General features: G+C 60.9%; 58 protein-coding genes (2 of these 58 only partly in view). 31 read left to right on the forward strand and 27 right to left on the reverse strand.

Annotated elements, in window-relative coordinates; genetic code table 11:
- The 3 genes in view from rsgA to B9Z43_RS00305 are tightly spaced (each overlapping or abutting the next) and all read right to left on the reverse strand, a layout consistent with a single transcriptional unit that may run on beyond the window.
- Positions 1-14, reverse strand: partial view of a ribosome small subunit-dependent GTPase A gene (rsgA, locus tag B9Z43_RS00295; protein ID WP_108322187.1) — the 5' portion only. Its footprint begins 961 nt before the window's first position; only the first 14 of its 975 coding nucleotides appear in the window; the start codon lies at positions 12-14; its stop codon lies off the left edge, out of view.
- A complete protein-coding gene (locus B9Z43_RS00300) occupies positions 11-322 on the reverse strand; it encodes a 4a-hydroxytetrahydrobiopterin dehydratase (protein WP_108322188.1) in 312 nt (103 codons plus the stop codon). Before B9Z43_RS00300 ends, rsgA begins: the two co-directional genes overlap by 4 nt.
- Entirely contained in the window at positions 319-1,578 is a 1,260-nt protein-coding gene (locus B9Z43_RS00305) for a M48 family metallopeptidase (protein ID WP_108322189.1), read from the reverse strand. The genes B9Z43_RS00300 and B9Z43_RS00305 overlap by 4 nt, the downstream gene beginning before the upstream one ends.
- Positions 1,579-1,665: 87 nt before the next feature.
- On the opposite strand from B9Z43_RS00305, the gene orn reads away from it, so the two are divergent.
- The gene (orn, locus tag B9Z43_RS00310; protein ID WP_108322997.1) at positions 1,666-2,253 is read left to right on the forward strand and encodes an oligoribonuclease; all 588 of its coding nucleotides are present in this window, start codon (positions 1,666-1,668) and stop codon (positions 2,251-2,253) included.
- 265 nt (positions 2,254-2,518) lie between these two features.
- Positions 2,519-4,609: a DEAD/DEAH box helicase gene (locus B9Z43_RS00315; protein WP_108322190.1), complete on the forward strand. Its 2,091-nt coding sequence runs from the start codon at positions 2,519-2,521 to the stop codon at positions 4,607-4,609.
- 159 nt (positions 4,610-4,768) lie between these two features.
- Here the strand turns inward: B9Z43_RS00315 and rplS are convergent, their stop codons facing one another.
- From rplS to rpsP, 4 genes are all read right to left on the reverse strand, one after another.
- Positions 4,769-5,152: a 50S ribosomal protein L19 gene (gene rplS / locus B9Z43_RS00320; RefSeq protein ID WP_108322191.1), complete on the reverse strand. Its 384-nt coding sequence runs from the start codon at positions 5,150-5,152 to the stop codon at positions 4,769-4,771.
- 207 nt (positions 5,153-5,359) lie between these two features.
- Positions 5,360-6,124 (reverse strand): tRNA (guanosine(37)-N1)-methyltransferase TrmD, encoded by a 765-nt coding sequence (gene trmD / locus B9Z43_RS00325; protein ID WP_108322192.1) that lies wholly within the window; start codon positions 6,122-6,124, stop codon positions 5,360-5,362.
- A 28-nt stretch (positions 6,125-6,152) separates the two neighbouring features.
- Entirely contained in the window at positions 6,153-6,770 is a 618-nt protein-coding gene (gene rimM / locus B9Z43_RS00330) for a ribosome maturation factor RimM (RefSeq protein WP_108322999.1), read from the reverse strand.
- 16 nt (positions 6,771-6,786) lie between these two features.
- Entirely contained in the window at positions 6,787-7,038 is a 252-nt protein-coding gene (gene rpsP / locus B9Z43_RS00335) for a 30S ribosomal protein S16 (protein ID WP_108322193.1), read from the reverse strand.
- Positions 7,039-7,173: 135 nt separating this feature from the next.
- On the opposite strand from rpsP, the gene B9Z43_RS00340 reads away from it, so the two are divergent.
- Both B9Z43_RS00340 and B9Z43_RS00345 read left to right on the forward strand, forming a co-directional pair.
- The gene (locus B9Z43_RS00340; RefSeq protein ID WP_108322194.1) at positions 7,174-7,695 is read left to right on the forward strand and encodes a GNAT family N-acetyltransferase; all 522 of its coding nucleotides are present in this window, start codon (positions 7,174-7,176) and stop codon (positions 7,693-7,695) included.
- Positions 7,696-7,703: 8 nt separating this feature from the next.
- A complete protein-coding gene (locus tag B9Z43_RS00345) occupies positions 7,704-8,150 on the forward strand; it encodes a hypothetical protein (RefSeq protein ID WP_108322195.1) in 447 nt (148 codons plus the stop codon).
- Between the two features lie 57 nt (positions 8,151-8,207).
- On the opposite strand, the gene B9Z43_RS00350 is transcribed toward B9Z43_RS00345, so the two are convergent.
- The 8 genes from B9Z43_RS00350 to B9Z43_RS00385 all read right to left on the reverse strand — a co-directional run bounded on the left by B9Z43_RS00350 (position 8,208) and on the right by B9Z43_RS00385 (position 14,836).
- Positions 8,208-9,221 (reverse strand): inorganic phosphate transporter, encoded by a 1,014-nt coding sequence (locus B9Z43_RS00350; protein ID WP_108322196.1) that lies wholly within the window; start codon positions 9,219-9,221, stop codon positions 8,208-8,210.
- Between the two features lie 21 nt (positions 9,222-9,242).
- On the reverse strand, positions 9,243-9,890 hold the full coding sequence (locus tag B9Z43_RS00355) for a DUF47 domain-containing protein (protein ID WP_108322197.1): 648 nt from the start codon (positions 9,888-9,890) through the stop codon (positions 9,243-9,245).
- 92 nt (positions 9,891-9,982) lie between these two features.
- Positions 9,983-10,345 carry a DMT family protein gene (locus B9Z43_RS00360; protein ID WP_108322198.1) on the reverse strand — a complete coding sequence of 121 codons (363 nt, stop codon included), beginning with the start codon at positions 10,343-10,345 and terminating at the stop codon, positions 9,983-9,985.
- Positions 10,342-10,830 (reverse strand): 2-amino-4-hydroxy-6-hydroxymethyldihydropteridine diphosphokinase, encoded by a 489-nt coding sequence (gene folK, locus B9Z43_RS00365; RefSeq protein ID WP_108322199.1) that lies wholly within the window; start codon positions 10,828-10,830, stop codon positions 10,342-10,344. The genes B9Z43_RS00360 and folK overlap by 4 nt, the downstream gene beginning before the upstream one ends.
- Positions 10,831-10,840: 10 nt before the next feature.
- On the reverse strand, positions 10,841-12,400 hold the full coding sequence (pcnB, locus tag B9Z43_RS00370; protein WP_108322200.1) for a polynucleotide adenylyltransferase PcnB: 1,560 nt from the start codon (positions 12,398-12,400) through the stop codon (positions 10,841-10,843).
- A complete protein-coding gene (locus tag B9Z43_RS00375; protein WP_108322201.1) occupies positions 12,397-13,065 on the reverse strand; it encodes an HAD family phosphatase in 669 nt (222 codons plus the stop codon). The genes pcnB and B9Z43_RS00375 overlap by 4 nt, the downstream gene beginning before the upstream one ends.
- Positions 13,062-13,748, reverse strand: a complete 687-nt coding sequence (hda, locus tag B9Z43_RS00380) for a DnaA regulatory inactivator Hda (protein WP_108322202.1) — start codon at positions 13,746-13,748, stop codon at positions 13,062-13,064. Before hda ends, B9Z43_RS00375 begins: the two co-directional genes overlap by 4 nt.
- Entirely contained in the window at positions 13,745-14,836 is a 1,092-nt protein-coding gene (locus B9Z43_RS00385; RefSeq protein WP_108323001.1) for an AI-2E family transporter, read from the reverse strand. Before B9Z43_RS00385 ends, hda begins: the two co-directional genes overlap by 4 nt.
- 156 nt (positions 14,837-14,992) lie before the next feature.
- Here B9Z43_RS00385 and purM point away from each other — a divergent pair, with 156 nt between their 5' ends.
- On the forward strand, positions 14,993-16,024 hold the full coding sequence (gene purM, locus B9Z43_RS00390; RefSeq protein WP_108322203.1) for a phosphoribosylformylglycinamidine cyclo-ligase: 1,032 nt from the start codon (positions 14,993-14,995) through the stop codon (positions 16,022-16,024).
- Here the strand turns inward: purM and B9Z43_RS00395 are convergent, their stop codons facing one another.
- Together B9Z43_RS00395 and murJ are read right to left on the reverse strand one after the other, a co-directional pair.
- Positions 16,025-16,894, reverse strand: a complete 870-nt coding sequence (locus tag B9Z43_RS00395; RefSeq protein ID WP_108322204.1) for a SirB1 family protein — start codon at positions 16,892-16,894, stop codon at positions 16,025-16,027. It abuts the gene before it with no gap.
- Positions 16,895-16,913: 19 nt separating this feature from the next.
- The gene (gene murJ / locus B9Z43_RS00400; RefSeq protein WP_108322205.1) at positions 16,914-18,479 is read right to left on the reverse strand and encodes a murein biosynthesis integral membrane protein MurJ; all 1,566 of its coding nucleotides are present in this window, start codon (positions 18,477-18,479) and stop codon (positions 16,914-16,916) included.
- A gap of 128 nt (positions 18,480-18,607) precedes the next feature.
- On the opposite strand from murJ, the gene rpsT reads away from it, so the two are divergent.
- Entirely contained in the window at positions 18,608-18,910 is a 303-nt protein-coding gene (gene rpsT / locus B9Z43_RS00405) for a 30S ribosomal protein S20 (protein WP_108322206.1), read from the forward strand.
- Positions 18,911-19,171: 261 nt separating this feature from the next.
- Here the strand turns inward: rpsT and B9Z43_RS00410 are convergent, their stop codons facing one another.
- A complete protein-coding gene (locus tag B9Z43_RS00410; protein ID WP_108322207.1) occupies positions 19,172-19,492 on the reverse strand; it encodes a DUF3579 domain-containing protein in 321 nt (106 codons plus the stop codon).
- Between the two features lie 209 nt (positions 19,493-19,701).
- Here B9Z43_RS00410 and B9Z43_RS00415 point away from each other — a divergent pair, with 209 nt between their 5' ends.
- The 5 genes from B9Z43_RS00415 to B9Z43_RS00435 all read left to right on the forward strand — a co-directional run bounded on the left by B9Z43_RS00415 (position 19,702) and on the right by B9Z43_RS00435 (position 25,010).
- Entirely contained in the window at positions 19,702-20,904 is a 1,203-nt protein-coding gene (locus B9Z43_RS00415) for an aspartate aminotransferase family protein (RefSeq protein WP_108322208.1), read from the forward strand.
- Complete coding sequence (argF, locus tag B9Z43_RS00420) at positions 20,901-21,839, forward strand: ornithine carbamoyltransferase (protein WP_108322209.1); 939 nt, start codon at positions 20,901-20,903, stop codon at positions 21,837-21,839. The genes B9Z43_RS00415 and argF overlap by 4 nt, the downstream gene beginning before the upstream one ends.
- 48 nt (positions 21,840-21,887) lie before the next feature.
- A complete protein-coding gene (locus B9Z43_RS00425; protein WP_108322210.1) occupies positions 21,888-22,202 on the forward strand; it encodes a YkgJ family cysteine cluster protein in 315 nt (104 codons plus the stop codon).
- Between the two features lie 76 nt (positions 22,203-22,278).
- Complete coding sequence (locus B9Z43_RS00430; RefSeq protein ID WP_108322211.1) at positions 22,279-22,746, forward strand: (2Fe-2S)-binding protein; 468 nt, start codon at positions 22,279-22,281, stop codon at positions 22,744-22,746.
- Complete coding sequence (locus B9Z43_RS00435) at positions 22,743-25,010, forward strand: xanthine dehydrogenase family protein molybdopterin-binding subunit (RefSeq protein ID WP_108322212.1); 2,268 nt, start codon at positions 22,743-22,745, stop codon at positions 25,008-25,010. The genes B9Z43_RS00430 and B9Z43_RS00435 overlap by 4 nt, the downstream gene beginning before the upstream one ends.
- A 2-nt stretch (positions 25,011-25,012) precedes the next feature.
- On the opposite strand, the gene B9Z43_RS00440 is transcribed toward B9Z43_RS00435, so the two are convergent.
- Both B9Z43_RS00440 and B9Z43_RS00445 read right to left on the reverse strand, forming a co-directional pair.
- The gene (locus tag B9Z43_RS00440) at positions 25,013-26,218 is read right to left on the reverse strand and encodes a lytic murein transglycosylase (protein ID WP_108322213.1); all 1,206 of its coding nucleotides are present in this window, start codon (positions 26,216-26,218) and stop codon (positions 25,013-25,015) included.
- A gap of 219 nt (positions 26,219-26,437) precedes the next feature.
- Complete coding sequence (locus B9Z43_RS00445) at positions 26,438-27,634, reverse strand: FAD-dependent monooxygenase (RefSeq protein ID WP_108322214.1); 1,197 nt, start codon at positions 27,632-27,634, stop codon at positions 26,438-26,440.
- A 53-nt stretch (positions 27,635-27,687) separates the two neighbouring features.
- Between B9Z43_RS00445 and yegQ the strand changes: the two genes are divergently transcribed.
- Complete coding sequence (gene yegQ / locus B9Z43_RS00450; protein ID WP_108322215.1) at positions 27,688-29,055, forward strand: tRNA 5-hydroxyuridine modification protein YegQ; 1,368 nt, start codon at positions 27,688-27,690, stop codon at positions 29,053-29,055.
- Between the two features lie 23 nt (positions 29,056-29,078).
- Complete coding sequence (locus tag B9Z43_RS00455) at positions 29,079-30,065, forward strand: tripartite tricarboxylate transporter substrate binding protein (RefSeq protein ID WP_108322216.1); 987 nt, start codon at positions 29,079-29,081, stop codon at positions 30,063-30,065.
- A 54-nt stretch (positions 30,066-30,119) separates the two neighbouring features.
- Here the strand turns inward: B9Z43_RS00455 and B9Z43_RS00460 are convergent, their stop codons facing one another.
- The 6 genes from B9Z43_RS00460 to B9Z43_RS00485 all read right to left on the reverse strand — a co-directional run bounded on the left by B9Z43_RS00460 (position 30,120) and on the right by B9Z43_RS00485 (position 37,651).
- Complete coding sequence (locus B9Z43_RS00460) at positions 30,120-31,082, reverse strand: MBL fold metallo-hydrolase (protein WP_108323003.1); 963 nt, start codon at positions 31,080-31,082, stop codon at positions 30,120-30,122.
- Between the two features lie 174 nt (positions 31,083-31,256).
- Positions 31,257-32,252: an aldo/keto reductase gene (locus B9Z43_RS00465; RefSeq protein WP_108322217.1), complete on the reverse strand. Its 996-nt coding sequence runs from the start codon at positions 32,250-32,252 to the stop codon at positions 31,257-31,259.
- Positions 32,253-32,384: 132 nt separating this feature from the next.
- Positions 32,385-34,976: a bifunctional aconitate hydratase 2/2-methylisocitrate dehydratase gene (acnB, locus tag B9Z43_RS00470; protein ID WP_108322218.1), complete on the reverse strand. Its 2,592-nt coding sequence runs from the start codon at positions 34,974-34,976 to the stop codon at positions 32,385-32,387.
- 34 nt (positions 34,977-35,010) lie between these two features.
- A complete protein-coding gene (locus B9Z43_RS00475; protein WP_369910054.1) occupies positions 35,011-35,481 on the reverse strand; it encodes a hypothetical protein in 471 nt (156 codons plus the stop codon).
- A gap of 149 nt (positions 35,482-35,630) precedes the next feature.
- Positions 35,631-36,557 (reverse strand): CoA ester lyase, encoded by a 927-nt coding sequence (locus B9Z43_RS00480; RefSeq protein ID WP_233249980.1) that lies wholly within the window; start codon positions 36,555-36,557, stop codon positions 35,631-35,633.
- A gap of 110 nt (positions 36,558-36,667) precedes the next feature.
- On the reverse strand, positions 36,668-37,651 hold the full coding sequence (locus tag B9Z43_RS00485; RefSeq protein WP_108322220.1) for a malate dehydrogenase: 984 nt from the start codon (positions 37,649-37,651) through the stop codon (positions 36,668-36,670).
- Between the two features lie 237 nt (positions 37,652-37,888).
- On the opposite strand from B9Z43_RS00485, the gene B9Z43_RS00490 reads away from it, so the two are divergent.
- The 17 genes from B9Z43_RS00490 to accD all read left to right on the forward strand — a co-directional run bounded on the left by B9Z43_RS00490 (position 37,889) and on the right by accD (position 54,769).
- Positions 37,889-38,668, forward strand: coding sequence for a GntR family transcriptional regulator (locus B9Z43_RS00490; protein ID WP_108322221.1), 780 nt, complete (start codon positions 37,889-37,891; stop codon positions 38,666-38,668).
- Between the two features lie 127 nt (positions 38,669-38,795).
- On the forward strand, positions 38,796-39,227 hold the full coding sequence (sdhC, locus tag B9Z43_RS00495) for a succinate dehydrogenase, cytochrome b556 subunit (RefSeq protein ID WP_108322222.1): 432 nt from the start codon (positions 38,796-38,798) through the stop codon (positions 39,225-39,227).
- A gap of 31 nt (positions 39,228-39,258) precedes the next feature.
- Positions 39,259-39,624, forward strand: coding sequence for a succinate dehydrogenase, hydrophobic membrane anchor protein (sdhD, locus tag B9Z43_RS00500; RefSeq protein ID WP_108322223.1), 366 nt, complete (start codon positions 39,259-39,261; stop codon positions 39,622-39,624).
- 31 nt (positions 39,625-39,655) lie between these two features.
- Positions 39,656-41,461, forward strand: a complete 1,806-nt coding sequence (gene sdhA / locus B9Z43_RS00505) for a succinate dehydrogenase flavoprotein subunit (protein WP_108322224.1) — start codon at positions 39,656-39,658, stop codon at positions 41,459-41,461.
- Between the two features lie 64 nt (positions 41,462-41,525).
- Positions 41,526-42,230 (forward strand): succinate dehydrogenase iron-sulfur subunit, encoded by a 705-nt coding sequence (locus B9Z43_RS00510; protein ID WP_108322225.1) that lies wholly within the window; start codon positions 41,526-41,528, stop codon positions 42,228-42,230.
- Positions 42,230-42,538 carry a succinate dehydrogenase assembly factor 2 gene (locus B9Z43_RS00515; RefSeq protein WP_108322226.1) on the forward strand — a complete coding sequence of 103 codons (309 nt, stop codon included), beginning with the start codon at positions 42,230-42,232 and terminating at the stop codon, positions 42,536-42,538. The genes B9Z43_RS00510 and B9Z43_RS00515 overlap by 1 nt, the downstream gene beginning before the upstream one ends.
- 41 nt (positions 42,539-42,579) lie before the next feature.
- Positions 42,580-43,878 carry a citrate synthase gene (locus tag B9Z43_RS00520; RefSeq protein WP_108322227.1) on the forward strand — a complete coding sequence of 433 codons (1,299 nt, stop codon included), beginning with the start codon at positions 42,580-42,582 and terminating at the stop codon, positions 43,876-43,878.
- Positions 43,879-43,997: 119 nt separating this feature from the next.
- Positions 43,998-45,419, forward strand: coding sequence for a 3-isopropylmalate dehydratase large subunit (leuC, locus tag B9Z43_RS00525; RefSeq protein WP_108322228.1), 1,422 nt, complete (start codon positions 43,998-44,000; stop codon positions 45,417-45,419).
- An 11-nt stretch (positions 45,420-45,430) separates the two neighbouring features.
- Positions 45,431-46,084, forward strand: a complete 654-nt coding sequence (leuD, locus tag B9Z43_RS00530) for a 3-isopropylmalate dehydratase small subunit (RefSeq protein WP_108322229.1) — start codon at positions 45,431-45,433, stop codon at positions 46,082-46,084.
- Between the two features lie 18 nt (positions 46,085-46,102).
- On the forward strand, positions 46,103-47,173 hold the full coding sequence (gene leuB / locus B9Z43_RS00535) for a 3-isopropylmalate dehydrogenase (RefSeq protein ID WP_108322230.1): 1,071 nt from the start codon (positions 46,103-46,105) through the stop codon (positions 47,171-47,173).
- Positions 47,174-47,422: 249 nt separating this feature from the next.
- Positions 47,423-48,553: an aspartate-semialdehyde dehydrogenase gene (gene asd / locus B9Z43_RS00540; protein WP_108312812.1), complete on the forward strand. Its 1,131-nt coding sequence runs from the start codon at positions 47,423-47,425 to the stop codon at positions 48,551-48,553.
- Between the two features lie 74 nt (positions 48,554-48,627).
- Positions 48,628-50,265, forward strand: a complete 1,638-nt coding sequence (locus B9Z43_RS00545; RefSeq protein ID WP_158270038.1) for a FimV family protein — start codon at positions 48,628-48,630, stop codon at positions 50,263-50,265.
- Positions 50,262-51,047, forward strand: a complete 786-nt coding sequence (gene truA, locus B9Z43_RS00550) for a tRNA pseudouridine(38-40) synthase TruA (RefSeq protein ID WP_108322232.1) — start codon at positions 50,262-50,264, stop codon at positions 51,045-51,047. The genes B9Z43_RS00545 and truA overlap by 4 nt, the downstream gene beginning before the upstream one ends.
- Complete coding sequence (locus B9Z43_RS00555; protein WP_199222222.1) at positions 51,044-51,715, forward strand: phosphoribosylanthranilate isomerase; 672 nt, start codon at positions 51,044-51,046, stop codon at positions 51,713-51,715. Before truA ends, B9Z43_RS00555 begins: the two co-directional genes overlap by 4 nt.
- Before the next feature lie 20 nt (positions 51,716-51,735).
- Positions 51,736-53,019, forward strand: a complete 1,284-nt coding sequence (trpB, locus tag B9Z43_RS00560) for a tryptophan synthase subunit beta (RefSeq protein WP_108322233.1) — start codon at positions 51,736-51,738, stop codon at positions 53,017-53,019.
- 8 nt (positions 53,020-53,027) lie between these two features.
- Positions 53,028-53,837 carry a tryptophan synthase subunit alpha gene (trpA, locus tag B9Z43_RS00565; protein ID WP_108322234.1) on the forward strand — a complete coding sequence of 270 codons (810 nt, stop codon included), beginning with the start codon at positions 53,028-53,030 and terminating at the stop codon, positions 53,835-53,837.
- A gap of 59 nt (positions 53,838-53,896) precedes the next feature.
- Positions 53,897-54,769, forward strand: a complete 873-nt coding sequence (gene accD / locus B9Z43_RS00570; RefSeq protein ID WP_108322235.1) for an acetyl-CoA carboxylase, carboxyltransferase subunit beta — start codon at positions 53,897-53,899, stop codon at positions 54,767-54,769.
- A 67-nt stretch (positions 54,770-54,836) separates the two neighbouring features.
- On the opposite strand, the gene B9Z43_RS00575 is transcribed toward accD, so the two are convergent.
- The gene (locus B9Z43_RS00575; protein ID WP_108322236.1) at positions 54,837-55,385 is read right to left on the reverse strand and encodes a YggT family protein; all 549 of its coding nucleotides are present in this window, start codon (positions 55,383-55,385) and stop codon (positions 54,837-54,839) included.
- A gap of 32 nt (positions 55,386-55,417) precedes the next feature.
- On the opposite strand from B9Z43_RS00575, the gene B9Z43_RS00580 reads away from it, so the two are divergent.
- Positions 55,418-55,727, forward strand: partial view of an LON peptidase substrate-binding domain-containing protein gene (locus B9Z43_RS00580; RefSeq protein ID WP_108322237.1) — the beginning only. It continues 377 nt past the right edge of the window; the window shows 310 of its 687 coding nt (coding positions 1-310); it begins with the start codon at positions 55,418-55,420; its stop codon lies beyond the right edge, outside the window.

Raw genomic sequence — 55,727 nt, forward strand, 5'->3', positions numbered from 1 at the left:
TTGAACTTGCTCATGCGGGCAACAAGCCGTCTGTTTGACGGGCGGCCTCAAAGTCGAGGCGGCTCAGGCCCTGCACATCGTGCGTGCACCAGCGGACCACGCAGCGGCGATGGTTCAGCACCACTTCCGGGTGGTGGTTGAGCTTTTCGGACAACCAGCCCACGCTGTTGACGAACAACAGGGCCTGCGTGTGCTCTGCAAACTCGAACGTCTTTTCGATCACCACGGCGTCACCATCGCCCTGCAAGCGCCAACCAGGCACCTGGCCCAGCGCCATGACCACTTCGGTGGGCGTGAAGGCGCGCAGCGCAGCGGTGCTCATGCGGCGCCCATCCGTGCCAGCCGCTCGCTGGCGGGCGGGTGCGAGTAATAGAACTTCACATACAGTGGATCGGGCGTGAGCGTTGAAGCGTTGTCCTGATACAGCTTAAGCAAAGCCGACGACAGGTCTTGGCCAGGCGTTTGCGAGACCGCATAGGCATCGGCCTCAAACTCTTGCTGGCGCGAGCGCCAAGACGACACGGGCGCCACGAACAAGGTGAACACCGGCGTGACTAGCATGAAGAGCACCAGCGCCAAGGCGTTGTTGCTGTCCGTCAGGCTGGGCATGACGCCCAAGCCCGTGTAGAACCAAACTTGCTGCATGAGCCAACCCAGCAGGGCCAGACCGGCCAAGGTGAGCGCAAAGCTGGTCAGCATCATCTTGAGGATGTGCTTGTGTTTGAAGTGGCCCAGCTCGTGCGCGAGCACGGCTTCCATCTCGGCAGGACTCAGTTGCTTGAGCAGCGTGTCGAAAAACACCACGCGCTTGCTGGCCCCAAAGCCGGTGAAGAAGGCATTGGAGTGCGCCGAGCGGCGGCTGCCGTCCATGACAAAAAAGCCCTTGGCCGTGAAGCCTGCGCGTTGCATAAGAGACTGCACACGGGCTTTGAGAGATTCATCTTCGAGCGGGGTGAATTTGTTGAACAGCGGCATGATCACATTGGGGGCGATCGCCATCAAGAACAACTGCCAGCCCACCAGGGCCGCCCAGGCCCACAGCCACCACAGGCTGCCGCCTGCTTGCATGAGCCAGAGCATGAGCCACAGCAAAGGCACGCCCAAGACCAGGCCGAGCAGCAGGCCTTTGGCCATGTCGGCCAGCCACAAAGCGGGCGTGATCTTGTTGAAGCCAAAGCGTTGTTCCACGCCAAAGGTTTGCACCAGCGACAAGGGCAAGCCGATCAAGCCGCCCACCAGCGTGAAGCCCAGCACCAAGGCTATTTGCTGCCCGATGCCAGGGCCCATCCAGCCCAGCAGCACTTGGTTCAGCGCGTCGAGTCCGCCCAGCAAGGTCCAGCCCAGCAAGACGGCGGCGTCAAGCGCGATGTCGATTTGCGAGAGTTTGGCTTTGGCCAGGGTGTAGTCCGCGGCCTTGTGGTGATCGGCCAGCGAAACGGTGTCGGCATAGGCTGCGGGCACCGCAGCGCGGTGACGCGACACGTGCCGAACCTGGCGCGCATTGAGCCAGGACTTGAGCGCCACATGCGCCAACAAGGCCACCACCAGGGTCACCGTCAAAGAAAGAGAAGGATTCATGCGGATATTGTAGGAGCCGCCCCTTCCCCCTTGCAGGTCGGCACCTTCTGGTCCGACATGGTCATCGGCTTCGGCGACAATCAGCGCATGTCTGAAGTGAACACCACCACCGCCCCCGAAGTGGCCGACTTGGCCAAGTCTGACCAGAACCTGGTCTGGATCGATTGCGAAATGACGGGCCTGGACCCCGAAAAAGAACGCCTGCTGGAGATCGCCGTGATTGTCACCGGCCCTCACCTGTCGCCACGCATTGAAGGCCCAGTGTTGGTGATCCACCAAAGCGATGAATTGCTGAACAAGATGGACGCCTGGAACAAAGGCACGCATGGCAAGAGCGGGCTGATCGACAAGGTCAAGGCCTCGACCACCACCGAAGCCGATGCCGAAGAGCAGATCATCGCCTTTTTGAAAAAATACCTGCCCAAAGGCGCATCGCCCCTGTGCGGCAACACCATCAGCCAAGACCGCCGCTTTTTGGTGAAGTTCATGCCCAAGCTGGAAGCGTTCTTTCACTACCGCAACCTGGACGTGAGCACACTCAAGGAGCTGTCACGCCGCTGGAAGCCCGAGGTGTATTCGTCTTTCAAGAAGCAGCAAAAGCACACCGCCCTTGCCGATGTGCACGAATCCATCGACGAATTGGCGCATTACCGCGAGCATTTCATCCGGCTTTGAAGTTTTTCAGGGAAAACCCTAGCGCTTTTTTTCGATCCGTGTCATAATCGTGGGCTCGCTGCGCAACATGTGCAGCGTTTCCTACATCTCCCTTCATGCCTTGACCCAACGATAGGGTCACTCACAGCGGCCAGGCTCCACGCCCAGCGCCACTCGCGAGCACCGTTTGATGGTTGATGTTTTTTCAACCTTGCGGTGCCTGCGGCCCAATGCAACAGCTTTTTCTGTTGACGGCCGTTGTTCCGTGCGAGTTTTATAGATACACATGACTGACACTTTGAACACAGTGCAGGACGACTTGTCGCCTGCCGAAATCACATCCATCGCCACCGAGTCGACTGCACAGCCCGCTGCGACCAATTTGGCCACCGAAATCATGGTCGCTGCAGCGGCCGAAATCACCACCGACGCAGCACATGAAGTCGCCGCCGAAGTGACCGAAGAAGTTGAAGCCATCGCCGATGTGCCCAACGGCTTCGTGGAATTGGGCCTGGCCCCTGAACTGGTGCAAGCCGTGGCCGACCTGGGCTACACACAGCCGACCGCTGTGCAATTGCGCGCCATTCCTTTGGCCTTGCCTACCGCTGGCGGCTCCAAAGACGGCCTGTCGAATGGCTACAGCGACTTGATGGTCTCCAGCCAGACCGGCAGCGGCAAAACCGCCGCCTTCTTGCTGCCCGTGTTGCACACCTTGATCGCCCAAATGGCCGAACAAGAAGCCATCGAACGCGCCGAGTTTGAACAAGCTTGCGCCGATGCAGCCGCCAAAGGCGAGCCAGCACCCAAGCGAGCCAAGCGCAAAGACCCCACCAACCCACGCAACTTCAAGGCACCGACGCCCGGCGCCCTGATCCTGTGCCCCACCCGTGAATTGGCCCAACAGGTCGCACATGACGCGATCGAGCTGGTCAAGCACACCCGTGGTCTGCGCGTGGCCAACGTGGTCGGTGGCATTCCTTACCAGCTGCAAATTGCCAAGCTGCAAAACGCCAACCTGGTCGTGGCCACACCTGGCCGTTTGCTCGACCTGCAACGCTCCATGCAAATCAAGCTGGACCAAGTGCAGTTTTTGGTGGTGGACGAAGCCGACCGCATGCTCGACCTGGGCTTCTCGGACGACCTGGCCGACATCAACGACATGACCAGCCAGCGTCGCCAGACCATGATGTTCAGCGCGACCTTTGCGCCACGCATTCAGCAATTGGCCATGCGCGTGATGCACGACGGCGGCTCCTCGGTCCAGAAAATCCAGATCGACAACCCACAGGAAAAACACAACAACATCAAGCAGGTGCTGTTCTGGGCCGACAACGCCCAACACAAGCGCCAACTGCTCGACCACTGGTTGCGCGACGCCTCGATTGACCAAGCGATCGTGTTCTCCAGCACCCAGATCGAATGCGACGGCCTGGCCGCCGATTTGCAGCAAGACGGCTTCTCGGCTGTCGCATTGCACGGCGCCCTGAGCCAAGGCATGCGCAACCGCCGCCTGATGGCGCTGCGCAATGGCCAAGTCCAGATCCTGGTGGCCACCGATGTGGCTGCTCGCGGTATCGACGTGCCCACCATCACCCACGTCTTCAACTTCGGCTTGCCGATGAAGGCCGAGGACTACACCCACCGCATTGGCCGTACTGGCCGCGCAGGCCGCGACGGCTTGGCTGTGACCTTTGCAGAAATGCGTGACCGCCGCAAGATCGGTGACATCGAAGCCTACACACGCCAGCCTTTCAAGGCGGAAGTGATTCCCGGCATGGAGCCCAAAGCACGCATGCCTGAGGCACGCAAGCCCATGGGTGGCCGTGGCGGTGACCGTTTTGGTGGTGATCGCAACTATGCCAATGCCAGCGGTGGCTTCCGTGGCCGCTCGGGCGGCGGCGGTGGTGGTGGCCGTGATTTCGGCAACCGCGAAGGTGGTTTTGACAACCGCGCCCCACGTGGCAACTTCCGCGATGAGCAGCCTCGCTTTGAACAGCGTGCGGAGCCCCGCTTTGACCCGCGCAAAGATGGCCGCGGTGGCGATGCCCGCTTTGACAACAACCGTGGTGGCGATCGCTTCGAACAACGTGGTGCCGCACCTGCGCACCCTTGGGACCGCGAAAACCGTGGTGCACCGCGCCAGGACGCACGTCCAGACGCACGCGGTGAAGGCCGTCAAGGCGGCCGCTGGGAAGACCGTGGCGACAGCCGCAACGCGCCCCGCGCAGCAGCACCTCGTGGCGCAGCAGGTGACAAGTTCGCCCGTGGCCCCAAGCAGTTTGGTGCTGGCAACTTCAAGCCCCACAATGCCGGCGGCGCAGGTGGTGGTGACGGCAAGCGTGGCGGCACCCGCGTGCTGAAAGTCACACGCGGCTGATCGCCCACCAACAGCCACCAGGGCCCTCGCGCCCTGAACGCTTCAAGGCCTTGCCCTCACCCGGCAAGGCCTTTTTTCTTGGGGCTGCGCGATGTGAACAGGCGTAAAAAAACCGCCACGGGCGAACCCGGGCGGTTTTTTCTACCTCGGAAAAAGGCTTTACGCAGCGGCCACTGGGGCTGCTTTGCGCTGAGGCAACTTTTCCTTGATACGTGCCGACTTGCCGCTGCGATCGCGCAGGTAGTACAGCTTGGCGCGGCGAACATCACCACGACGCTTGACTTCGATGCTGGCGATCAAAGGGCTGTAGGTTTGGAACGTACGTTCCACGCCTTCGCCGCTGGAGATCTTGCGCACTGTGAAGCCGCTGTTCAGACCACGATTGCGCTTGGCAATCACGACGCCTTCGTAAGCCTGAACGCGTTTGCGGCTACCTTCAACCACATTCACGCTCACAATCACGGTGTCGCCGGGGGCAAATTCAGGAATCACTTTACCCAAACGGGCAATTTCTTCCTGCTCAAGAGTTTGAATCAAATTCATTTTTTGAACTCCGTCCGATCATGCCTCGCTACACAAGGGGCGTTCTGTGCTGTAAGCGCTGGGCATCATGTGCACAACTGGAGCCAGATCGCGGCGGGTAGAGGATCGAAAAGCCTCCCATTATAACTTTTTACGACCCCAGGTCCACCTTACGCTCAAGATGGCCGATGCAAGCGGCTGCGCAAACGCCAGCAAAGCGCGAAGTTGTCACTCACCCGCCGAGGGCAGGTTCTTCAAAAAAGTCTCATCCTGACGGCTCAATCGGCCGTCCTGGCGTGCCCGAAGCAGCAACTCAGGGCGGTGCTGCGCGGTCAGGCGCAGGCTTTGCTCACGCCGCCAGCGCTCGATGTGGGCATGGTGCCCGGACATCAACTCCGGCGGTACGGCATGGCCCTGCCAGACCTCGGGTCGGGTGAAGTGCGGGCTGTCCAGCAGGCCGTCGAGCGCTGGGTTGAAACTGTCGAGCTGGTGGCTGCCTTCGTCGTTCAGGACGCCGGGCTGCAAACGGGCGACGGCATCGAGCAAGGCCATGGCGGCGATCTCCCCACCCGACAAGACAAAGTCACCCAAGCTGATTTGCAGGTCGACGTATTGGTCAATGAAACGCTGGTCCACGCCTTCGTAGCGACCACACAACAAAACCGCACCAGCGCTTTGCGACCAGTTGGCCACCGCGTTGTGATTCAAGGCCTGCCCGATGGGCGAGAACAGCACCAAGGGCGCAGGGTCGGCCTCGTTGCGGTCGGCGCGGATGGCGCTGAGCGTTTTGAACAGGGGCTCGGCCAGCATGACCATGCCAGGCCCGCCGCCAAAAGAACGGTCGTCCACGCGGCGGTAATTGCCCTCGGCGTGGTCACGGGGGTTCCACAGGCGCACATCGACCAGCCCGCCTTCGTAGGCGCGGCGTGTGATGCCGCTGGTGAGCAGCGGCGCAAACAGTTCCGGGAACAGCGTGATGATGTCAAAGCGCATGGATGTGGCCCTCCACGGCCGAGGCCGATCAGTAGTCGGGCTGCCAGTCAACGGTGATGCGTTTGCCAGGCAAATCGACACCGTCGACAAACGCGCTGACGAAAGGAATCATGCGCTCGACGGGTTTGCCGCCTTCGGCTTCGGGTGCGGCTTCGATCACGAGCACGGTTTGCGGACCCGTGGACATGAGGTCACGCACCTCACCAAGTGACACGCCTTCACGGTTGACCACCTGCAGGCCCATCAGGTCCACCCAGTAGTACTCGCCCTCGGCTGCGGTGGGAAAGCTGGAACGGGGGACAAAAATCCGGGCGCCACGCAAGGCCTCGGCGGCATTGCGGTCATCGATGTCGTGGGCGGTGGCCACGAGCGTGCTGGAATGGTCTTTGGACTCTTTGATGCGCAAGAGCAAGGGCTCGGTCCATGCAGCGGCGTCAGACTTGGCGGCTGCAGCTTCCGTGGGCCGCTTGGGTTTCATGGGCCGATCGGGCGGCAACAAAAACCAGCGCTTGGAAGAAAAAAGCGCCTCGGGCGAGGCGCTGTGGGGCAAGACCTTGAACCAGCCTTTGATGCCCCAGGCATCGGCAATGCGCCCGACTTCGATGGCGTCAGCGGGCAGTGCCGCCGTCTCCAGAGGTGGACGCATGGCCGACATCAGCCGATCAGGCTGCTGCTTTGCCAGCTTGACGGATCAGGCGTTCCACGGTGGGAGAAGCCTGGGCGCCAACGCTCTTCCAGTAGGTCAGACGGTCTTGGGCAATGCGCAGACCTTCTTCGCCACCACGGGCTGTGGGGTTGTAGAAACCGATGCGCTCCAGGAAGCGGCCATCACGACGCACGCGCTTGTCGGCGACGACGATGTTGAAGAAAGGACGTGCTTTAGAGCCGCCGCGGTTCAGACGAATAACAACCATGATTTATCCTTGGGTGGTTGGATGGCTTCGGAACAATTGCCGAGACACCCGTTTTCTTCCAGCGTTTGAGACACGCAACTGGCCACCCGGCCAGTGACACACTGAAAAGCCCACCATTATACAACGGGAGCACCAATGCCCTTGATCCGACGCAGCCGGGACGAAGATATCGCGGCCATCACAGCCATTTACCGGCACCATGTGCTCACGGGCACGGGCACTTTCGAGATCGATCCCCCCTCAAAAGCCGACATGAGCGCCAGGCGTGCCGATGTGCTGGCCAAGGGCCTGCCCTACCTGGTCGTGGAAGACGCCGGTCAGGTGCTGGGCTTTGCCTACTGCAACTGGTTCAAACCGCGCCCGGCCTACCGCTTTTCGGCCGAAGACTCGATTTACATGGCCACAGGTGTGCAGCACAAAGGGCTGGGCAAAGCTTTGCTGACCGAACTTTGCGCCCAGGCCGAAAGGGCTGGTGTTCGCAAGTTCCTGGCGGTGATCGGCGACTCTGCCAATGCAGCCTCGATTGGTGTGCACCGCTCAGTGGGCTTCACACCGGTGGGCACCCTCACATCTTGCGGCTGGAAATTCGACCGCTGGCTGGATGTGGTGATGATGGAAAAGCCTTTGGGCGCAGGCGACAGCACGCCTGCTCAATAATCAACCCCATGAAAAACAAAACACTGGCCACCTGGCTCACTTTTTGGGGCGGCCCCTTGGGCCTGCACCGCTTTTACCTCAAGGGCTTGGGCGATTCGCTGGGCTGGCTATTGCCGATACCAACGGCACTGGGCATTTATGGCATTCAACGTGTTCAGGCATTTGGCCTGGATGACAAGTTGAGCTGGGCATTGATCCCTTTGCTGGGGTTCACCATCGCAGGCTGTGCACTGACGGCGATCGTTTATGGCTTGATGACGGCAGAGAAATGGAACACCCAATTCAACCCGCAAGCTGCGCCCGATGCGCCAGCGGGACAAACCCATTGGACCACCATCATCGGCATCGCATCAGCTTTGCTGCTCGGCACCGCCGTGCTGATGGCCAGTCTGGCTTTCAGCTTTCAGATGTACTTCGAATACCAGATTGAAGAGGCCCGGCTGATCAGTCAGTGACACAAAAAAAGCCGGACAGTGTCCGGCTTTTTGCTCCAGCGCATGGCGCGGCTCGCTTCAGTCGAACACTTGGAAGCTGACCCAGTACGCAATGGCGGCCACAAAAGCGCTGGCGGGAATGGTGAGCACCCACGCCCAGACGATGTTGCCCGCGACACCCCAGCGCACAGCGCTGGCGCGCTGCGTGGAGCCCACACCCACGATGGCGCCCGTGATGGTGTGGGTGGTCGAAACAGGAATCCCCAAAGAGGTGGCCAGGAACAAGGTCATCGCTCCGCCGGTTTCAGCACAGAAGCCGCCCACCGGCTTGAGCTTGGTGATTTTTTGCCCCATGGTCTTGACGATACGCCAGCCGCCGAACATGGTGCCCAAGCCAATCGCAGCGTAGCAACTGATCACGGTCCAGGTTGGCGGCGCCTTATCGCCAGCGGCAGCATAGCCCGTCGCGATCAACATCATCCAGATGATGCCGATGGTCTTTTGTGCGTCGTTGCCACCGTGACCCAAGCTGTAAGCACCGGCAGACACCAGCTGCAAGCGACGGAACCATTTGTCCACTTTGGAGGGGCGGGTCCGACGGAAGATGTTGGCCACCAGGACCATCATCAAAGAGCCCAGCAAAAAGCCCAGAACCGGCGACACAAAGATGAACGAGACGGTTTTGATGATGCCCGAGGACACCAAAGAACCTGCACCGGACTTGGCGATCACAGCCCCCACAATGCCGCCGATCAGGGCGTGTGAAGAGCTGCTGGGGATGCCGTAGTACCAAGTGATCACGTTCCAGGTGATGGCACCCACCAAAGCGCCAAACACCACATGGGTGTCCACCACGCCAGGCTGAACAATGCCCTTGCCCACCGTCGCCGCCACACTCAGGTGGAAGATGAAGATGGCCACAAAGTTGAAAAAGGCAGCAAACACCACGGCTTGGGTGGGCTTGAGCACGCCCGTGGAGACCACGGTGGCGATCGAATTGGCCGCATCATGAAACCCGTTCATGAAGTCAAAAATGAGTGCCAAGGCGACCAGCAAGATCACCACCCACAAGGCAGCTTGTACGGTTTCCATACGTCAGATTCCCGCGTCAGATCAGGAATTTTCGAGGACGATGCCCTCGATCTGGTTGGCCACGTCTTCACACTTGTCGGTGATGGTTTCCAGCAATTCGTAAATGGCCTTGAGCTTGATGATCTCGCGCACATCGGCTTCTTCGCGGAACAATTTGCTCATGGCGCTGCGCATCACGCGGTCAGCATCCGACTCCAGGCGGTCGATTTCTTCGCAGGTTTTGAGGGCCGACTCGGCCACCGCAGGCTCACCGATGCGGGGCAACAATTTCACAGCGTCTTGCACGCGTTCGCAGCAACGCACCGACAAATCGGTCAGGCGGGTGATCTCTTCGGTCATGTGACGCACGTCATACAGCGCCATGGTTTCAGCGGAGTCCTGGATCAGGTCGGCCACATCGTCCATCAAGTTGATCAAGGCGTGGATCTGTTCACGGTCGATGGGGGTGATGAAGGTGGTGTGGATCAGGCGGTTGACTTCCTGGGTCACGCGGTCTGCTGCGTGCTCGGCGTTGTCCACATCGCGGTTGTATTTCTCGCGCAGGTGAACATCGTTGTAATTGGCCACCAAATTCGAAAAGGAGCGAGCCGCCTCGACAATGCGCTCCGCATGTTGGTTAAAAAGTTCAAAAAAATTGCCTTCTTTAGGCAGCAATTTACCAAACAGCATGTAGAACTCCTGATGACTGGGAAGAGCGAATATGACATTCGTGTGACTGCAGCAAGTTTAACTGTTTGTAACCCTTTCAAGGGCTGAAAACGTCAAGCGCTTCGGAAAATGAAATAAACCGCGCCCACCATGCACAAGGCGGCCCAAAGGTAGTCCAGCTTGAACGGCTCTTTCAGGTAAATCACAGCAAATGGCACAAACACCGCCAAGGTGATGACTTCTTGCATGATTTTGAGTTGCCCCACGCTGAACTCGGTGTGGCCAATGCGGTTGGCGGGCACCTGGAACATGTATTCGAACAGGGCGATGCCCCAACTCACCAAAGCCGCCGCATACCAAGGCGCAGCCGACATGTTGCGCAGGTGGCCGTACCAGGCGAAGGTCATGAACACATTGCTGGTCAACAGCAGCAACACCGTCTGCAAGGCCACGGGCAAGCTGGTGAAAAAGGTCATGGCACGCTTTCAGCCAAAGGCTCGATGCTTTGCCCCGCCACGCTGGCCCAATGCGCGGGCGTGACCAGATCAGGGGCCAGATCGGCCAAGGGATACAACACAAAAGCCCGAGTCCACATGCGTGGGTGCGGCAAGGTCAGGCGCGGGCTGTCCATCCGGGCCAGGCCATACAACAGCACATCCAGATCCAGCGTGCGTGGTGCGTTCTGATAAGGCCGCAAGCGTCCTGCCTGGTTTTCAAGATCCTGCAGGGCATCCAGCAACTCAGGGGCGCTCAAACGGGTTTCGAGCCGCACCACCGCGTTGATGAAGTCAGGCCCCTGGGCCTCAAAAGGTGCAGTGCGGTAGAGGCGCGAGCGGCCCGAACACACGGTGCCGGGCAATCGGGCCAAGGCGCTCAGGCTGCCCAGCACCGTCAGCCGCGCGTCGCCGAGGTTGGCGCCCACGGCCACGTAGGCGGTCACAGGCTCACGGTCTGCCAGCATGCGGCCGCGTTTATTCGGCGCTGGCCGCGCCTGGCTCACCACCGCTGCCGGGCTTGCGGCGGCGGCGACGGCGTTTTTTGGGCGCCGAGTCATCACCCGATGGTGGCGCATCGGCATCGGATTCAGGCGCCGACTTCACAGCCGCAGCGCGGGGCGAAGCGCCCTCGCCTTGTGGCTTGGGCGCACGGCGCACGCGGGGCTTGGCCAGCTGCTCGGCCTTGGCGGCCTGCACCAGGTCTTCACGCTCGGCATCGCTGGCCATGCTGAACTCTTGCCACCAATCGGCCAGGGTGTCGTCCACTTCCTGAGCATCGGCGCGCAGACGCAAAAAGTCAAATCCTGCGCGAAAGCGGGCTTGCTCCACCAGGCTGAAGGGCGTGGCGCCCACGCGCTTTTCAAACCGGGGCTGCATCATCCAGATCTCACGCATGTCGGCGGCCAGCTTGCCGCGGCCCGACACATCGCCAATGCGGGCATCAAACACCTCGTCAATCGCGTCCTGCAAGGCCGGATACGGATGCTCCTTGCGCGCTAGGCGTGCCGCCCAGCCGTCACGCACATCGGCCCACAGCACACAGGCCAGCAAGAAGCTGGGGGCCACCGGCTTGCCCTCGCCCACCCGGCGGTCGGTGTCGGCCAAGGCGGCTTTCACGAAATCGCTGTCGGCACGCTCGACCACAACATCCAGCAGCGGGTAAATGCCTTTGGCCAAACCCAGGTGCTTGAGCTGCGCGATCGAGGCCAGCGCGTGACCGGTCTGCAGCAGCTTGAGCATTTCGTCAAACAAGCGGCTTTGCGGCACATCGGCCAGCAAGGTGGCCGCTTCGACCAGGGGCTTGGCGGTTTTGGATTCGAGCTTGAAGCCCAAGGGGCTGAGCTTGGCCGCAAAGCGCACGGCGCGGATGATGCGCACCGGGTCTTCGCGGTAACGCGTGGCCGGGTCGCCAATCATGCGCAGCGTGTGTTTCTTCGCATCCTGAATGCCGCCGTGGTAGTCCACCACGATCTGGGTTTCAGGGTCGTAATACATCGCGTTGACGGTGAAGTCACGGCGCGTGGCGTCTTCGTCTTGAGGGCCCCAGACGTTGTCGCGCAGCACACGGCCACTCGAATCCACCGCATGCTGGATGCCTTCAAGTTGGCGCTTGCTGGTGCGCTCGTTACCTTTGACCTGCTCGGCCGCCGCGTTGTCCAGGTAAGCACGGAAGGTCGAGACCTCGATCACTTCGTTGTCACGGCCTCGCCCATACACCACGTGCACGATGCGAAAACGACGGCCAATGATGAACGCACGGCGAAACAGGCCTTTGACCTGCTCGGGCGTCGCATCGGTGGCCACGTCAAAGTCTTTGGGGCGCAAGCCCAGCAACAGATCGCGCACGGCGCCGCCCACGATGTAGGCTTCAAAGCCCGCTTGCTGCAAGGTGCGTGTCACGTTGATGGCGCGTTCGTCCACCAGGTTCGGGTCGATGCGGTGCACCGATGCGGGCACTTCTGTGCGACGGCCGAAACTCGGCTTGTTACCGCCAGCCGGTTTGCCCAGCAGCTTGGTGATGAATTTCTTGATCATTCTTGAAACAGTTCGAGGATGCGCCAGCCACGCTCTGTGGCCAGCTGACGCAACCGAGCGTCAGGGTTCGTTGCCACCGGATGGTGGGCTTTTTCCAAAAGCGGCAGGTCGTTCATGGAGTCGGAGTAAAAACTCATCTCCACATCGTCCCAGTCCAGGCCTTGGCGGGCCAGCCACTGCGCCACACGGGTGACTTTGCCTTCACGGAACGACGGTGTGCCTTGGATCTCGCCGGTGATCCAGCCCGTGCTGTCGCGTTCCAGCTCCACCGCGATCAATTCGCTCACGCCAAAGGCCTGGGCGATTGGACGGGTCACAAACTCGTTGGTGGCCGTCACGATCATGACCGTGTCACCGGCCTGCTGGTGCGATCGTACCAGCGCCAGCGCCTCGGGCGTGATGCGCGGGCGAATCACCTCGTCCATGTAACGGTCGTGCGCGCGGGCCGCTTCAGCTGCCCCATGCGCTCGCGCAGCCTGCGTGGCAAAGCGCACGTAGTCATGGATGTCGAGCGTGCCCGCCTGGTAGTGGGCATAGAACTCGTCGTTGCGTTGGTTGAACACGGCCGGATCGTTCCAGCCCAGCTCGGTGGTGAACACGCCCCAAGTGTGGTCCGAATCGATCGGCAAGAGCGTGTGGTCCAGATCAAACAGCGCGAGTTTCATTCGTTCTCCAGCATCGCGCGCACCAAGGGAATGGTCAGGGCGCGTTGCGTTTGCAAAGCATATTGGTCCAAGTGGTCGAGCAGCTGCATCAAGCTGCCCAGATCACGCGAGAAGCGGTTGAGCATGTAGGACATGACCTCGTCGCTCAAAAACAGGCCCCGGGCATCGGCCGCCTGGCGCAACACAGCACGGCGCTCGGGCTCATCCAGGACCTGCAGGGCATACACATGGCCCCAACCCAAGCGGGTGCGCAGATCGTCGCGCAACTTGAGGTCAGCCGGGGGCATGGCGCCTGCGGCCAGCACCCAGCGCGGTGTGCCTACGCGGGGTGTGAGCGCGTTGACAAACCAGTTGAATGCGGTGTGCTGCTGCTCGGCGTTGTACAGGTGCACATCGTCCATCAGCACCGCCACCCAATCGTCGTTGAACTCAGGCGGGTTCATGGTGTATGCATCGAGCCAACCCACTTGGGCGCCCTGCTCTTTGAGCGCGTGGTGCACCGCATGCAGCAAATGGGTTTTGCCCGAACCGCCCTCGCCCCAGAGGTAACTGGGCACAGGTGAACGATGGCTCGATGACGTCCACAAACGCAAATGACTCAAGGCGGCCTCATTGGGGCCAGCAAAAAAATTATCCAGCGTGGGGGACGAAGCCAGGCCGATGTCCAAAGCCAGTTGCTTCATGCCTTGCCAGGCCCTTGTTCATCATCGGCAGCGCCACTGTTCCGGTAAAGATCGCTGTGCAGGTATTGGCAGCGCAAACGGCGAAGCCCCACCAGCAAAACGGCGCTGGCGGGCAAGGCGATCAACACGCCCACAAAGCCCATCAGCTGGCCAAAAGCCATCAAGGACAAGATGACCGCCAAAGGATGCAAGCCAATGCGCTCACCCACCAGGCGCGGGGTGAGCACGAAACTTTCGATCAGCTGCCCCAGCCCGTACACCACCGCCAACATGAGCACGGCCTGACCGGGTGCCAATTGCAACAAGCCCGCCAGCAAGGCCAACACCAGCCCCAAACCAAAACCCAGATACGGCACAAACACCGCCAACCCCGTGAAGATGCCAATGGGCAGCGCCAGCTCCAGGCCAAACAGCCACAAACCCAACGCGTAATACACCGCCAGGCACAGCATGACCAGCAACTGACCCCGCAGGTATTCGCCCAACACGGTGTCGCATTCGCCCATGAAGCCGTCGAACACGCTGCGCCATGCAGGCGGCACCAGATCGGTTGAGGACCGCAACAGCCGTGCCCAGTCCTTGAGCAAATAAAACAAGGCCACAGGCACCAGCACGACAAAACCGGCCAGTGCCAGCGCGGCGCTGCCACCGAGCTTGAGCGAGGACATCAAGGGTGCCCACCAGTCTTCGCGGTTGGCACTCAAGTACGCGACCAGCTGGCTTTTCAGCTCGCTCAGGTCCAGCGACACCGAAATGCCCATTTGCGCGAGCCAGGGCGTCAGCGATGCATCGAGTTTGTCAAACAGCAGCGGGATTTGTTGCTGCAACAAAGGCCACTCGCGCACCAGGATGGGCACCAGCAGCAGCACGATGCCCAGCAAAGCCAGCAGCGCCACGCCCTCGACCAACACCACGGCCAAGAGGTGGGGCAATCGACCACCCGACACGCGCACCAGCTGGAGCACCAAAGGGTTGAGCACATACGCCAGCACTGCGGCCACCATGAAAGGTGCCAGCACAGGGGCCAAGAGCCAGAAAATCAGCACCGCTGACAGGGCCACACCACTCCATGCGGCCAAGCGGGACATCAAAAATGGAACAGGTTGCTGCAAGTGAGACTCGTCTTTTGTGAAAGGGGATCGGGAACCGTCAGGGTGAACCCTTAAAATAAGCCTTGATTTTAGTCTGCCAGCCCGTTTATTGGCCCCCGTACCCCATTTACTTGCCCGCTGAGGGCCGAAACCATGAGCCACACCCCACTTTCTTACAAAGACGCAGGCGTTGACATCGTTGCAGGCGACGCACTGGTCGAGCGCATCAAGCCCTTGGCCAAGAAAACCATGCGCGAAGGCGTGCTGGCCGGCATCGGCGGTTTTGGCGCGCTGTTTGAAGTGCCCAAGCGCTACAAAGAACCCGTGCTGGTGAGCGGCACCGACGGCGTGGGCACCAAGCTCAAGCTGGCGTTTGAATGGAACATGCACGACACCGTGGGCATCGACCTGGTGGCCATGAGCGTGAACGACGTGCTGGTGCAAGGCGCCGAGCCCCTGTTCTTCCTCGACTACTTTGCCTGCGGCAAGCTGGACGTGGACACGGCTGCTGCCGTGGTGGGTGGCATTGCCAAGGGCTGCGAATTGTCGGGCTGCGCTTTGATCGGCGGCGAAACCGCCGAGATGCCGGGCATGTACCCCGCTGGCGAATACGACTTGGCCGGTTTTGCCGTCGGTGCGGTCGAAAAATCCAAAATCCTCACCGGTCAAAACGTCAAGGCGGGCGACGTGGTGTTGGGCCTGGCGTCCAGCGGCGTGCACTCCAACGGTTTCAGCCTGGTGCGCAAGTGCATCGAACGCGCAGGCTCAGAAGCCCCCGCCACACTCGACGGCAAGCCTTTCAAGCAAGCCCTGATGGAGCCTACCCGCCTGTACGTGCTGAACGTGCTGGCCGCATTGGCTGCTCACCCCATCAAGGCTTTGGCCCACATCACCGGCGGTGGCTTGCTGGAGAACATCCCCCGCGTGCTGCCCGAAGGCCTGGCCGCGCACCTGCAAAAAGGCAGCTGGCCCCAGACCGAGCTGTTTGCCTGGCTGCAAAAAACCGCCGGCATCGACGACATCGAGATGAACCGCACCTTCAACAACGGCATCGGCATGGTGGTGGTGATTGACGCGGCCGAAGCCGAAAGCTGCGCGGCCACCTTGCGTGCCGCGGGTGAGCAGGTTTACACCATCGGTGTAATTGCCGCCCAAGGCAGCGGCGAACAGGTCGTCGTGGCCTGATCAGGCGGGCGCGTCGCCTGAAAGTTCGCGCAAGCGGACTTTCAGCGCCGCTTGATCGGGCGCCGATGGCTCGGCGCCCAAATACACCTGCAAGTCGTGCAAGGCATCCTGCATGTGGCCCAGCTCGGCGTGCACCAAGCCGCGGTCGCGCCGCTCGGTCCACACTTCTGGAAGCAACACCACCAAGCGGTCCAGCACCGCCAGCATGCGGGGCCAGTCTTCTTGCGCACGGAACACTTCTTTGAGATTGCGCAGCATGCGAGCCAACAAGTCGCGCGGCGGGCAGGCCTGCAAATACAAGCCCAGAGGCGTTTCACCGCTGTCCAGATCGGCGCCGGCAGCCCAGTCCACGTCGTTGCGGTAAGGCCCCAGCCGCTCGGCCAGGGTGTCCAGGCCGAGCGACTCGCCGGTCAGCGGGTCCAGCACCACCAGACCGCCTTCGAGTGCGACTTTGACCAGAAAGTGCCCCGGAAACGAAATGCCTTGCGCGTGCAAACCCAAGCCTTGCGCCAGCTCCAGCCAAATCACCGCCAATGCAATGGGCAAGCCCCGGCGGGTGCGCAGCACCTCTTGCAAGTAGCTGTTTTCCGGCGCATAAAAATCATTGGCATTGACGCCAAAACCCATGTCTTTGTAAAACACCTGCGCCAAGATGGCCAGGCGGGTCAGCTCGTCGGCATCCTCGGGCAAACGGGCTTTGACTTTTTTCAGCAAGCGCTCCACGTCGTCCAGCACGTGTTGCACATCCAGATCGGGCTCTTCGTCTTGCGCCAAACTGGCTGCCGCTTCCAGCAATGGAAAGTGCTCATCGCTTTGCACCAGGCTGGCAAAGTAGTCCAGCGGCGAGACGGGTTCAAATTTCAAATCCATGGCTCAGACCTGCGCTTTTTCAACGCTTGAGGAAGGCCTTCAGGCGCACGCCTGTGGCCCACAAGGCACCAAAATACAGCACGGCCGAAGTCAGCAAGACCACCACCATCCAGCCGATTCGCAGCCAGGGCGTCTGGCGCAAACTGACCCATTGCAATTGGTGCGCGGCCACCCACAACAAGGCCGCCAGCAAGCCCGTGGCCACCAGCACCTGCAAGGCAAACCGCGCCCAGCCCGGCTGGGGCTTGTAACTGCCTCGGCGCAGCAAGCCGATCAACAACCACAGGGCATTGACCAAGGCGCCCAAGCCAATGGACAAGGCCAGCCCGGCATGCTGTAGCCAAGGCACGAACAAGAGGTTGAACAATTGGGTGATCACCAGCACCACCACCGCGATCTTGACCGGCGTGCGGATGTCCTGGCTGGCGTAATAACCCGGGGCCAGCACCTTGATGGCCACCAAACCCATGAGGCCAATGCCGTAGCCGGTGAGCGACAAGGTGGTTTGCTGCACATCGCGGTCGGTGAAGGCCCCGTAGTGGTAGAGCACCGCCACCAAGGGCTCGGAAAACACCAGCAGTGCCGCCGCACAGGGCAAGGCCAGCAGCAAGACCAGGCGCAAGCCCCAGTCGAGCATGGCGGCATAACGGTCTGCATCGCCCGTGGCTTTGGCCGCCGCCAGCTGCGGCATCAAAACCGCACCCAGTGCCACGCCCAACATGGCGGTGGGGAACTCCATCAATCGGTCCGCATAACTGAGCCAGCTCACGCTGCCGGGTGCCAGGTGCGAGGCAATCTGGGTGTTGATGAGCAAGGAAATCTGGGCCACACCCACGCCCAGCAAAGCCGGTGCCATCAGGCGCAAGATGTTGCGGGTGGCCGGATTGGTCCAGGCCCGTCGAATGGCCGATGGCCTGATGCCCATGCGCGGCAACAAGCCCAATCGCTTGAGCGCCGGGATCTGCACCAGCAACTGCAAAACACCGCCGAGCATGACGCCTGCAGGCAAGGCATAAACGGCTTCAATGCCGCGCGCAGCCAGCCAGGGCGACAAACCCAGGGCCGCCGCGATCACACTCACATTGAGCAGCACCGGCGTGGCCGCAGGCACGGCAAAGCGCTTCCAGGTGTTCAAGATGCCCGCCGACAAGGCCACCATCGACATGAAGGCGATGTAGGGAAACATCCAGCGGGTCATTTGCACAGCCGACTGGTAGCCCTTGGGGTCTTGTTGCAAGCCGCTGGCCAAAGCCCAGACCAGCCAAGGCGCTGCCAACACCCCAATCACCGACAAGGCCAGCACCGACCAGGCCAAGGCCGTGGCCACGCTGTCGATCACATCTTTGGTGGCTTCGTCGCCATGTTGGGCCCGGTTGGCCGCCAACACCGGGACAAAGGCCTGGCTGAAAGCGCCTTCCGCAAACAAGCGGCGAAACAGGTTGGGAATTCGAAAGGCCACATTGAAGGCGTCGGTCAGGGCGCTGGCCCCGAAGGCCGAGGCGATCAACAGCTCGCGCACCAGCCCCGTCACTCGGGAGGCCAGCGTGAAAATGGAAACAACAGAGGCAGAACGTAGGAGGCTCACAGGCTAGGAGTGTAGCGGCCCATGGGCTGTCCCATGGCCGCTTGGCCTGCAGGGGGAGAAATGGGTGATTCCTTCTGCTAGAATGCTGGGTTCGCCGACAACATCCTCAGACCCCAAAGGAAATCATCATGGCATCAGCTAAGCCAAAGAAAAAGAACCCCCGTCTTGCATCCGGCCGTAAACGCGTCCGCCAAGACATCAAGATCAACGCTGCGAACTCTTCGCTGCGTTCCAAATACCGTACCGCTGTCAAGAACGTTGAAAAAGCTGTTCTGACTGGCGACAAGACCAAAGCCACCGAACTGTTTGCCAAGATGCAAGCGGTTGTGGACACGATCGCCGACAAGGGCATCTTCCACAAGAACAAGGCTGCTCGCGACAAGAGCCGCCTGAGCGCCAAAGTCAAGGCCTTGGCCCTGGCTGCAGCCTGATCCGCTTTTAAAGATCCACAGCCCGGCCGGAATCTTCTGGCCGCCGTTTGAAACGGGTGCGCTGTCAGCGAAACCAAACCGCCTTCGGGCGGTTTTTTCATGGGCCGTTCAATCACCGCAGGATGGGCGTGTTGGCGGGCTCCTCATGATTCGCACGCTCATAAAATCGTCGCCCACCCACACGCCCATCCTGCTGCACTGTGCGCAAACAAAAACCGCCCGAAGGCGGTTTGATGTTCTGGGGGGCTTGTGTGGGGTGAATTATTTGGCAGCCGGCAGATCAGGCAACAAGCAAGCTTCTGCCACTTGCAGGCCGTTGTCGCGTGCAAAGTTCATCACGAAATCCCAGGCCATGACGTCGTGATCACGCAGGTCGCGGTGGACCACCACGCATTTAACCCCGGCCAAGGTCGTGGGAATGCACCAGGGGGAATAGCTGAGGTGGCTGCCCGGAGTCGCGCCACCGGGGCGAAATGGGCTCATCACACCTGCCAAACGTTCGGCCCAGTCGCTGGGGCGGAATGTTCTGCCATCCTGGGTGATGCCCTGGATGAAAACTTCTTTGGCGTTGTTGGAAACCATCGGATAGAGGTGTGAGTGAAGACTTTCCAGTGACCGGGATCGCCGCGCACTGGTTTACCCGAGTATTGTATCTTATATAAGACTTAAGCCGGTCAGACGCTCGCCAAAAAGCCGTCGCAAGCGCTGCGTTCAAGCTGCGCCGTTCTGCCTCTAAAATCTCGTTTCAGCGGCCCTCTTCGTTGGGCCGATTTTATTTTTGGAGTTCACGCATGTCCGCTTTCATTGAAGCCGCCTCACCGCACACCATGAACACCTATGGCCGACTGCCGATTGCACTCAGCCATGGTCAAGGTTGCCGAGTTTGGGACGTCAATGGCAAGGAGTACCTCGACGCATTGGCCGGTATTGCCGTGAACACCCTGGGCCACAACCACCCGGAATTGGCCCCCGCGCTGCAGGATCAGATCGGCAAGATCATCCACACCTGCAACTATTTCCATGTGCCCAATGCCGAAGTGCTGGCGGCCAAGCTGGTCGAGTTGTCGGGCATGACGAATGTGTTCTTTTGCAACTCGGGTCTGGAAGCCAACGAAGCGGCCATCAAACTCGCTCGCAAATTTGGCCATGACAAGGGCATCACCAACCCCAAAATCGTCGTGTACGAAAAAGCCTTCCACGGCCGCAGCATCGCCACGCTCAGCGCCACGGCCAATGTGAAACTGCAGCAAGGCTTTGGCCCCATGCTTGAAGGCTTTGTGCGCGTGCCGCTCAACGACATCGAGGCCCTGAAAAAAGCCACCTTGAACGACCCCGATGTCGTGGCCGTGTTCTTTGAAACCATCCAGGGCGAAGGCGGCATCAACCCCATGCGCGCCGACTACCTGCGCGATGTGCGCGCCCTGTGCGACCAGCAAGACTGGCTCTTGATGATCGACGAAGTGCAGTGCGGCATTGGCCGCACCGGCAAATGGTTTGCCCACCAGTGGGCAGGCATCGTGCCCGACGTCATGCCGCTGGCCAAAGGTCTGGGCTCGGGCGTGCCGATTGGCGCGGTGGTGGCTGGCCCCAAAGCCGCCAACATCTTCCAGCCCGGCAACCACGGCACCACCTTTGGTGGCAACCCACTGGCCATGCGCGCCGGTGTGGAAACCATCCGTATCATGGAAAAAGACGACCTGCTGGGCAACGCCGCCCGCCTGGGCGCTCACTTCCACGACCAACTGACCGCCGCATTGGGCGGCCTCAAAGGCGTCAAGGAAATCCGTGGCCAGGGTCTGATGATCGGCATCGAATTCGATCGTCCTTGCGGTGTCCTGCTCAAGCAAGCCGCCGACGCGGGCCTGATCATCAACGTGACGGCCGACACCGTGGTGCGCCTCTTGCCGCCACTGATCATGACCACCGCCGAAGCGGACGAGGTGCTGGCCATCCTCTTGCCGCTGATCAAAACCTTTTTGGCAGAACAAGCATGAGCGTTCAGTCCCCCGTGCCTGTGCGGCATTACCTGCAGTTCACCGACCTCAGCGCCGACGAATACGCGCACGTGCTGACGCGTGCCGCCGAAATCAAGCGCAAGTTCAAGGCCTACGAAAAATACCACCCGCTGGCCGACCGCACGCTGGCCATGATTTTTGAAAAAGCCAGCACCCGCACCCGCGTGAGCTTTGAAGCCGGCATGTACCAACTGGGCGGCTCGGTGGTGCACCTGACCACCGGCGACAGCCAACTGGGCCGCTCCGAGCCCATCGAAGACAGTGCGCGTGTGATCAGCCGCATGACCGACATCGTCATGATCCGCACCTACGGACAAGACAAGATCGAGCGCTTTGCCTCGCACTCGCGTGTGCCCGTCATCAACGGCCTCACCAACGAATTCCACCCCTGCCAGATCCTGGCCGACATCTTCACCTTCATCGAACACCGTGGCTCCATTCAGGGCAAAACCGTGGCCTGGGTCGGTGACGGCAATAACATGGCCAACACGTGGCTGCAAGCGGCTGAATTGCTGGGCTTCACCGTGCACCTGAGCACGCCCAGCGGCTACGAAGTGGACCAGGCCATTGCAGGCCTGAGTGGCAACGCCAACTACAAGATCTTCAAAGACCCGCAAGAAGCCTGCCGAGGAGCCGATCTGGTCACCACCGATGTGTGGACCAGCATGGGGTTTGAGGCCGAAAACGAAGCCCGCAAAAAAGCCTTTGCCGACTGGTGCGTGAACGAAGCCATGATGCAAGTGGCCAAGCCAGATGCTTTGTTCATGCACTGCCTGCCTGCACACCGCGGCGAAGAAGTCAGCGCCGAAGTCATCGACGGCCCGCAATCGGTCGTGTGGGACGAAGCAGAAAACCGCCTGCATGTGCAAAAAGCGCTCATGGAATTTCTGCTGCTGGGCCGCGTCCAATCCTGATCTGTCACCCCGGACTTGATCCGGGGTTCCATCTCACATTCACCGTCCATGTCTTCCTGCACCACCTGCGGCGCCTGCTGCGTGAGCTTTCGGGTGGACTTTTCCGTCTACGAATACGAAGAAGGCGGTGGCGATGTGCCCGCTGGGTTGGCCTCGCCCATCACCGAGCACACCTGCCGCATGCGCGGCACCGACCACAGCCCGCCGCGTTGCGCAGCGCTCTATGGCAAAACGGGCGAAAAAGCGATTTGCGGCATCTACGAATGGCGGCCCTCCCCTTGTCGTGAATTTGAAGAAGGCAGCGACGCCTGCCAGCGTGCACGCCAACGCCAGGGCCTGCCGCCGCTCAACACCGCTTTGTGAGCCCCATCACACGGGCGTGACTCAGTGCTTGTGAGCTTTTGCACTAACATCGCCTGAACCACTTTCAGGAGACACCGTGGATCTGAACATCAACGGCCAAAGCCGAACCTCGACCGCCGACCCGAGCACGCCCTTGCTTTGGGTGCTGCGCGACGAACTGAACCTCACGGGCACCAAATTCGGCTGCGGCATCGCCGCTTGCGGGGCCTGCACGGTGCACATCGACGGCCAGCCCGTGCGCTCGTGCGTGATGCCGGTGTCGGCGGTGGCGAACCAAGCCATCAAGACCATCGAATCTTTGGGCACGGCAGAAAAACCGCACCCCTTGCAAACCGCATGGATCGCAGAGCAAGTGCCGCAATGCGGTTACTGCCAAAGCGGCATGCTGATGGCCGCCGCCGCCCTGCTCGACAAAAACCCCAAGCCCAGCGACGCCGACATTGACGCCGCCATGACCAACTTGTGCCGCTGCGGCACTTACCAGCGCGTGCGCGCCGCCATCCACCGGGCTGCTGCGCAAATGAAGAAAGGCGGTGCCGCATGAAACGCCGCACCTGGTTACTCAGCGCGCTCGGCGCGACCGGCGCATTGGTCGTCGGCTGGGGCGTAATGCCCGCCCGCTCGCGACTGGGTTCACCCGAACTCATGCTCCAAACCCAAGGCGATGTGGCCTTGAACGGCTGGATCAAGATCGCTGCCGACGGCGCAGTAGTGTTGGCCATGCCCCGCAGCGAAATGGGCCAAGGCGTGCACACGGCGCTGGCCATGCTGGTGGCCGAAGAACTCGATGTGCCCCTGAATCGCGTACGTCTGGAGCAAGCCGGTGGCGACAGCATTTACGGCAACGTGGCCATGCTGGTGGCCAGCTTGCCGTTTCACCCGCTGGACAGCGAAGGCGAGCACAAACCCACCAAGATCAAGATGGGCGAATGGCTGGTGGGCAAAGTCGCCCGCGAACTGGGCCTCAACGCCACCGGCGGCTCGTCTTCGATTGCCGACTTGTGGGACCCTTTGCGCATGGCCGCTGCCACCGCGCGCGCCAGCTTGTTGCAGGCTGCTGCTGCGGCTTGGAAAGTGCCTGCCAGCGAAATCACCGTGACCGCTGGCGTGATGAAGCACGCCTCAGGCCAGTCAGCGCACTACGGCCAGATGGTCGCTGCCGCCTCGGGGAGCACGCCCTCGGGCATCCAAACCAAATCGCGCGAGAAGTGGCAACTCATCGGCCAAGCAGCGCCACGCACCGACATCCCGTCCAAAGTCACGGGCCAAGCCACGTTCGGTTTGGACGTGCGTCTGCAAGGCATGCTGTTTGCCGCTGTGCAAATGTGTCCCATGATCGGTGGCAGCGCTGCGTCCATGGACACGAAAGACGCCTTGGCTTTGAAAGGCGTTTCCAAAGTTGTGCCACTGGACGCCTGGGGCGGCGGCACTGCAGGCTTGGCCGTGGTGGGACAAACCACCTGGCACGCACGCCAAGGCGCGCAGGCCGTCAAAGTGCAGTGGCAGGCTCCCGCCACGGGCGCAGTAGACACCCAGCGCATCCAGGCCGACCTGCTCAAGGCCCTGAACACCGAAAGCGGTTTCACCTTCCACGAACAAGGCGTGCCCACCCAAGCCGAAAAAGCTGCCACCACCCGCATCGACGCCCTGTACCAAGCGCCTTATCTGGCCCACGCCACGATGGAGCCGATGAACTGCACCGCGCAAGTCAAAGACGGCAAGGTCGAGATTTGGGTGCCCACGCAAGTGCCGCAAATGGCCCGCGACATGGCCGCCAAAGTGGCCAAGGTCGACAAAGACAAGGTCACTGTCCACGTCACCCAATTGGGTGGTGGTTTCGGCCGTCGCCTGGAAGTGGACTTTGTTGGCCAAGCCGTGCAAGTGGCCATGGCCTGCGAGGGTCAACCCGTGCAGCTGAGCTGGTCGCGCGAAGAAGACATGACGCACGACTTTTACCGCCCCATGCACCTGGCGAAGTTCCAGGCTTCGCTGGACGACAAAGGTGAAGTCACCAGTTTGCGCATCAAGTCAGCCGGTGACGCCATCACCCCGCGCTGGATGGCGCGTGCAGCGCCGCACCTCTCGGGCCCCATCGACATGCCCGACAAAACCGCGTCCGAAGGCCTGTTCGATTTGCCCTACGGTTTTGCCAGCCAGCACATGAGCCATGTGGCCACGAAGTCTGGCGTGCCGGTGGGCTTTTGGCGCTCGGTCGGCCATTCGCACAACGCCTTCTTCTCAGAAAGCTTCATCGACGAACTGGCGGCTGCCACGAAACAAGACCCACTGGTCTTCCGCTTGAAACTGCTGAAAGACGCACCGCGCTACGCCGCCGTGCTGCAGCTGGCGGCTGACAAAGCGGCTTGGGGCACGCCGCTACCTGCAGGCCGTGCGCGCGGCATTGCCTTGCACGAATCGTTTGGCTCCATCGTGGCGCAAGTGGCCGAGGTCTCGCTGACCGAAGGCCAGATCCGCGTGCACCGCGTGGTGTGTGCCATCGACTGCGGCACCGTGGTCAACCCCGGCACCGTGGCCCAGCAAATGGAAAGCAGCGTGGTCTACGGTTTGAGCGCCGCGCTTTACGGCCGCATCGACATCGTGGGCGGCGTGGTGCAACAAGGCAACTTCCCCAGCTACCCCATGGTCTCGCTCAGCCAGACCCCGGTGGTGGAAACCCACATCGTGCCCAGCACCCGCCACCCCGCAGGCGTGGGCGAACCGGCGGTGCCACCGCTGGCACCGGCCGTGGGCAACGCGCTGTTTGCCCTCACGGGCAAGCGGCAGCGGGCTTTGCCGCTGACCGCCTGAGTTCAACCGCCTCGCAGGGCCTTGAGGATTTTTTGGCCGCCACGGCCATTGGCCTCATGACCCAGGCGCTGCTGCTCGGCGCGGATTGCCTGGCGCGATGCGTCGCCCAACATGCCATCCACAGGGCCGATATCGTGGCCGCGCATCGTGAGCAAGCCTTGCAACTCGCGCCGCTCGGCGCGTGACAAGCCCGCGTCATCGGTCGGCCAAGGTGTGGCAAATGGGCCACCGCCACGCAGGCGGTCGCTCAGGTGGGCAATCGCCAGGCCATAGCTTTCGGCGGCGTTGTAGCTGTAGAGCGCGTCAAAATTGCGCGTCACCAAAAACGCCGGGCCGCTGGCACCGGCCAGCGTCAGCAGGCCCACGTTGCCCAAACTTTCTGGCAAGGCAGCGCCATCGATGCGGCGCACGCCACGGGCGGTCCATTCAGACACCGGGCGCTTGCTGCGTCGGCCTTCTCCGGCCAACGAGATGCCTGCTGGCAACTTGACCTCGATGCCCCAGGGCAAGCCACGTTGCCAACCTGCACGGGCCAAAAAGTTGGCGGTCGATCCCAGCGCGTCCACGCTGCTGTCCATCAAGTCGGCGCGGCCGTCGCTGTCAAAGTCCACCGCCAAGCGTTCAAAGGTGGTGGGCATGAACTGGGTGTGGCCAAAGGCTCCTGCCCACGAGCCCACCAAGCGCTCGGGTGCGATGTGCCCGGCTTGCAAAATGCGCAGCGCCGCAAAAAACTCGCCCCTGAAATAGCTTTGCCGCCGCCCGTGGCAAGACAGCGTTCCCAGCGCCTGCACCAGCGGGTATTTGCCAAAGGTCTGGCCAAAATTGCTCTCCACGCCCCAGACCGCCACCACCGTGGCCGGGTCTACGCCAAAGCGCTCTTCGGCACGCGCCAGCGCTGGGCGGTGCTGGGCCAAACGCGCCGCGCCATCGGCCACGCGTTCCTCGTCCACGAGGGCCGACATGTAGTCCCAAATGGCGGTGCGAAATTCGGGCTGGAAGTTCAGCTTTTCAATGACGCTGAAGTCAGCCTGCAGGCCCGCCGTGTGACGCGCCCACGTGGCGTCGCTCACCTTGCCCGTGCGGGCCGCCGGACGCAGCTCGGCCATGCAGGCCGACAAATCGGTGCTCTGTGCCCAAGCGGCAGGCATGGCCAAAACAAGGGCTGTGCAGGCAGCCAACCAACGATGGGGGATGAACTGCGGCTTCATGCCTGCGCGCTCCGGCAAGAGGTCAGTGCCATGGGGGCATGGCTGCGATGAAGAACGGTGTGTAGACATAAAAAATCCCTGAAATATCGAAGCTGTGACGCGCCATGCGGGCGACAAAGCACGCCAGCGAATGTACAGGGGTTGTCGTGTCACAAGGCGCTTAGCAGGCAAATTACAGGTGCTTTTTGTCGAAGCGCTGAGGGCGGATTCATTTCGACCTCAAGTCGGCACAGGCCCTGCGCCATACAACCAAGGCACATCCATTACCCGCTCGCCCATCAGCCGCATCGACACATTGCGGCCCCAAGCCACGGGGCCGGTGGCGTGAAAGATGCGGCCGTTGCGAATCGCACGCGCTTGCACCCGCGCATTGCGTGCCCAGCGCTGCCCGGCATAAGCCTGCAATCGCTCAGCCACGCTGCCGGCCTCTGCACTGAGGCACAGCCCCAGCACCTGTGCATCTTCAATCGCCATGCCCGCGCCTTGGGCCAGATACGGCCGCATCGGGTGCGCCGCGTCGCCCAGCAATGCCACGCGGCCTTTCGCCATCTCGTGGGCACCGGCCATCGGCGCACGGTCGTGCAGCGCCCATTGCCGCCAGGCGGGCACCGACGCCAATCGATCGTGCAAATCTGCACCCACCGCGCCCATGGCCTGCATCAGGGCCTGTGCGTGCCCGGTGGCGTCCCAAGCATCGGCTTGGGCGGGTTTGTCGCCATGCACGATGGCGATCAGGTTGAGCCATTGCCCGCCGCGCACCGGGTAATGCACCACATGCAGGCGCGGCCCCATCCAGACGGTGACTTCATCCGAGCGCAAATGCGTGGGCAAATCGGCCTGCGCCACCAGCGCCCGGTAGGCCAAGTGCCAGGTGAAGCGGGCCGGGGCATCGCCCAGCAACTGCTGGCGCACCGCGCTCCACACACCATCGGCACCGATCAGGGCATCGGCTTGCACGCTGGGGCCATCGGCTGTGTTCAATTGCAGACCCTCAGCGGTCTCGCGCCAGCCTTGCACGGTTTGGCCCAGGCGCACATCCACGCCCACCGCCTGCACCGCCGTGTGCAGCATGGCTTGCAAATCAGCGCGGTGGATGGTGGCGTAGGGCGCGCCATACAGCGCCTGCGCCCGCTCACCCAGGCGCAAACTGCCCAGCACCTGCCCGGTGCGGGCGTCGCGCGCCTGCAAGCGTTTGGGGAATGCCGCCACCTGCGCCAGCGCATCGCCCAGGCCCCAGGCTTGCAAAATGCGCGTCACATTCGGGCCGATCTGAATGCCCGCGCCCACCTCGCTCAGCTGCGCGGCACGCTCGAATAACTGCACCGGCACGCCTTGCCGCACACAGGCCAAAGCCGCCGCCAGCCCGCCGATGCCGCCGCCTGCGATCAAGACCTGTGGGGAGCCGTTTTTTGTCATCCGCCGATTGTGCCCCGGCAATGGCCCTGCAAAAAATAGGACAATTAGAGGCTATGACAACGATCAAATCTCCTGAACTTTTATTGCCCGCCGGGTCCCTGGACAAAATGCGCGCCGCCTATGACTTTGGCGCCGACGCGATTTATGCCGGCCAGCCGCGCTACAGCCTGCGGGCGCGCAACAACGAATTCAAGCTCGAACAAATCGGCATCGGCATTGCCGAAGCCCATGCCCGGGGCAAGAAGTTTTTTGTCACCAGCAACCTGCTGCCGCACAACGACAAGGTGCGCACCTATTTGCGCGACATCGAGCCCGTGATCGCCATGAAGCCCGACGCCCTGATCATGGCCGACCCGGGCCTGATCATGATGGTGCGCGAGAAGTGGCCCGAGATGCCCATCCACCTCTCGGTGCAGGCCAACACGGTCAACTGGGCGGCCGTGAAGTTTTGGCAAAAAATGGGCGTGGCCCGCATCATCTTGAGCCGTGAACTGAGCCTGGACGAAGTCGAAAAAATCCGCCAGGAATGCCCCGACATGGAGCTGGAAGTGTTTGTGCACGGCGCGCTGTGCATTGCGTATTCGGGCCGCTGCCTGCTGTCGGGTTACTTCAACCGGCGCGACCCCAACCAAGGCACCTGCACCAACGCCTGCCGCTGGAGCTATGGCACGCAAGAGGCCACCGACGAGACCGATTCGGGCGAGGTCAAGCCCTCCCGCATGGACGGTGACTTCAGCTTTGAGCAAGAGCAAGAAGCCGCCGAGAAAAACTTCTCGGCCTGCGGCGACGGCCAGCGCCACCCGGCTGCCGACAAGGTCTACCTGATCGAAGAAGCCAACCGGCCCGGTGCGCTCATGCCCATCATGGAAGACGAGCACGGCACTTACATCATGAACAGCAAGGACCTGCGGGCTGTGGAACTGATCGAGCGCCTGGTCAAGATCGGCGTGGATTCGCTCAAGATCGAAGGCCGCACCAAGAGTCTGTATTACGTGAGCCGCACCGCGCAGGTGTATCGCCGGGCGATTGACGACGCTGTGGCAGGCCGCCCCTTCAACCCCGAACTCATCAGCGAACTCGACGGCCTGGCCTCACGCGGCTACACCTCGGGCTTTTTGGAGCGTCGCCCCGCGCAAGACTATCAAAACTACGAAACCGGCCACTCGATGGGCCACCGCAGCCAGTTTGTGGGCGAAGTGCGCGCTGTCCAAGACGGCTGGGTTGAAGTCGAGACCAAAAACAAGTTCTCGGTGGGCGACACGATCGAAATCATCCACCCCAGTGGCAACCGCAAGGTGCAGCTCAGCGCCATGAAAAACGGCAAAGGCGAAGCCATCGACGTGGCCCCCGGCAGCCCGCTCAAAGTGTGGATTCCCATCGACGGCCCGGCAGACAGCGCCTTGATCGCGCGGATGTTCTGAACACCACGAACCAACGATTTCCCATGAAAATCCGCACCTTCTTGTCTTTGCTCTTGAGTGCCAGTGCGTGGGTGGCCGTCGCCAGCTGGGCTCAGGCGCCAGCCTACCCGATCAAACCGATCCGTCTGGTGGTGCCTTTCACACCCGGGGGCAGCACCGACATCTTGGCGCGCACCATGGGCCAAAAGCTCACCGAAGCTTGGGGCCAACCGGTCGTGATCGACAACGTTCCCGGCGCAGGCGGCTCAATTGGCGCAGACAAAGTGGCGAAAGCACCCGCCGACGGCTATACCTTGCTCATGGGCCACATTGGCACGCTGGCCATCACGCCATCGATTTATCCCCAACTGCCTTATCACCCGATCAAATCATTCGAACCCATCGCCTGGGTGGCGCGTGTGCCCAACGTGCTGGTGGTTCATCCTTCACTGCCGGTCAAATCGGTGAAGGAGCTGGTGGCTTATGCCAAGGCCCATCCGGGGCAGATCAACTTCGGCTCGGGCGGCAATGGCAGCGCCGCACACGTGGCGATGGAGTCCTTCAAATTGCGCAGCCAGACCTTCATGGTGCATGTGCCTTATCGGGGCGCGGCGCCCGCCGTAGCAGACACGGTCGCAGGCCAAACGCAGTTGATCTTCACTGGGGCGCCAGCCTTGATGCCCATGATCAAGAGCGGGCGATTGCGGGCACTGGCCGTGTCCAGCCCCAAGCGGATCGGCATGTTGCCGGACGTGCCCACTGTGGCCGAGAGTGGCATTCCGGAATTGGCGGGCTTTGAAGCCGATCAGTGGTACGGCATCGTGGCCCCTGCCGGCACGCCTGCTGCGGTGGTGCAAAAACTGAATGCACAAATCAACGCCAGCTTGCGCTCGACCGAGATCTTGCAAAGGCTGCACAGCGAAGGCGCCGAACCCACGCCCAGCACGCCTGAAGTGTTTGGCAAACTGATTGCCAATGAAATCAATCGCTGGAAGCCGGTGGTGCAACGCGCTCAGCTGAAACCCGATTGATGAGCTCAAGAAAAACGGCACCCTAAGGTGCCGATTTTCCGGCAGTGCAAAGGCTCAAACCACGGGATTGAACTGGTAGCCATCACCCGAAGGCGCGATGGTGCCAAACGCCGGAAACGGGAAGTGAAAGCCCCCGGCCATCATCTTTTCCTTGACCAGCATGTCAAAGATGCGGCGACGCGACTGGCGCGCCATCTCGGGGTTCATGTCGAACAAGACGGCCCAATCGGGCGCACGTGCAAACAAGGACGGCACGTTGGTGATGTCGGCCACGTAAGCAAAGGACTGGCCCTCGGACTGCATCTTGAACAGGCTATGGCCAGGTGTGTGGCCGAAGGCAGCGATCGAGGTGAGTCCTGGCGCCACATCGGTACCGGGCTCGAACTTGACCAGTTGATCGCCCGACAAATTGCCCAGTGCGCGGCGTACTGCGGCAAAAGCGCCTTGCATGGCCGGTGGCGCGGCGGCGAAGCGGGCTTCGTCTGTCCAAAAAGCATGCTCCACCGTGGGCACGTGCACGCGGGCATTGGGGTAGACCAATGCGCCGTTTTTGTAGCGCAGGCCGTTGATGTGGTCACCGTGGAAATGGCTGAGCACCACGTTGTTGATGTCTTCAGGCTTGAAGCCTGCAGCCGCCAAGTTGCCCAGCAGCTTGCCGGTGGTCGGTGGGCCGTTGTCGGCAAAACCGGTGTCAAACAAATAACGCTGGTTGCCGTTGACCAGCAAGAACGGGGTGTAGGGCACATCGATGTAATCGGTGGGCAGGTTCTGCGATGCCAGCAAAGCCTTGACGTTGTCCAGCGGCACCTTGGGCACAAACTCCTCGCCCAAGGGGCGGCGCACCGAGCCATCGTTGAGCGCAATGATTTCCATGCTGCCCAGCTTCATGCGCCGAAAGCCGATGGTCGGCAAGGTGGGTGGACCGAAATTGGGCGCGGATTGCGACCAGACGGAAGAAAAAGCCAAAGCCGAGGCCCCCGCGAAACCGGCCCCCATGAATGAACGACGATTGAGCATGTGTTGGTCTCCAAGTTCGGGAAAAGGGTTCAGCATACCGAGCACGCCAATTCCAGCACACCCACCAGCAATAACCACCAACGACTCGGGGTTAAACACCCGCTTGCGCGGCCATCGCAGCAAGCCACATGGGGCATCCCTTGACGACGTCGTCTTTTCCAGCCGCTCTTGGCTTCAGCGACCGTTCAAGGGGTAAGACGGGTCGTTGTAGCCGGGGGTCGAAGGATGCCCGGGCGCCACCAGTGCGTTGACGACAGCTTCATCTTCGGCGGTGATCGCCACATCCAGTGCGGCCGCATAGTCTTGCCACTGCGCCAGCGTGCGCGGGCCCGCAATGACCGCGCTCACATGGCGGTTGGCCAGCACCCACGCGGTGGCAAAGTGAGCGAGTGACACCCCCTTGCGCTCGCAGTGCTGGCGCAGGGTTTGCGCGATCTGCAGGGACTCTTCACGGAACTCGGTCTCCAAAATGCGCTTGTCCGCCCGGGCTGCGCGGCTGCCTTCTTGTGGCGCTTGGCCGGGCGCGTATTTGCCCGTCAGCACTCCGCGTGCAATGGGGCTGTAGGGCACCACGCCCAAACCGTGATGCCCGCAGGCTTCCAAAATCTCCACTTCCGGCATGCGGTTGAGCAGGTTGTAATACGGCTGGCACACCACGGGGCCAGGCATGTTCATTTGCCGGGCCATGTTGACCATCTCGGCAATGCGCCAGCCCCGGAAGTTGGAGACACCCCAATAGCGGATCTTGCCCTCGCGCAACAAAGCCTCGATGGCCCGCAAGGGCTCTTCCAGGTTCATGCCGTTGTAGTCGCGGTGCAGGTAATAAATGTCGAGGTGGTCTGTGCCCAGACGGCTCAAACTGCCCTCGCAGGCGCGCATGACCCAGCTGCGCGAGTAATGGCTTTCGTTGGGCAAGGAGGACATGGCATTGCCCAGCTTGCTGGCCAGCACCCAGCGCTGCCGTTGACCCGGCAACAACTGGCCCAGCATCGCTTCGGACTGGCCCAGGCTGTACACGTCGGCGGTGTCGATGAAGTTGCACCCCATGTCCAGCGCATGGTCGACGATGCTGCGCGCCTCGTCCAGCGGCGTTTGATCGGCAAACATCATGGTGCCCAGGCACAGGCGAGAGACTTTGAGTGGGCTCTTGCCCAGATTGGCGTATTGCATGGCGCGTCTTGAAGCAAAGTGGTGATGCAAGAGCCTAAGCCTGTCGTCACGCCTGCGCTGTCGCCTGCGTGCAGATACAAAAAAAGCCCTGCCAGCTTTCAATGGCAGGGCTTGTTGTCAACACGGGGTTGATCAGGCAGTCACGCCCTTGGCCGTTTCCACGTACTCTTCAATCTGGTTGAAGTTCAGGTACTTGTAGATGGCCACGCCGTCCTTGTTCACCACACCCATGGCTTCGTGGTATTCGGCCACGGTGGGGAACTTGCCCATCTTGGAGGTGATGGCCGCCAACTCGGCAGAAGCCAGGAACACATTGGTGTTCTTGCCCAGACGGTTGGGGAAGTTACGTGTCGATGTCGACACCACGGTGGCACCTTCGCGCACTTGCGCTTGGTTACCCATGCACAGCGAACAGCCGGGCATTTCAGTACGCGCACCGGCTGTGCCAAACGCAGCGTAGTGGCCTTCTTTGATCAGCTCGCTCTCGTCCATCTTGGTTGGAGGTGCCACCCACAACTTGACGGGGATGTCGCGCTGGCCGCCGAGCAGCTTGGCCGCTGCGCGGAAGTGGCCGATGTTGGTCATGCAAGAACCGATGAAGGCTTCGTCGATCTTGGTGCCCGCCACTTGCGACAGGAACTTCGCGTCATCGGGGTCGTTCGGGCAGCAAACGATGGGCTCTTTGATGTCGGCCAAATCGATTTCGATGACGTGCGCGTACTCGGCGTCTTTGTCGGCTTCGAGCAGGTTGGGCGCGGCCAACCAGGCTTCAACCTTCTCGATGCGGCGAGCCAAGGTACGTGCGTCGGCGTAGCCGTCAGCGATCATGTTCTTCATCAGAACCACGTTCGACTTCAGGTATTCCTCAACAGGCTCTTTGTTGAGCTTGATGGTGCAACCGGCGGCAGAACGCTCGGCAGACGCGTCAGACAACTCAAACGCTTGCTCAACTTTCAGGTTGGGCAGGCCTTCGATTTCCAGGATGCGGCCCGAGAATTCGTTGATCTTGCCGGCCTTGGCCACAGTCAACAAACCTTGCTTGATCGCGTACAAAGGAATTGCGTGCACCAAGTCGCGCAGGGTCACGCCAGGCTGCATTTCGCCTTTGAAGCGCACCAGAATGGACTCGGGCATGTCCAAAGGCATCACGCCAGTGGCTGCACCGAAGGCCACCAAGCCAGAACCGGCTGGGAAGCTGATGCCGATCGGGAAACGTGTGTGCGAGTCGCCACCCGTACCGACGGTGTCAGGCAACAACAAACGGTTCAGCCAAGAGTGGATCACGCCGTCGCCAGGACGCAGGGCCACGCCACCGCGGTTGCTGATGAAAGCGGGCAGTTCGCGGTGGGTCTTGACGTCCACAGGCTTGGGGTAAGCGGCGGTGTGGCAGAACGACTGCATGACCATGTCGGCCGAGAAGCCCAGGCAGGCCAGGTCTTTCAGTTCGTCGCGGGTCATCGGGCCGGTGGTGTCTTGCGAGCCCACAGTGGTCATCTTGGGTTCGCAGTAAGTGCCGGGGCGCACGCCCTGGCCTTCTGGCAAACCGACGGCACGACCGACCATCTTCTGGGCCAATGTGAAGCCAGCTTTTGTAGCGGCAGGCGCAGTGGGCAAACGGAACAAGGTGGACGCTGGCAGACCCAGGAATTCACGGGCCTTGGCGGTCAGACTGCGACCGATGATCAGGTTGATACGGCCACCGGCGCGCACTTCGTCAAACAGCACATCGCTCTTGAGCTTGAATTCGGCCACAGTGGCGCCGTCTTTCACGATCTTGCCGTCGTAGGGCAGGATGTCGATCACGTCACCCATTTCGAGCTTGGACACATCGACTTCGATTGGCAGAGAGCCGGAGTCTTCTTGGGTGTTGAAGAAGATGGGGGCGATCTTGCCGCCCAAGGTCACGCCACCGAAACGCTTGTTGGGCACAAACGGGATGTCCTGGCCGGTGGCCCAGATCACGCTGTTGGTGGCCGACTTGCGGCTGGAACCGGTACCGACCACGTCACCGACGTAAGCCACCAGGTTGCCTTTTTTCTTCAGGTCGTCGATGAACTGCATGGGGCCGCGCTTGCCGTCTTCTTCGGGCTTGAACGCTGCGCCTTCGCGGGTGTTTTTGAGCATCGCCAGGTAATGCAATGGGATGTCAGGACGGCTCCAGGCGTCGGGCGCTGGTGACAAGTCGTCGGTGTTGGTCTCGCCGGGCACCTTGAAGACGGTGACGGTGATTTTTTTCTCGACTTCAGGACGGGTGGTGAACCACTCGGCATCGGCCCAGCTTTGCATGACATCCTTGGCTTTGGCATTGCCCGCCTTGGCTTTTTCAGCGACGTCGTTGAAGAAGTCGAACATCAACAAAGTTTTCTTGAGGGCTTCAGCAGCCACGCCAGCGACTTCGGCGTCGTCCAGCAACTCGATCAGGGGGTGCACGTTGTAGCCACCCACCATGGTGCCCAGCAGCTCGGTGGCTTTGGACTTGGAGATCAAACCGACCTTGACATCGCCATGCGCCACGGCAGCCAGGAACGAAGCCTTGACCTTGGCCGCATCGTCCACGCCTGGGGGCACGCGGTGGGTCAACAGGTCCATCAAGAACGCATCTTCGCCAGCTGGCGGGTTCTTGATCAGTTCGATCAAATCAGCGACTTGCTTGGCGTCCAGCGGCAAGGCTGGGATGCCCATTGCAGCGCGTTCGGCTGCGTGTTCACGGTAGGCTTTCAACATGGTTTTTTTCTCCGGTCAAACAAAATCTATGAGGCTATCGGCCCATGCCGGTCGTATCGAACAGCTTGGGAGGGGGGTTGTTTTTCATGTCCTGAGCAAACGCCATTTGCTCGGGGTGCGCGCACTCGTCGGCAATGCGGCGCCCTTTGTTCTGGTCCATCAACATGGACTTGTTGGCCAACTGCAGCCACACGGCGCCCGCTTTTTTATCCTCCAGGCGGATGGCGCCGGTCGAGGTGCTCACGGGGTGCATGTGGTAGCGAAATCCTTTGCCATGCAGATTGAAATAACCGGGTCGACTTGCATCGGCTTCAACACGCACGCTGGCACCAAGCTCACAAGCCAAGTGTCCTTGGTGCACCCGCTCAGCGATGGCCATTTCATTGTTGCCCAAATGGGCATCACCCATCGGCATGGCCGCCAAAGCTGCAGGAAGCACCGGCGCAGCCCGGACTGGCACCTTGGCTTGCTGACCTGATGGGGCTGGGGCCTTGGCCTTCAACACCGGTTTCGAGTGTGCCGTTTTGGCTTGAACCTTGGCGTTTTTTTTGTCAGACTGAGGCTGAGCATGAGCCAAAACTGGCAACACCGCACAAGCCAGCACAGTCAATAGCGTTTTTGTTTGCATCGCGATCCCTTTCAAAGAAATGGACATCATGCTGAAAGCCGGGCCGTTGTGGCTGACTCTGCAAAAAATAACTGTATCTCTTTTGGCAATCGGCGTCCGGTCTGGTGCGCACGTTCAAGCAATTGCCAAAAGAAACGGTAACTGGCCCGGTCGTGCAACTGACCGGCATGGCTGATGGGTGCCCATTGCGCGGCGTGTGCCGCCAAGATGATGGCGCTGGCCTGATCGATCTGTGCTTCGCTGGGCGCCATGGCCTCCAGAATCGGGCGGATCTGATCGGGGTGGATGCTCCACATGCGGGTGTAACCCAGCTCGCGCGCAGCTTTGTGGGCGGCCATGCGGATGGCATCGGTGTTCTTGAATTCGGTGACCACGCAATGCGAGGGCACTTTGCCATAAGCATGGCAAGCACTGGCAATGTCCATCTTGGCGCGCAGCACCAGCGGATGGGTGAATTGCCCTTCAATGCCCATGCCATCGGCGGGAATCGCGCCCCCATGGGCAGAGACGAAATCCATCAAACCAAAACTGATCGACTGCACGCGCGGATGGGCAGCAATGTCAAAAGCGCGGTGCACCGCACCGGGCGACTCGATCAGAACATGCAAAGGCAAATCGGACGCACCCGCCTGCAGCAATGCGGCTTGGGCGCGTTCGACATCGGCCACGGTTTCCACCTTGGGCACCATGATGTGCGACAAGCATGAACCAGCCTGGCCGGCGATGAGCGCCATATCGGCCTCAAAGCTGGGGTGATCAACGGGGTGGACGCGAACAGCCACGCGGGCGTCGGGTCGGGCTGCGGTCGTGGTCAGTGCCAATTCGGTGACCAATGCAGCGTGTTCGGCTTCGCCACCCACCGGCGCGCCATCTTCGCAGTCCAGGGTGACATCAAAGACGCAAGTGCCGAACTCTTGCGCCATCTCGGCCTGCAGTTGCAGGCTTTTGCGCATCCTCGCTTCGACACCGCTGTAATGGTCACAAACCGGCAGCGACACGCTACCGGCTTGCGCACCCAACAGAACGTCGCGAGGATGGCTCACTGAGTTTCTCGACTCGAAAATCAGATCAAGTGAGCGACGCCTGCTTGCTCGTCGGTCAACTCTTTCAGGGTCTTGTCGATGCAGCCTTGGCTGAACGCGTCGATTTCCAGACCTTCAACGACTTTGTATTCGCCGTTTTCGCAGGTGACGGGGAAACCGAACATGACGTCTTTAGGAATGCCATACCAGCCTTGCGATGGGATACCCATGGTGACCCACTTGCCGTTGGTGCCCAAGGCCCAGTCACGCATGTGGTCGATGGCTGCGTTGGCTGCCGAAGCGGCCGAAGACAGGCCACGGGCTTCGATGATGGCCGCGCCGCGCTTGCCCACCGTGGGCAAGAACACGTTGGCGTTCCATTCCTGGTCGTTGATCATGGCCTTGACCGACTCGCCCTTGATGGTGGCGAAACGGTAGTCGGCGTACATGGTGGGCGAGTGGTTGCCCCAGACGCACAGTTTTTCGATGTCGGCCACGGCCTTGCCGGTCTTGGCAGCGATTTGCGACGCGGCGCGGTTGTGGTCCAGACGCAGCATGGCGGTGAAGTTGCCAGGCTTGAGATCAGGCGCGGCCTTCATGGCGATGTAGGCGTTGGTGTTGGCGGGGTTGCCCACGACCAACACTTTCACGTCGCGCGAAGCCACAGCGTTCAGGGCCTTGCCTTGTGCGGTGAAGATGGCGCCGTTGATGGCGAGCAATTCAGCGCGCTCCATGCCAGGGCCACGTGGGCGCGAACCGACCAACAAGGCGTAGTCAACGTCCTTGAATGCGGTCATCGGGTCGCCATGGGCTTCCATGCCCACCAACAAGGGGAACGCGCAATCTTCGAGTTCCATCATCACGCCGCGCAGGGCTTTTTGTGGGCCTTCGACAGGCACTTCCAGTAATTGCAGGATGACGGGCTGGTCTTTGCCCAGCATTTCGCCGGAGGCGATGCGGAACAACAATGCGTAACCGATTTGACCTGCTGCACCGGTAACGGCAACGCGGACGGGCTTTTTCATGGTGGAAACTCCAGAAGGTTGAAAACAAGAGGTCGCAGTCCTGCCCCAAGAAGGGCTTCAGCAGGCCTGTCCGGCTCACCGGACCCGCACGCACACCACCCAACGGGCAGCTTCAGTGCAAGCAAACAGCTTTCAAGTGTACCCGCGAAAACCCGCATTCGTCAATTTGTCTTATGTCTTATATAAGATATGATTGCGCATCTGACACGATCCTGACCACGTGCCGGACGGACCCTCATGAACAACCACACGACCCTGGCCGACACGCCCTCCTCCGATGCGCCAGCACTCACGCCAGCCTTCAGCCCGCTGTACCAGCAAATCAAAGGGCTGATCCTGCAAAGCTTGCAATCGGGCGAATGGAAACCCGGCGAATCGATCCCCAGCGAAATGGAGCTGGCCGCGCGCTTTCGGGTCAGCCAAGGCACTGTGCGCAAAGCGATCGACGAATTGGCCAGTGACAACTTGCTGGTCCGCCGTCAAGGCAAGGGCACCTTTGTGGCCACCCACGCCGAACAGCACGTCCAATACCGCTTCCTCAAACTCGTCCCCGATCAGGGCGACCTGAACACCGAAGGGCCCGCTCAACGTGAAATCGTGGATTGCAAGCGCCTGCGCGCGAGCGCCGAAATTGCGCGCGCCTTGGCCCTGCGCGCAGGCGACGCGGTTTTACAAGTCAGGCGCGTGCTTTCATTTGCTGGTGTTCCCACGATTTTGGAAGATCTTTGGCTGCCCGGCGGCCCCTTCAAGGGGCTGACCGCAGAGCGCCTGACGGCTTACCATGGCCCCATGTACGCCCTGTTTGAGACCGAGTTTGGCGTGCGCATGGTGCGCGCCGAAGAAAAAATTCGTGCCGTGCTGCCAGACGAAAGCCAAAGCCAACTGCTGCAAGTGCCTCCAAGCACACCGCTGCTGAGCGTCGAGCGGATTGCCTACACCTACAACAACACCCCGATGGAGCTGCGTCGCGGCTTTTACCGCACCGACAGCCACCACTATCACAACGCCTTGAGTTGAAAAAGCGCAGCCAAACTTTTTTAAAACAAAGACCCTGCAATGATCATGTCAGTTTGCTGCGTTGCAATAGAATCCTTCGGCTTGTCATTCAAAATTACAACCGAGTTACCTCCCAGAAAGTGCCAACATGACTGAACTCGCCAGAAAGCGGCCTGAATTCCGCAACATCAATGCCCTGAAAGACCTGCCCACCTACCGCCTGCCGGTCGCTGGCATCGTCTCCATCTTGCACCGCATCAGTGGTTTCCTGATGTTTTTGTTGATGCCCCTCATCATTTGGATGTTCGACAACTCCATCACTTCTGAAATTTCCTTCGCCAAGTTCTCGGCAGCTTTCAACATCGGCATCGGCTTTGTGCCAGGCTGGTTCATGAAGCTCGTGGCCCTGGCCTTGATCTGGGCCTACCTGCACCACTTCATTGCAGGCCTGCGCCACCTCTACATGGACGTGTGCCATGCCGTGACCAAAGAATTCGGCAAATCTTCCGCCATCGTCACTCTGGCCCTGAGCATTGCCTTGACCGCCGTCCTCGGCGCCAAGATGTTCGGCCTGTACTGATCAGCCCCATTACTCCAAAGGAAACTGACCTATGTCCGTGAATTACGGCTCCAAACGCATCGTCACCGGTGCTGGTTATGGCTTTCGCGACTGGCTGGCCCAGCGCGTGACAGGCGGCCTGATGGCCCTCTTCACAGTGATCTTGCTGGCCCAAGTGATCTTCACCTCCGGCCCCATGGGCTACGAAGAATGGGCGGGCATTTTTGCCGGTCAATTCATGAAATTCCTGACCTTCGCGGTCATCGTGGCCCTGCTCTACCACGTGTGGGTGGGCATGCGCGACATCTGGATGGACTACGTCAAACCCGTGGCCGTGCGCCTGGTCTTGCACGTTTTCACCCTCGTCTGGCTGGTCGGCTGTGCTGGCTGGGCTGTTCAGGCCCTGTGGCGCCTGTGATTGCGTTGACCTCACACAAAGATAAATAACCATGAGCTATACCAAAGATCAAATCACCACCCGCAAGTTTGACGTCGTGATCGTCGGCGCCGGTGGTTCAGGCATGCGTGCCTCGCTGCAACTGGCCCGTGCCGGCCTGAACGTGGCCGTTCTGTCCAAAGTGTTCCCCACCCGTTCGCACACCGTAGCAGCCCAAGGCGGCATTGGTGCTTCGCTGGGCAACATGTCCGACGACAATTGGCATTACCACTTCTACGACACCATCAAGGGCTCCGACTGGCTCGGCGACCAAGATGCGATCGAATTCATGTGCCGTGAAGCCCCCAAAGTCGTGTATGACCTCGAGCACATGGGCATGCCGTTTGACCGCAACCCTGACGGCACCATTTACCAGCGTCCATTTGGTGGTCACACCGCCAACTACGGCGAAAAGCCGGTGCAACGCGCTTGCGCGGCCGCCGACCGCACCGGTCACGCCATGCTGCACACCCTGTACCAGCAAAACGTGGCCGCCAAAACCAGCTTCTTCGTGGAGTGGATGGCGCTTGACCTGATCCGCGACGCCGAAGGCGACGTGGTGGGCGTGACCGCTCTTGAGATGGAAACCGGCGACCTGCACGTCTTGCACGCCAAAACCGTGCTGATGGCCACCGGCGGCGCAGGCCGCATTTATGCAGCTTCTACCAACGCCTTCATCAACACCGGTGACGGCTTGGGCATGGCTGCACGCGCAGGCATCCCGCTGGAAGACATGGAGTTCTGGCAATTCCACCCCACCGGCGTGGCCGGTGCTGGCGTGTTGTTGACAGAAGGCTGCCGTGGCGAAGGCGCGATCTTGCTCAACAGCAATGGCGAGCGCTTCATGGAGCGCTATGCACCTACCCTGAAAGATCTGGCACCACGTGACTTCGTGTCCCGCTGCATGGACCAGGAAATCAAGGAAGGCCGTGGCTGCGGTCCCAACAAGGACCATGTACTGCTCAAGCTCGACCACCTGGGCGCTGACACCATCCACAAACGCTTGCCGTCTGTTTACGAAATCGGCGTCAACTTCGCCAACGTCGACATCACCCGCGAGCCGATCCCTGTCGTGCCCACCATCCACTACCAAATGGGCGGTATCCCGACCAACATCAACGGCCAGGTCGTCACCCAGAACCCGAGCGACCACAACGCCGTGGTGAACGGTCTGTATGCGGTTGGCGAATGCTCTTGCGTCTCGGTGCACGGCGCCAACCGCTTGGGCACCAACTCGCTGCTCGACCTGCTGGTGTTCGGCCGCGCCGCTGGCAACCATATCGTTGACTTCGCATCCAAAACCAAGTCACACAAGCCCCTGCCAGCCGATGCCACGGACCGCACACTCGAGCGCCTGAACAAGCTCGAAGGCCGTGGCGGTGAATACGCCCAAGACGTGGCCAACGACATGCGTGCCGCCATGCAGCAACACGCTGGCGTGTTCCGCACCCAGGCATCTATGGACGAAGGCGTGCAAAAGATCGCCGCCATCCGTGACCGCGTCAATGCCATCGGCCTGAAGGACACCTCCAAAGTGTTCAACACCGCCCGCATCGAAGCACTGGAAGTGGAAAACCTGATCGAAGCTGCGCAAGCCACCATGGTGTCTGCAGCTGCCCGCCGTGAGTGCCGTGGTGCCCACACCGTGAGCGACTACGAGCGCCCAGTGGATGACGCCGTGGCCCCATTGGGCCGTGACGATGCCAACTGGATGAAACACACCCTGTGGCACAGCGAGTCGAACAGCTTGACTTACAAGCCTGTCAAGCTCAAGCCGCTCACCGTGGACTCCGTGCCACCCAAGGTTCGCACGTTCTAAAGATTGTCTGGACCGCTCGCCCAAAGCCTGCGGTCCACCCCCCGAATACACCAGGAGTTCTTTCATGACCCTACGCACTTTCCAGATCTACCGCTACGACCCCGACAAGGATGCCAAGCCGTACATGCAAACCATCCAGGTCGAACTGGACGGCAACGAACGCATGCTGCTGGATGCCTTGATGAAACTCAAGGCCGTGGACCCCACCATTTCCTTCCGCCGCTCTTGCCGCGAAGGCGTGTGTGGTTCGGACGCGATGAACATCAACGGTAAAAACGGCTTGGCGTGTCTCACCAACATGAACACCCTGCCCGGCACCATCGTTTTGAAGCCGCTGCCAGGCCTGCCCGTGATCCGCGATGTCATCGTGGACATGACCCAGTTCTTCAAGCAGTACCACTCGATCAAGCCTTACCTGATCAACAGCAACATCCCACCCGAGACCGAGCGTCTGCAAAGCCCGGAAGAACGTGAAGAGCTGAACGGTTTGTACGAGTGCATCTTGTGCGCCAGCTGCTCGACCAGCTGCCCCAGCTTCTGGTGGAACCCCGACAAGTTCGTGGGCCCTGCCGGTTTGCTGCAGGCCTACCGCTTCATCGCCGACAGCCGCGACGAAGCCACCGCTGAGCGCCTGGACAACCTGGAAGACCCTTACCGCCTGTTCCGCTGCCACACCATCATGAACTGCGTTGATGTCTGCCCCAAGGGACTGAACCCGACCAAGGCCATCGGCAAGATCAAAGAGATGATGGTCCGTCGCGCCGTCTGATGACCGTCACACCGATTCTCGAAGACGCGTCTTTGGCAGGCGCAGACCGCCACGCCCCATTGAGCGAGCGGTCCTTGAGCAAATTGCGCTGGCGCAGCCGGCGCGGTTTGCTCGAGAACGATCTGTTCATCGAACGCTTCTTCGCCCGGCATGATTCTCGCTTGACTGTCGGTCAAGCCAGGGGCATGTATGTGCTGATGGACCTGTCTGACAACGATCTCATGGACTTGCTGTTGCGCCGCAAGGAACTGCAGCCCGAGATCAGCACCGAAGAGGTGCGTGAAGTCCTGGACATGTTGAGAGCGTGATCCAAACTGGATCACATCTGGAATTTTTGAGGAAACCCGCCATGAAACTCGCCGATAACAAAGCCACCCTGTCGTTCTCCAACGGCAGTCCCAGCGTCGACATGCCCGTGTACTCGGGCAACATCGGTCCCGACGTGATCGACATCCGCAAGCTGTACGCACAGACCGGCATGTTCACTTACGACCCCGGCTTCCTGTCGACCGCTTCTTGCCAATCGGCCATCACCTACATCGATGGCGACAAAGGCGAGTTGCTGTACCGTGGCTACCCCATCGAACAGCTGGCCAACAAGGCCGACTACCTCGACACCTGCTACCTGCTCTTGAACGGCGAGCTGCCCGTGGGCCAACAAAGCAAGGACTTCCACAACCTCGTGAACCAGCACACCATGGTCAACGAGCAGATGCAGTTCTTCCTGCGCGGCTTCCGCCGTGACGCTCACCCCATGGCCGTTTTGACAGGCCTGATCGGCGCCCTGTCGGCCTTCTACCACGACAGCACCGACATCAACAACCCGGAACACCGTCACATTGCCGCGATCCGCCTGATCGCCAAGATGCCTACCCTGGTGGCCATGGCTTACAAATACGGCGTGGGTCAGCCTTACATGTACCCCCGCAACGACCTGTCATACGCTGGCAACTTCCTGCGCATGATGTTCGGCACCCCTTGCGAAGAGTACAAGGTCAACCCAGTGCTCGAGCGCGCCATGGACCGCATCTTCACGCTGCACGCAGACCACGAGCAAAACGCTTCGACCTCCACTGTGCGTCTGTGCGGCTCGTCCGGCACCAACCCGTTTGCGGCCATCGCTGCCGGTGTGGCCTGCCTGTGGGGCCCTGCCCACGGCGGCGCCAACGAGGCTTGCCTGAACATGCTGGAAGACATCCAGAAAATGGGCGGCGTCTCCAAAGTCGGCGAGTTCATGAACCAGGTGAAAGACAAGAACTCCGGCGTTAAGCTGATGGGCTTCGGTCACCGCGTGTACAAAAACTACGACCCCCGCGCCAAGCTCATGCAAGAAACTTGCGACGAAGTGCTCAAAGAACTGGGTCTGGAAAATGACCCCCTGTTCAAGTTGGCCAAAGAGCTGGAAAAAATCGCGCTGGAAGACGAATACTTCGTCAGCCGCAAGCTCTACCCCAACGTGGACTTCTACTCCGGCATCGTGCAACGCGCCATTGGCATTCCAGTGAACCTGTTCACCGGTGTGTTTGCACTGGCCCGCACCGTCGGCTGGATCGCCCAGTTGAACGAAATGATCAGCGACCCCGAGTACAAAATCGGCCGTCCACGTCAGCTGTTCACCGGCTCCCCACGCCGTGATGTGATGCGTTGATCGGTTTTCAACCGAAACCGAAAGCCCGCCTTGTGCGGGCTTTTTTCATGCGCACGCTTAAGTGACAAACTGGGCCTGCGAACCGCATAAAATGGCAGGCTGCACAGCAAGGAAGCTCCATGGCACGCACGCTTTACGACAAGATCTGGGACGAACACGTCGTCCACACCGAAGAAGACGGCACCTCCGTCCTCTACATTGACCGCCACCTGGTGCACGAGGTGACCAGCCCCCAGGCCTTCGAGGGCATTCGCCAAGCAGGCCGCAAGGTCTGGCGAGTCAGCTCCATCGTGGCCACAGCTGACCACAACACCCCCACCACCGGCTGGGAACTGGGCTACGACGGCATCACCGACCCGATCAGCAAAGAGCAAATCACCACGCTCGACGCGAACATGAAGGAATACGGCTCTGCGGCCTTCTTCCCCTTCCTGTCCAAGCGCCAGGGCATCGTGCACGTGATTGGCCCTGAGAATGGCGCCACCCTGCCCGGCATGACCGTGGTCTGCGGCGATTCGCACACCTCCACCCATGGCGCGTTTGGCGCACTGGCCCACGGCATCGGCACCTCCGAAGTCGAACACGTCATGGCCACGCAAACCCTCTTGGCCAAAAAAGCCAAGAACATGCTCATCAAAGTCGAGGGTACGCTGGCCAAAGGCGTCACCGGCAAAGACATCGTGCTGGCCATCATCGGCAAGATCGGCACGGCTGGCGGCACCGGCTACACCATCGAATTCGCAGGCTCTGCGATCCGCAGCCTCTCCATGGAAGGCCGCATGACGGTCTGCAACATGGCCATCGAAGGCGGCGCACGCGCGGGCCTGGTGGCGGTGGACGAGAAAACCATCGATTACGTCAAAGGCCGTTTGCTCTCGCCCACGGGCGTGGAGTGGGACCACGCCGTGGCCTACTGGAAGACCCTGCAGTCCGACCCCGGTGCGCACTTTGACGCCGTGGTGGAGCTCGATGCCAGTGCCATCGTCCCGCAAGTCACCTGGGGCACCTCGCCCGAAATGGTACTGGGCATCGACGGTTACACGCCCGACCCTGACAAGGAAAAAGACGATGTCAAGCGCGATGCCATCGAGCGCGCGCTGACCTACATGGGCCTGCAGCCCGGCAAAGCCATGTCCGACATCACCATTGACAAAGTCTTCATCGGCTCGTGCACCAACAGCCGCATCGAAGACATGCGCGAGGCCGCCGCCGTGGTCAAAAAGCTCGGCCAAAAAGTGGCCAAGAACGTCAAACTGGCCATGGTCGTGCCCGGCTCTGGCTTGGTCAAAGAACAAGCTGAGCGCGAAGGTCTGCACGAGATCTTCAAGGCCGCAGGCTTTGAGTGGCGCGAACCCGGCTGCTCGATGTGCCTGGCCATGAACGCCGACCGCCTGGAGCCCGGTGAGCGCTGCGCCTCAACCAGCAACCGCAACTTTGAAGGCCGTCAGGGCGCGGGTGGCCGCACCCACTTGGTCAGCCCTGCCATGGCCGCCGCCGCTGCCGTGCATGGCCACTTTGTTGACGTTCGCAAATTCGCCTAAGGCTCCACACCATGCAGAAATTCACACTCCTCAAAGGCATCGTGGCCCCGATGGACCGCGCCAACGTGGACACCGACGCCATCATCCCCAAGCAATTCCTCAAGTCGATCCGCAAGACCGGCTTTGGCCCCAACCTGTTCGACGAATGGCGTTATCTGGACGTGGGCTTCCCCGGCCAAGATCCGGCCAGCCGCGAGCCCAACCCGGACTTCGTGCTGAACCAGCCGCGCTATCAGGGCGCCAGCGTCTTGTTGGCACGCAAGAACTTCGGCTGTGGGTCTTCCCGTGAACACGCGCCCTGGGCCATCGACCAATACGGCTTTCGCTGCGTGATCGCGCCCAGCTTTGCCGACATCTTCTTCAACAACTGCTTCAAAAACGGCCTGCTGCCCATCGTGCTGCCCGAAGCCGTGGTCGCCCAGCTGTTCGACGAAGTGGCCGCCTTCCCCGGCTACGAGCTCACCGTTGACCTGGAGCGCCAAGTGGTCGTGCGCCCCCAAGGCCAGGAAATCCCGTTCGACGTGCAAGCCTTCCGCAAGTACTGCTTGCTCAACGGTCTGGACGACATTGGCCTGACGCTGCGCCACGCCGACAAGATCAAGGCCTTTGAAGCCGAACGCCTGGCCACCAAGCCTTGGCTCGCGCACACCGCCGTCAACGCATAAACGAACACTGGAACCCCCATGAAAATCGCAGTCCTCCCCGGTGATGGCATCGGCACCGAAATCGTCGCCGAAGCCGTCAAAGTTCTGAACACGCTCGACCTGAAATTCGAAATGGAAACCGCCTTGGTCGGCGGCGCCGCTTACGACGCATTTGGCCACCCCCTGCCCGAAGCCACGCTCAAACTGGCCATGGCGTCTGACGCCGTGCTGTTTGGCGCGGTGGGCGACTGGAAATACGACAAGCTCGACCGTCCCCTGCGCCCCGAGCAAGCCATTTTGGGCCTGCGCAAGAACATGGGCCTGTTCGCCAACTTCCGTCCTGCCATTTGCTACGAGCAGCTGGTGGGCGCGTCCAGCCTCAAGCCCGAGCTGATTTCGGGCCTGGACATTTTGATCATCCGTGAGCTGACGGGCGATATTTACTTCGGCCAGCCACGCGGCCGCCGAATCGCGACCGATGGCCACTTCCCTGGCGCCGAAGAAGCCTTCGACACCATGCGCTACTCCAAGCCCGAAATCGAGCGCATCGCGCACGTGGCCTTCCAGGCCGCCCGCAAACGCAACAAGCGCCTGACCAGCGTGGACAAAGCCAACGTGCTCGAGACCTTCCAGCTGTGGAAAGACGTGGTCACCGAAGTCGGTCAGCAGTACCCCGACGTGGCGCTGGACCACATGTACGTGGACAACGCTGCCATGCAACTGGTCAAGGAACCCAAGCGCTTTGACGTGGTGGTCACCGGCAATATGTTCGGCGACATCTTGTCCGACGAAGCTTCCATGCTCACCGGCTCCATCGGCATGCTGCCCTCGGCCAGCCTGAACACCAAAAACCAAGGTCTGTACGAACCCAGCCACGGCAGCGCACCCGACATCGCGGGCAAAGGCATCGCCAACCCGCTGGCCACCATCTTGTCTGCAGCCATGATGCTGCGCTTTTCCCTGAACCAGGAAGAAGCCGCCCAACGCATTGAAACTGCTGTGCAAAAGGTGCTGGCCCAAGGCCTGCGCACCGGCGACATCTGGAGCGAAGGCACCACCAAAGTGGGCACCCGCGAAATGGGTGACGCGGTGGTCAAAGCGCTGGCCTGAAAGCCACATGGGTGCTGTCAGGAAGATCTCAGGCAGCATCCATTACAATTTCGGCCATGTTCCACGCACGTCTGTTCACCCTGAACCCGATCACTGCCGTTGCAGTGGTCGCTGGCGCGCGTGCAATCACCACAAAAACCACGACCATTAAGGGCTGATCCAGTCTGGTTCGTCGTGCGCCCCCCCGGCCAGACGAGCCGGGCAAACAGTCTGGTCTGACACTGTTTTAAAAACTGAAAGGGCGTTGAAATGAGCAAGTTAGTAGGTTTGGTCGGCTGGCGCGGCATGGTCGGCTCGGTTCTGATGGACCGCATGATTCAGGAAAAAGACTTTGACCTGATCGAGCCCTTGTTCTTCTCCACATCGAACGCAGGTGGCAAAGCCCCGTCGATGGCCAAGAACGAAACCACACTTCAAGACGCCTTCAACATCGAGCAACTCAAGCGCTGCGAGATCATCATCACCGCCCAGGGCGGTGACTACACCTCCGAAGTCTTCCCAAAACTGCGTGCTGCCGGCTGGAATGGCCACTGGATCGACGCCGCATCGACCCTGCGCATGGAAAAAGATGCCGTGATCATTCTCGATCCGGTCAACATGCCTGTCATCAAAAACGCGCTGGCCCATGGCGGCAACAACTGGGTGGGCGGCAACTGCACCGTCTCGTGCATGTTGATGGGCGTGGGAGCCCTGTACAAAGCTGGTCTGGTCGAGTGGATGAGCACCCAGACTTACCAAGCAGCCTCAGGTGGCGGTGCACAGCACATGCGCGAACTGCTGACCCAATACGGCACCCTGAACGCCGAAGTCAAAGCCCTGCTGGACGACCCCAAGAGCGCGATTCTGGAAATCGACCGCATGGTGGTCGCCAAGCAGCGCGCCCTGACCGCGGCTGAGACCGCCAACTTTGGCGTGCCACTCGGTGGCTCCTTGATTCCCTGGATAGACAAGGATTTAGGCAACGGCATGTCCAAAGAAGAGTGGAAAGGCATGGCCGAAACCAACAAGATTTTGGGCATGGGCGAGGGTTTCAACTCTGCTGCCATTCCCGTGGACGGTTTCTGCGTGCGCGTAGGCGCCATGCGTTGCCACAGCCAGGCCCTGACCTTCAAGCTCAAAAAAGACGTACCCGTGGCAGATATTGAGGCCATGATCGCTGCCGACAACGAGTGGGTCAAAGTGGTGCCCAACACCCGCGAGGCCACCGTCAAGGACCTGACCCCCGTGGCGGTGACCGGCACCATGACCATCCCGGTGGGCCGCGTGCGCAAGCTGGCCATGGGCCCTGAATACGTGGGGGCCTTCACAATTGGTGACCAATTGTTATGGGGCGCGGCAGAACCACTGCGTCGCATGCTGCGCATCTTGCTTGATGCTTAAGTTGTGATATCTTCGATATACAACTAAATAGGTCTGAGATCATGGGTGAAATGACGCTTAACGAAGCACGAATCTTGAAACTGAAAGCCGTCAGTGCTGGGGTATTGCTCGCTTGTAGTCTGCCCTCCCATGCTCTGACCTTGGGTAAGTTCCAGTCCTTATCGGGCATGGGAGAGCCTTTGCGAGCCGAGGTGGAGGTCACACAATTCACCCCAGATGAGTTGCGTGGACTTCAGGCTCAATTGGCCTCACCCTCGAGTTTTCGACAAGCGGGCATGGAATACAACGCCGCCTTGAACGATGTGGTTGCGCGTGTCGAAAACCGCAGCGACGGTCGTCCGTTCATCGTCTTGAATGGCCGAACACCCGTGCAGGAATCCTTCATCGACCTGATTCTGGAAGCACAGTGGTCCACTGGCCGTGCAGTGAAAAACTACGCTTTGCTGCTGAACTCTGCCAAATCCAATCCAGACAACCGACCAACCAGCTTGGCTGCTCCCCAGCGCATTCAGTCTGACGTCATTGCCTCCCCCATCACACTGGCCCGAGCTGCCTTGCCTGCCGTGTCACCCGTGTCTGGCGATGGCAGCCTGACCCCTTCCAGCGTGGAAGTCAACGCCAATCAGGTGCCTGTCTACCGTTTCGACGGGACAGGTGCCGCGCCTGCCGCTGCACCTTCAGCCATTGCGGTGAATGCCATACCGCCTGCAGCTTACGCACCTGCGCCTCGCCACACCACCTTCATGGCGGGTGGTGATACTTTGACCGTAAATCCTGGCGATACCGCATCGAACTTGATCATGGGTCGGCTGCCTGCCAACGTCTCAACAGACCAAATGCTTCTGGCCTTGGTCAGGGCCAACCCCAATGCGTTCATTGAGGGGAACGTCAACTTGGTGCGTGCAGGTACTGTCTTGCGAATGCCCAAAGCTGGCGAAGCCACTCAAATTTCTCGTGCCGAGGCCCGCCAAACCGTCATCGCTCAAAACCGTGACTTTGCGGCTTACGCTCGCCGTGTGGCCGAATCGCCTTTGCTGGTCGGCTCGGCACAAAGCCGCGAAATGTCAGGCAGCGTGGCCAAAGAATCGCCCAGTGCGCCATCCGCCAGCGCAAAACAAGACAAACTGACCCTGTCTAAAGCCCAAGTAGGCAACGACAGTGCAGAAGCCAAATTGGCTGCCGAACGCGAAGCCAAAGATGCAGCAGACCAACTTGGTGCATTGAACAAGAACATGCAAGACTTAGAGGCGTTGGCCAAAGGCAGCAAAACCGAGTCGGCTGTAACAGTCTCCTCCAACTTGCCTGACACCAGCTCTTCGCCATCCTTGGTGGACCAACTGAGCCAAAACAAGTCTGTTTGGGCATGGGTGATGGGCGCATTGCTTGCACTGTTGGGCTTGGTACTTTGGAGTCGCAGAAAGTCTGCGAAATCCAACGAGGTATTTGCCCCTTCCTACGATGACGTTCCCAGCCAACACGTGGCACCATCAACCAGCATTCCCCCTCAAATGGCAGGCATTGACCTGAATTTGAACAACAGCCCCGCGCCAGCCGTTCACGATGCCACCGAGCAAAACAAACTGGCCTTGGCCAGCCAATTGCTGGCCTCCGGCGACAAGGATCTGGCCCGCACGCTGATCATGTCGGTGGCCTCTACTGCCAGCGGCGATCTCAAGGCACGGGCATTGCAGATGCTCGGTCAGATCGCGTGAGGCTGGCGCTCGGTGTCAGCTACTCCGGCACGGCCTACCAAGGCTGGCAAAGCCAATCTTCCGGCCTGACGATTCAGGACAAACTCGAAAAGGCCCTCGCGGCCTTTTGCGATGTGCCCCGCGTGAGCACCTTGTGCGCCGGTCGTACCGATGCGGGGGTCCACGGCCTGATGCAGGTCGTGCACTTCGACACCGACCTGGACCGCACCCCCTACTCCTGGGTGCGTGGCACCAACCGTTTCTTGCCCGACGACATCGCCGTTCAATGGGCGCAATACGTGCCCGACAGCTTTCACTGCCGCGCCAGCGCCACGGGCCGACGTTATGTTTATGTGCTGCTCGACTCGCCAGTGCGCCCCAGCCTGGATGCCGGCCGCGTGGGCTGGTCCTACCGCCCCCTGGCGCAAGAGGCCATGCAACGAGCCAGCCAGCATTTGCTGGGTGAGCACGACTTTTCCTCGTTCCGCGCCAGCAGCTGCCAGGCGCTTTCACCCGTCAAAACGCTGCGCAAAATCGACATCTCCCGCAAAGGCCATTACTGGCGCTTTGAGTTTGAAGGCAATGCCTTCTTGCACCACATGATCCGCAACATCATGGGTTGCATGGTCCAGGTGGGCCAAGGCCAACAAAGTCCCGACTGGATGCTGCAAGTGCTGCACGCCAAGCGCCGTGACGCCGCAGCGCCCACCTTCTCGCCAGATGGCCTGTACTTTGCGGGCCCGATCTACGATGCACAATGGGGCCTGCCCGACACCACCCCACCCTTTGACTGGTTGCCATGACCGTGCAGCGCACCCGCATCAAAATGTGCGGCTTCACCCGCGAAGCCGATGTTGACGCCGCCGTGCAAGCGGGGGCCGACGCCATCGGCTTCGTGCTCTACCCGCCCAGCCCCCGAAACGTCAGCATCGCGCGTGCCGCCGAGTTGGCACGCCTGCTGCCCGCCTTTGTGACCCCGGTCTTGCTGTTTGTGAACGACACGCCCGAGCGCATCGGCCAGGCTTGCGCGGCTGTGCCTGGCGCGCTGCTGCAATTCCACGGCGACGAATCGGCCGAATTTTGCGAGGCCATGAGCCTGGCCACCGGCCGCCCGCACCTGAAGGCGGCGCGAATCCCCCTGACCGAAGCAGCCAGCTTTGACTTGGTAAAATTTGCCGAAATTCACCAAAAAGCCCAAGCCATCTTGCTCGACGCCCACGTCGACGGGTTCGGCGGCGGCGGAAAAACATTCAATTGGTCACTGCTTCCTCCAAGCGTCAATGCTCACCTCGTTTTGTCTGGTGGACTCACACCTGCAAACGTGGCCGATGGCATTCGCACCTTGCGCCCACGAGCACGGTCTTTGGCCGTTGACGTGAGCTCGGGCATCGAAGCGGGCAAGGGCCTGAAAGATGCCGACCAAATCCGGCAGTTTGTCTTGGCGGTTCGCGCCGCCGACAACGAATCCTGAATCCTTTTCCCAAGGTCACCATGTACGACTACCAACAGCCCGATGCCAAGGGGCATTTCGGCATTTACGGCGGCAGCTTTGTGTCAGAGACCCTGACCCACGCCATCAACGAACTCAAAGCCGCTTACGCGAAGTACCAGCACGACCCTGAATTCATCGCCGAATTCAAGTCCGAGCTGGCGCACTTTGTGGGTCGCCCCTCGCCCGTTTACCACGCAGCCCGCATGAGCCGCGAAATGGGTGGTGCGCAGATCTTTTTGAAGCGCGAAGACCTCAACCACACCGGCGCACACAAGATCAACAACACCATCGGCCAGGCCATGCTCGCCAAGCGCATGGGCAAGACCCGCATCATTGCCGAGACCGGCGCGGGTCAGCACGGCGTGGCCACAGCCACCATCTGTGCGCGTTACGGCTTGGAGTGCGTGGTTTACATGGGCAGCGAAGACGTCAAGCGCCAAAGCCCCAACGTCTACCGCATGAAGTTGCTGGGCGCGACCGTGATCCCGGTCGAGTCGGGCAGCAAGACGCTCAAGGACGCACTGAACGAAGCCATGCGCGACTGGGTGGCCAACGTCGACAACACCTTCTACATCATCGGCACTGTGGCAGGCCCCCACCCTTACCCCATGATGGTGCGCGACTTCCAAAGCGTGATCGGCGAAGAGTGCCTCACGCAAATGCCCGAGATGTTCAAGAGCCTGCAGATGGCGGAGCAGCAGCCCGACGCGGTGATTGCCTGCGTGGGCGGCGGCAGCAACGCCATGGGCATCTTCTACCCCTACATTGCCCACGACAAAACCCGCTTGATCGGCGTGGAAGCCGCAGGCGAAGGCATGGATTCGGGCAAGCACTCGTGCTCGCTGCAGCTGGGCAGCCCCGGCGTGCTGCACGGCAACCGCACCTACATCCTGCAAGACGACAACGGCCAAATCACCGAAACGCACAGCGTGAGCGCGGGCCTGGACTACCCCGGTGTCGGCCCCGAGCATGCATTCTTGAAGGACATCGGCCGCGCCGAGTATGTGGGCATCACCGACAAGGAAGCGCTCGAAGCCTTCCACTACCTGTGCCGCACCGAGGGCATCATCCCCGCGCTCGAATCCAGCCACGCTGTGGCCTACGCCATGAAGCTGGCCAAGACCATGCGCGCTGACCAGTCGATCTTGGTCAACCTGTCGGGCCGTGGCGACAAGGACATCGGCACCGTGGCCGACCTGTCCAACGCCGACTTCTATTGCCGCCCCAGCTGCCAAGGCCAGTCGGTCAAAGGGGCAGAGCAGCCCGTGAACTTTGTGAAGTGAGGGCTGACATGAGCCGCATCGATTCCACCCTCTCCCAGCTCAAGGCACAAGGCCGCAAGGCGCTGATCCCTTTTGTGACGGCAGGCTTCCCCTTTGCCGACAGCACCCCTTCGCTGATGCACGCCATGGCGGGTGCCGGTGCCGACATCATCGAGCTGGGCGTCCCGTTTTCTGACCCCTCCGCCGACGGCCCGGTCATCCAAAAGGCCGGCGACCGCGCCTTGGCCTATGGCATTGGCCTGGTGCAGGTGCTGGCCATGGTGCGCGCGTTCCGCCAGACCAACACGACCACGCCCGTGGTGCTGATGGGCTACGCCAACCCGGTCGAGCGCTATGACCAAAAATTTGGTGTCGACAGCTTCATCCGCGACGCATCCGCTGCGGGTGTGGACGGCGTGCTGATCGTGGACTACCCGCCCGAAGAATGTGTGGAGTTTGCCGCCAAGCTGCGCGCCCACAGCATGGACCTGATCTTTTTGCTGGCCCCCACCAGCACCGACGAGCGCATGCAGCAAGTCGCCCAAGTGGCCAGCGGTTATGTGTACTACGTCTCGCTCAAGGGCGTGACGGGCTCAGGTGCCCTGGACATCGACGCGGTGGAGTCCATGCTGCCGCGCATCCGCAAGCACGTGAGCGTGCCGGTGGGTGTGGGTTTTGGCATCCGCGACGCCGCCACAGCCACAGCCATCAGCCGTGTGGCCGATGCGGTGGTGATTGGCAGCCGCCTGATCCAGTTGATCGATGCCGAACCAGCCGATCGCGTCAACACCGTGGCCGCCGAGTTCTTGAGCGGTATCCGCCAAGCGCTGGACGCCTGACCCCGTCTGAAGTCGCTGACCGCGTTTCAACGATAATCCGCCCCTGAAGGAGAACCCTCATGAGTTGGCTAGAAAAACTGTTGCCCCCCAAAATTCAGCACACCGACCCGGCCGATCGCCGCTCTGTGCCCGAAGGTTTGTGGATCAAATGCCCCAGCTGCGAGACCGTGCTCTACAAGACCGACCTCGAAGAAAACCAGAACGTTTGCCCCAGCTGCTCGCACCACCTGCGCATTGGCGCACGAGCCCGTCTGAACGCCTTTTTGGATGGCGAAGGCCGCTACGAAATCGGCCAAGAAGTCGTACCCGTGGACGCCTTGAAGTTCAAGGACAGCCGCAAGTACCCCGAGCGCCTCAAAGAAGCCATGGACAACACCGGCGAGACCGATGCCCTGGTGGTCATGGGCGGCTCGGTGCACAACATCGAGTTGGTCGTCGCGTGCTTTGAATTCGACTTCATGGGCGGCTCCATGGGCTCGGTGGTGGGCGAGCGTTTTGTGCGCGGCGTGGAAACGGCCATCGCACAAAAAGTGCCTTTTGTCTGCTTCACGGCCACCGGTGGCGCCCGCATGCAAGAGGGTCTGTTGTCCCTGATGCAAATGGCCAAAACCAATGCGGCCCTGACCCGTTTGGCCAAAAAAGGCCTGCCTTACATCAGTGTGCTGACCGACCCCACCATGGGCGGCGTGTCGGCCGGTTTTGCTTTCGTCGGTGACGTGGTGATTGCCGAGCCCAAGGCCCTGATCGGCTTTGCCGGCCCCCGCGTGATCGAAACCACCGTGCGCGTGACCTTGCCCGAAGGCTTTCAACGTGCCGAGTTCCTGCAGACCAAGGGCGCGGTGGACTTCATCTGCGATCGCCGCGAACTGCGTAAGACCGTGGCCAGCACCTTGGCCATGCTGCAACGCCAACCGGCCGATGCGGTGAGCTGATCGCCCTGCGCTCCAAACAAAAGGCCCTCTCGCGAGGGCCTTTGTTTTGGTGCAGGCATAAAGCGCTTCAGTACATCCAGCTCATTTGCAATTGGGCCAGGACAATGCCCAGCATCTGCAACAGCAGCAGCAGGGCCAGTGGCGACAAATCCACACCGCCGACAAGCGGTATCCAGCGGCGAAACGGCTGCAAAAACGGGGCGCACAAACGCTCACTCAACACATGCATGGGCGAGCCGGGATTGACCCAAGACATGACGGCCAACACCAACACCAAAGCCCCCAACGCAGACACCACCAACTGCACCAAGCCCACCAGACTCACCAGCGGCAACAAACCCAATGCACCGCGCCCACCCGCCAAAAACCAGAGCAGGCCAAACTGCGCCAGCTTGACCAACCAAGCCCCCAGCAGACTCGACAGATCCCAGCCCGACCCCGCGGGGATGAGCTTGCGCAAAGGCAAGACCAGCCAATCGGTCACGGCAAACACAAAGCGCCCAACGGGCTGTTGAAACGAGATGCGCTGCCATTGCATGACAAAGCGCAACAAACAGGTGCCCGCCACAAGGCCCGCCAGCACCTCCAAAACCATGTTCACCAAATGCATCCACATCGCTTTTGTCCTCCTCGTGCGATGATACCCAGATGCCTGAAAGCCAAGCCCCATCCCCCGAAACGCTGACGGAATTGCCCCTGTTCCCATTGGGAACGGTGCTGTTTCCGGGCGCCCTGCTGCCCTTGCAATTGTTCGAGCTGCGTTATTTGCAGATGATTGGTGAATGCGAACGCCAAGGCACAGGCTTTGGGGTGGTCACTCTGACCCAGGGGCGTGAGGTACACCGCCCTGGTTCAGCGGCCGAGCAGTTCGAGGCCATGGGCACCCGGGTGCAGATCGAGCGCATCGAGCGGCCCCAGCCCGGCTTGGTGATGGTCTGGTGCCGGGGTGTGGAGAAGT

This window comes from Limnohabitans sp. MMS-10A-192, from assembly GCF_003063335.1.
In the GTDB taxonomy this organism is placed as follows: Bacteria; Pseudomonadota; Gammaproteobacteria; order Burkholderiales; family Burkholderiaceae_C; genus Limnohabitans_A.

Excerpts from the sequence above, each read along its gene's own strand:
- rpsP (WP_108322193.1), bottom strand. The coding sequence starts at position 7,038 with ATGGTTGTTATTCGTCTGAACCGCGGCGGCTCTAAAGCACGTCCTTTC.
- B9Z43_RS00410 (WP_108322207.1), bottom strand. The coding sequence starts at position 19,492 with ATGGTTTCCAACAACGCCAAAGAAGTTTTCATCCAGGGCATCACCCAG.
- trmD (WP_108322192.1), bottom strand. The coding sequence starts at position 6,124 with ATGCGCTTTGACATCATCACGCTGTTCCCGGAACTGTTTGCGCCGCTG.
- B9Z43_RS00425 (WP_108322210.1), top strand. The coding sequence starts at position 21,888 with ATGTCTTCCTGCACCACCTGCGGCGCCTGCTGCGTGAGCTTTCGGGTG.
- rplS (WP_108322191.1), bottom strand. The coding sequence starts at position 5,152 with ATGAATTTGATTCAAACTCTTGAGCAGGAAGAAATTGCCCGTTTGGGT.
- sdhA (WP_108322224.1), top strand. The coding sequence starts at position 39,656 with ATGAGCTATACCAAAGATCAAATCACCACCCGCAAGTTTGACGTCGTG.
- sdhD (WP_108322223.1), top strand. The coding sequence starts at position 39,259 with ATGTCCGTGAATTACGGCTCCAAACGCATCGTCACCGGTGCTGGTTAT.
- B9Z43_RS00490 (WP_108322221.1), top strand. The coding sequence starts at position 37,889 with ATGAACAACCACACGACCCTGGCCGACACGCCCTCCTCCGATGCGCCA.
- B9Z43_RS00360 (WP_108322198.1), bottom strand. The coding sequence starts at position 10,345 with ATGACCTTTTTCACCAGCTTGCCCGTGGCCTTGCAGACGGTGTTGCTG.
- B9Z43_RS00460 (WP_108323003.1), bottom strand. The coding sequence starts at position 31,082 with ATGCTCAATCGTCGTTCATTCATGGGGGCCGGTTTCGCGGGGGCCTCG.
- argF (WP_108322209.1), top strand. The coding sequence starts at position 20,901 with ATGAGCGTTCAGTCCCCCGTGCCTGTGCGGCATTACCTGCAGTTCACC.
- trpA (WP_108322234.1), top strand. The coding sequence starts at position 53,028 with ATGAGCCGCATCGATTCCACCCTCTCCCAGCTCAAGGCACAAGGCCGC.
- B9Z43_RS00455 (WP_108322216.1), top strand. The coding sequence starts at position 29,079 with ATGAAAATCCGCACCTTCTTGTCTTTGCTCTTGAGTGCCAGTGCGTGG.
- B9Z43_RS00485 (WP_108322220.1), bottom strand. The coding sequence starts at position 37,651 with ATGAAAAAGCCCGTCCGCGTTGCCGTTACCGGTGCAGCAGGTCAAATC.
- yegQ (WP_108322215.1), top strand. The coding sequence starts at position 27,688 with ATGACAACGATCAAATCTCCTGAACTTTTATTGCCCGCCGGGTCCCTG.
- B9Z43_RS00305 (WP_108322189.1), bottom strand. The coding sequence starts at position 1,578 with ATGAATCCTTCTCTTTCTTTGACGGTGACCCTGGTGGTGGCCTTGTTG.
- B9Z43_RS00345 (WP_108322195.1), top strand. The coding sequence starts at position 7,704 with ATGAAAAACAAAACACTGGCCACCTGGCTCACTTTTTGGGGCGGCCCC.
- B9Z43_RS00340 (WP_108322194.1), top strand. The coding sequence starts at position 7,174 with ATGCCCTTGATCCGACGCAGCCGGGACGAAGATATCGCGGCCATCACA.
- B9Z43_RS00575 (WP_108322236.1), bottom strand. The coding sequence starts at position 55,385 with ATGTGGATGCATTTGGTGAACATGGTTTTGGAGGTGCTGGCGGGCCTT.
- leuC (WP_108322228.1), top strand. The coding sequence starts at position 43,998 with ATGGCACGCACGCTTTACGACAAGATCTGGGACGAACACGTCGTCCAC.
- leuB (WP_108322230.1), top strand. The coding sequence starts at position 46,103 with ATGAAAATCGCAGTCCTCCCCGGTGATGGCATCGGCACCGAAATCGTC.
- purM (WP_108322203.1), top strand. The coding sequence starts at position 14,993 with ATGAGCCACACCCCACTTTCTTACAAAGACGCAGGCGTTGACATCGTT.
- B9Z43_RS00510 (WP_108322225.1), top strand. The coding sequence starts at position 41,526 with ATGACCCTACGCACTTTCCAGATCTACCGCTACGACCCCGACAAGGAT.
- B9Z43_RS00445 (WP_108322214.1), bottom strand. The coding sequence starts at position 27,634 with ATGACAAAAAACGGCTCCCCACAGGTCTTGATCGCAGGCGGCGGCATC.
- orn (WP_108322997.1), top strand. The coding sequence starts at position 1,666 with ATGTCTGAAGTGAACACCACCACCGCCCCCGAAGTGGCCGACTTGGCC.
- B9Z43_RS00440 (WP_108322213.1), bottom strand. The coding sequence starts at position 26,218 with ATGAAGCCGCAGTTCATCCCCCATCGTTGGTTGGCTGCCTGCACAGCC.
- hda (WP_108322202.1), bottom strand. The coding sequence starts at position 13,748 with ATGAAGCAACTGGCTTTGGACATCGGCCTGGCTTCGTCCCCCACGCTG.
- B9Z43_RS00480 (WP_233249980.1), bottom strand. The coding sequence starts at position 36,557 with ATGCGCAAAAGCCTGCAACTGCAGGCCGAGATGGCGCAAGAGTTCGGC.
- rpsT (WP_108322206.1), top strand. The coding sequence starts at position 18,608 with ATGGCATCAGCTAAGCCAAAGAAAAAGAACCCCCGTCTTGCATCCGGC.
- B9Z43_RS00465 (WP_108322217.1), bottom strand. The coding sequence starts at position 32,252 with ATGCAATACGCCAATCTGGGCAAGAGCCCACTCAAAGTCTCTCGCCTG.
- accD (WP_108322235.1), top strand. The coding sequence starts at position 53,897 with ATGAGTTGGCTAGAAAAACTGTTGCCCCCCAAAATTCAGCACACCGAC.
- B9Z43_RS00315 (WP_108322190.1), top strand. The coding sequence starts at position 2,519 with ATGACTGACACTTTGAACACAGTGCAGGACGACTTGTCGCCTGCCGAA.
- B9Z43_RS00415 (WP_108322208.1), top strand. The coding sequence starts at position 19,702 with ATGTCCGCTTTCATTGAAGCCGCCTCACCGCACACCATGAACACCTAT.
- B9Z43_RS00435 (WP_108322212.1), top strand. The coding sequence starts at position 22,743 with ATGAAACGCCGCACCTGGTTACTCAGCGCGCTCGGCGCGACCGGCGCA.
- pcnB (WP_108322200.1), bottom strand. The coding sequence starts at position 12,400 with ATGATCAAGAAATTCATCACCAAGCTGCTGGGCAAACCGGCTGGCGGT.
- B9Z43_RS00395 (WP_108322204.1), bottom strand. The coding sequence starts at position 16,894 with ATGGATTTGAAATTTGAACCCGTCTCGCCGCTGGACTACTTTGCCAGC.
- B9Z43_RS00515 (WP_108322226.1), top strand. The coding sequence starts at position 42,230 with ATGACCGTCACACCGATTCTCGAAGACGCGTCTTTGGCAGGCGCAGAC.
- folK (WP_108322199.1), bottom strand. The coding sequence starts at position 10,830 with ATGCTGGCAGACCGTGAGCCTGTGACCGCCTACGTGGCCGTGGGCGCC.
- leuD (WP_108322229.1), top strand. The coding sequence starts at position 45,431 with ATGCAGAAATTCACACTCCTCAAAGGCATCGTGGCCCCGATGGACCGC.
- rimM (WP_108322999.1), bottom strand. The coding sequence starts at position 6,770 with ATGCGTCCACCTCTGGAGACGGCGGCACTGCCCGCTGACGCCATCGAA.
- asd (WP_108312812.1), top strand. The coding sequence starts at position 47,423 with ATGAGCAAGTTAGTAGGTTTGGTCGGCTGGCGCGGCATGGTCGGCTCG.
- acnB (WP_108322218.1), bottom strand. The coding sequence starts at position 34,976 with ATGTTGAAAGCCTACCGTGAACACGCAGCCGAACGCGCTGCAATGGGC.
- B9Z43_RS00520 (WP_108322227.1), top strand. The coding sequence starts at position 42,580 with ATGAAACTCGCCGATAACAAAGCCACCCTGTCGTTCTCCAACGGCAGT.
- B9Z43_RS00300 (WP_108322188.1), bottom strand. The coding sequence starts at position 322 with ATGAGCACCGCTGCGCTGCGCGCCTTCACGCCCACCGAAGTGGTCATG.
- B9Z43_RS00385 (WP_108323001.1), bottom strand. The coding sequence starts at position 14,836 with ATGTCCCGCTTGGCCGCATGGAGTGGTGTGGCCCTGTCAGCGGTGCTG.
- sdhC (WP_108322222.1), top strand. The coding sequence starts at position 38,796 with ATGACTGAACTCGCCAGAAAGCGGCCTGAATTCCGCAACATCAATGCC.
- B9Z43_RS00375 (WP_108322201.1), bottom strand. The coding sequence starts at position 13,065 with ATGAAACTCGCGCTGTTTGATCTGGACCACACGCTCTTGCCGATCGAT.
- B9Z43_RS00355 (WP_108322197.1), bottom strand. The coding sequence starts at position 9,890 with ATGCTGTTTGGTAAATTGCTGCCTAAAGAAGGCAATTTTTTTGAACTT.
- B9Z43_RS00350 (WP_108322196.1), bottom strand. The coding sequence starts at position 9,221 with ATGGAAACCGTACAAGCTGCCTTGTGGGTGGTGATCTTGCTGGTCGCC.
- B9Z43_RS00555 (WP_199222222.1), top strand. The coding sequence starts at position 51,044 with ATGACCGTGCAGCGCACCCGCATCAAAATGTGCGGCTTCACCCGCGAA.
- trpB (WP_108322233.1), top strand. The coding sequence starts at position 51,736 with ATGTACGACTACCAACAGCCCGATGCCAAGGGGCATTTCGGCATTTAC.